The organism is Erythrobacter sp. (genome assembly GCA_019739335.1).
Taxonomy (GTDB): Bacteria; Pseudomonadota; Alphaproteobacteria; order Sphingomonadales; family Sphingomonadaceae; genus Alteraurantiacibacter.
In genome coordinates this window covers 1,755,997-1,813,667 of the sequence record CP073261.1, presented here as the reverse complement: position 1 = coordinate 1,813,667, position 57,671 = coordinate 1,755,997, and the positions used below count along the sequence as shown (strand labels likewise).

50 protein-coding genes (2 of these 50 only partly in view) are annotated in these 57,671 nt (G+C 64.2%); 18 read left to right on the top strand and 32 right to left on the bottom strand.

Features of this window, described 5'->3' with window-relative positions; translation table 11 throughout:
- Together JY451_08965 and JY451_08960 are read right to left on the bottom strand one after the other, a co-directional pair.
- Positions 1-238, bottom strand: partial view of a S1/P1 nuclease gene (locus JY451_08965; GenBank protein QZH73905.1) — the beginning only. Its footprint begins 584 nt before the window's first position; the window shows 238 of its 822 coding nt (coding positions 1-238); it begins with the start codon at positions 236-238; its stop codon lies beyond the left edge, outside the window.
- Between the two features lie 40 nt (positions 239-278).
- Entirely contained in the window at positions 279-1,742 is a 1,464-nt protein-coding gene (locus tag JY451_08960) for an MFS transporter (GenBank protein QZH73904.1), read from the bottom strand.
- Between the two features lie 107 nt (positions 1,743-1,849).
- Between JY451_08960 and JY451_08955 the strand changes: the two genes are divergently transcribed.
- The 3 genes from JY451_08955 to JY451_08945 are packed head-to-tail and all read left to right on the top strand — an operon-like array spanning position 1,850 to position 4,824.
- A complete protein-coding gene (locus JY451_08955) occupies positions 1,850-3,085 on the top strand; it encodes an MFS transporter (GenBank protein ID QZH73903.1) in 1,236 nt (411 codons plus the stop codon).
- A gap of 1 nt (position 3,086) precedes the next feature.
- Positions 3,087-3,986 (top strand): alpha/beta hydrolase, encoded by a 900-nt coding sequence (locus tag JY451_08950; GenBank protein ID QZH73902.1) that lies wholly within the window; start codon positions 3,087-3,089, stop codon positions 3,984-3,986.
- On the top strand, positions 3,976-4,824 hold the full coding sequence (locus JY451_08945) for a DUF1080 domain-containing protein (GenBank protein QZH73901.1): 849 nt from the start codon (positions 3,976-3,978) through the stop codon (positions 4,822-4,824). The genes JY451_08950 and JY451_08945 overlap by 11 nt, the downstream gene beginning before the upstream one ends.
- Positions 4,825-4,940: 116 nt before the next feature.
- On the opposite strand, the gene JY451_08940 is transcribed toward JY451_08945, so the two are convergent.
- The 6 genes from JY451_08940 to JY451_08915 are packed head-to-tail and all read right to left on the bottom strand — an operon-like array spanning position 4,941 to position 12,010.
- Entirely contained in the window at positions 4,941-5,951 is a 1,011-nt protein-coding gene (locus tag JY451_08940) for a Rieske 2Fe-2S domain-containing protein (protein QZH73900.1), read from the bottom strand.
- On the bottom strand, positions 5,948-7,636 hold the full coding sequence (locus JY451_08935) for a GMC family oxidoreductase (protein QZH73899.1): 1,689 nt from the start codon (positions 7,634-7,636) through the stop codon (positions 5,948-5,950). The genes JY451_08940 and JY451_08935 overlap by 4 nt, the downstream gene beginning before the upstream one ends.
- Positions 7,636-8,226, bottom strand: a complete 591-nt coding sequence (locus JY451_08930) for a gluconate 2-dehydrogenase subunit 3 family protein (GenBank protein QZH76766.1) — start codon at positions 8,224-8,226, stop codon at positions 7,636-7,638. Before JY451_08930 ends, JY451_08935 begins: the two co-directional genes overlap by 1 nt.
- Entirely contained in the window at positions 8,223-10,610 is a 2,388-nt protein-coding gene (locus JY451_08925; protein QZH73898.1) for a glycoside hydrolase family 3 protein, read from the bottom strand. Before JY451_08925 ends, JY451_08930 begins: the two co-directional genes overlap by 4 nt.
- Before the next feature lies 1 nt (position 10,611).
- Positions 10,612-10,989, bottom strand: a complete 378-nt coding sequence (locus JY451_08920; GenBank protein ID QZH73897.1) for a hypothetical protein — start codon at positions 10,987-10,989, stop codon at positions 10,612-10,614.
- 13 nt (positions 10,990-11,002) lie between these two features.
- Complete coding sequence (locus JY451_08915) at positions 11,003-12,010, bottom strand: TIM barrel protein (protein QZH73896.1); 1,008 nt, start codon at positions 12,008-12,010, stop codon at positions 11,003-11,005.
- A 151-nt stretch (positions 12,011-12,161) separates the two neighbouring features.
- Here JY451_08915 and JY451_08910 point away from each other — a divergent pair, with 151 nt between their 5' ends.
- On the top strand, positions 12,162-12,569 hold the full coding sequence (locus JY451_08910; protein QZH73895.1) for a DoxX family protein: 408 nt from the start codon (positions 12,162-12,164) through the stop codon (positions 12,567-12,569).
- Positions 12,570-12,575: 6 nt separating this feature from the next.
- Here the strand turns inward: JY451_08910 and JY451_08905 are convergent, their stop codons facing one another.
- From JY451_08905 to JY451_08890, 4 genes are all read right to left on the bottom strand, one after another.
- Positions 12,576-13,541: a nucleoside hydrolase gene (locus JY451_08905; protein ID QZH73894.1), complete on the bottom strand. Its 966-nt coding sequence runs from the start codon at positions 13,539-13,541 to the stop codon at positions 12,576-12,578.
- Between the two features lie 75 nt (positions 13,542-13,616).
- Positions 13,617-15,974, bottom strand: a complete 2,358-nt coding sequence (locus JY451_08900) for a TonB-dependent receptor (protein ID QZH73893.1) — start codon at positions 15,972-15,974, stop codon at positions 13,617-13,619.
- 81 nt (positions 15,975-16,055) lie between these two features.
- The gene (locus JY451_08895) at positions 16,056-16,625 is read right to left on the bottom strand and encodes an NAD(P)H-dependent oxidoreductase (protein ID QZH76657.1); all 570 of its coding nucleotides are present in this window, start codon (positions 16,623-16,625) and stop codon (positions 16,056-16,058) included.
- Between the two features lie 20 nt (positions 16,626-16,645).
- Positions 16,646-17,743 carry an LLM class flavin-dependent oxidoreductase gene (locus tag JY451_08890; GenBank protein QZH73892.1) on the bottom strand — a complete coding sequence of 366 codons (1,098 nt, stop codon included), beginning with the start codon at positions 17,741-17,743 and terminating at the stop codon, positions 16,646-16,648.
- A 114-nt stretch (positions 17,744-17,857) separates the two neighbouring features.
- On the opposite strand from JY451_08890, the gene JY451_08885 reads away from it, so the two are divergent.
- A complete protein-coding gene (locus tag JY451_08885; GenBank protein QZH73891.1) occupies positions 17,858-18,529 on the top strand; it encodes a TetR/AcrR family transcriptional regulator in 672 nt (223 codons plus the stop codon).
- Here the strand turns inward: JY451_08885 and JY451_08880 are convergent.
- The 3 genes from JY451_08880 to JY451_08870 are packed head-to-tail and all read right to left on the bottom strand — an operon-like array spanning position 18,517 to position 22,163.
- The gene (locus JY451_08880; protein QZH73890.1) at positions 18,517-19,530 is read right to left on the bottom strand and encodes an ABC transporter ATP-binding protein; all 1,014 of its coding nucleotides are present in this window, start codon (positions 19,528-19,530) and stop codon (positions 18,517-18,519) included. The two genes, JY451_08885 and JY451_08880, sit on opposite strands and share 13 nt — an antisense overlap.
- Positions 19,531-19,539: 9 nt before the next feature.
- Entirely contained in the window at positions 19,540-21,069 is a 1,530-nt protein-coding gene (locus tag JY451_08875) for an iron ABC transporter permease (GenBank protein ID QZH73889.1), read from the bottom strand.
- 56 nt (positions 21,070-21,125) lie between these two features.
- On the bottom strand, positions 21,126-22,163 hold the full coding sequence (locus JY451_08870; GenBank protein ID QZH73888.1) for an extracellular solute-binding protein: 1,038 nt from the start codon (positions 22,161-22,163) through the stop codon (positions 21,126-21,128).
- 304 nt (positions 22,164-22,467) lie between these two features.
- Between JY451_08870 and JY451_08865 the strand changes: the two genes are divergently transcribed.
- On the top strand, positions 22,468-22,698 hold the full coding sequence (locus JY451_08865; protein ID QZH73887.1) for a hypothetical protein: 231 nt from the start codon (positions 22,468-22,470) through the stop codon (positions 22,696-22,698).
- Between the two features lie 77 nt (positions 22,699-22,775).
- Here JY451_08865 and tatC read toward each other — a convergent pair whose 3' ends face one another.
- The 9 genes from tatC to JY451_08820 all read right to left on the bottom strand — a co-directional run bounded on the left by tatC (position 22,776) and on the right by JY451_08820 (position 30,384).
- Positions 22,776-23,597, bottom strand: coding sequence for a twin-arginine translocase subunit TatC (gene tatC / locus JY451_08860; GenBank protein ID QZH73886.1), 822 nt, complete (start codon positions 23,595-23,597; stop codon positions 22,776-22,778).
- Between the two features lie 3 nt (positions 23,598-23,600).
- Positions 23,601-24,095 (bottom strand): twin-arginine translocase subunit TatB, encoded by a 495-nt coding sequence (tatB, locus tag JY451_08855; GenBank protein QZH73885.1) that lies wholly within the window; start codon positions 24,093-24,095, stop codon positions 23,601-23,603.
- A gap of 24 nt (positions 24,096-24,119) precedes the next feature.
- The gene (gene tatA / locus JY451_08850; GenBank protein ID QZH73884.1) at positions 24,120-24,359 is read right to left on the bottom strand and encodes a twin-arginine translocase TatA/TatE family subunit; all 240 of its coding nucleotides are present in this window, start codon (positions 24,357-24,359) and stop codon (positions 24,120-24,122) included.
- A 34-nt stretch (positions 24,360-24,393) separates the two neighbouring features.
- Complete coding sequence (scpB, locus tag JY451_08845) at positions 24,394-25,080, bottom strand: SMC-Scp complex subunit ScpB (GenBank protein ID QZH73883.1); 687 nt, start codon at positions 25,078-25,080, stop codon at positions 24,394-24,396.
- A gap of 121 nt (positions 25,081-25,201) precedes the next feature.
- The gene (locus JY451_08840) at positions 25,202-25,972 is read right to left on the bottom strand and encodes a segregation/condensation protein A (GenBank protein ID QZH76656.1); all 771 of its coding nucleotides are present in this window, start codon (positions 25,970-25,972) and stop codon (positions 25,202-25,204) included.
- A 116-nt stretch (positions 25,973-26,088) separates the two neighbouring features.
- A complete protein-coding gene (gene nagZ, locus JY451_08835; GenBank protein QZH73882.1) occupies positions 26,089-27,108 on the bottom strand; it encodes a beta-N-acetylhexosaminidase in 1,020 nt (339 codons plus the stop codon).
- Positions 27,109-27,192: 84 nt separating this feature from the next.
- Positions 27,193-27,927, bottom strand: coding sequence for an SPOR domain-containing protein (locus JY451_08830; GenBank protein ID QZH73881.1), 735 nt, complete (start codon positions 27,925-27,927; stop codon positions 27,193-27,195).
- Between the two features lie 2 nt (positions 27,928-27,929).
- Positions 27,930-29,678: an arginine--tRNA ligase gene (locus tag JY451_08825; GenBank protein ID QZH73880.1), complete on the bottom strand. Its 1,749-nt coding sequence runs from the start codon at positions 29,676-29,678 to the stop codon at positions 27,930-27,932.
- A 55-nt stretch (positions 29,679-29,733) separates the two neighbouring features.
- Positions 29,734-30,384, bottom strand: a complete 651-nt coding sequence (locus JY451_08820; GenBank protein ID QZH73879.1) for a hypothetical protein — start codon at positions 30,382-30,384, stop codon at positions 29,734-29,736.
- A 104-nt stretch (positions 30,385-30,488) separates the two neighbouring features.
- Between JY451_08820 and ispH the strand changes: the two genes are divergently transcribed.
- Genes ispH through rnhA form a run of 3 tightly spaced genes read left to right on the top strand, consistent with a single transcriptional unit; the run spans position 30,489 to position 32,900 of the window.
- On the top strand, positions 30,489-31,463 hold the full coding sequence (gene ispH / locus JY451_08815) for a 4-hydroxy-3-methylbut-2-enyl diphosphate reductase (protein ID QZH73878.1): 975 nt from the start codon (positions 30,489-30,491) through the stop codon (positions 31,461-31,463).
- Between the two features lie 10 nt (positions 31,464-31,473).
- Complete coding sequence (gene thrB, locus JY451_08810; protein ID QZH73877.1) at positions 31,474-32,469, top strand: homoserine kinase; 996 nt, start codon at positions 31,474-31,476, stop codon at positions 32,467-32,469.
- Positions 32,466-32,900 (top strand): ribonuclease HI, encoded by a 435-nt coding sequence (gene rnhA, locus JY451_08805; GenBank protein ID QZH73876.1) that lies wholly within the window; start codon positions 32,466-32,468, stop codon positions 32,898-32,900. The genes thrB and rnhA overlap by 4 nt, the downstream gene beginning before the upstream one ends.
- A gap of 57 nt (positions 32,901-32,957) precedes the next feature.
- On the opposite strand, the gene JY451_08800 is transcribed toward rnhA, so the two are convergent.
- From JY451_08800 to JY451_08790, 3 genes are read right to left on the bottom strand one after another with little or no spacing between them, the layout of a single operon-like run.
- Positions 32,958-33,140, bottom strand: coding sequence for a DUF1508 domain-containing protein (locus tag JY451_08800; GenBank protein ID QZH73875.1), 183 nt, complete (start codon positions 33,138-33,140; stop codon positions 32,958-32,960).
- Positions 33,141-33,194: 54 nt separating this feature from the next.
- Entirely contained in the window at positions 33,195-34,316 is a 1,122-nt protein-coding gene (locus JY451_08795; GenBank protein ID QZH73874.1) for an FAD-binding oxidoreductase, read from the bottom strand.
- Positions 34,313-35,272, bottom strand: coding sequence for an alpha/beta hydrolase (locus JY451_08790; GenBank protein ID QZH76655.1), 960 nt, complete (start codon positions 35,270-35,272; stop codon positions 34,313-34,315). Before JY451_08790 ends, JY451_08795 begins: the two co-directional genes overlap by 4 nt.
- Positions 35,273-35,377: 105 nt before the next feature.
- Here JY451_08790 and JY451_08785 point away from each other — a divergent pair, with 105 nt between their 5' ends.
- The 7 genes from JY451_08785 to JY451_08755 all read left to right on the top strand — a co-directional run bounded on the left by JY451_08785 (position 35,378) and on the right by JY451_08755 (position 42,757).
- Complete coding sequence (locus JY451_08785; protein ID QZH73873.1) at positions 35,378-35,866, top strand: prepilin peptidase; 489 nt, start codon at positions 35,378-35,380, stop codon at positions 35,864-35,866.
- 75 nt (positions 35,867-35,941) lie between these two features.
- Positions 35,942-37,048 (top strand): Flp pilus assembly protein CpaB, encoded by a 1,107-nt coding sequence (gene cpaB, locus JY451_08780; protein ID QZH73872.1) that lies wholly within the window; start codon positions 35,942-35,944, stop codon positions 37,046-37,048.
- Between the two features lie 68 nt (positions 37,049-37,116).
- Positions 37,117-38,697 carry a type II and III secretion system protein family protein gene (locus JY451_08775; GenBank protein ID QZH73871.1) on the top strand — a complete coding sequence of 527 codons (1,581 nt, stop codon included), beginning with the start codon at positions 37,117-37,119 and terminating at the stop codon, positions 38,695-38,697.
- Positions 38,698-38,702: 5 nt separating this feature from the next.
- Positions 38,703-39,362 carry a CpaD family pilus assembly protein gene (locus JY451_08770; protein QZH73870.1) on the top strand — a complete coding sequence of 220 codons (660 nt, stop codon included), beginning with the start codon at positions 38,703-38,705 and terminating at the stop codon, positions 39,360-39,362.
- A gap of 4 nt (positions 39,363-39,366) precedes the next feature.
- Positions 39,367-40,671 carry a pilus assembly protein CpaE gene (locus tag JY451_08765; protein QZH73869.1) on the top strand — a complete coding sequence of 435 codons (1,305 nt, stop codon included), beginning with the start codon at positions 39,367-39,369 and terminating at the stop codon, positions 40,669-40,671.
- Between the two features lie 74 nt (positions 40,672-40,745).
- Positions 40,746-41,717 carry a type II secretion system F family protein gene (locus JY451_08760; protein QZH73868.1) on the top strand — a complete coding sequence of 324 codons (972 nt, stop codon included), beginning with the start codon at positions 40,746-40,748 and terminating at the stop codon, positions 41,715-41,717.
- 14 nt (positions 41,718-41,731) lie between these two features.
- Entirely contained in the window at positions 41,732-42,757 is a 1,026-nt protein-coding gene (locus JY451_08755) for a type II secretion system F family protein (GenBank protein QZH73867.1), read from the top strand.
- An 85-nt stretch (positions 42,758-42,842) separates the two neighbouring features.
- Here JY451_08755 and JY451_08750 read toward each other — a convergent pair whose 3' ends face one another.
- From JY451_08750 to JY451_08735, 4 genes are all read right to left on the bottom strand, one after another.
- Positions 42,843-43,319: a winged helix-turn-helix transcriptional regulator gene (locus JY451_08750; protein QZH73866.1), complete on the bottom strand. Its 477-nt coding sequence runs from the start codon at positions 43,317-43,319 to the stop codon at positions 42,843-42,845.
- Between the two features lie 89 nt (positions 43,320-43,408).
- Entirely contained in the window at positions 43,409-44,293 is an 885-nt protein-coding gene (gene mtnP, locus JY451_08745) for an S-methyl-5'-thioadenosine phosphorylase (GenBank protein QZH73865.1), read from the bottom strand.
- 20 nt (positions 44,294-44,313) lie between these two features.
- Positions 44,314-45,111: an SDR family NAD(P)-dependent oxidoreductase gene (locus JY451_08740; protein ID QZH73864.1), complete on the bottom strand. Its 798-nt coding sequence runs from the start codon at positions 45,109-45,111 to the stop codon at positions 44,314-44,316.
- Between the two features lie 186 nt (positions 45,112-45,297).
- On the bottom strand, positions 45,298-48,723 hold the full coding sequence (locus tag JY451_08735) for a TonB-dependent receptor (GenBank protein ID QZH73863.1): 3,426 nt from the start codon (positions 48,721-48,723) through the stop codon (positions 45,298-45,300).
- 461 nt (positions 48,724-49,184) lie between these two features.
- Between JY451_08735 and JY451_08730 the strand changes: the two genes are divergently transcribed.
- Positions 49,185-52,529 (top strand): TonB-dependent receptor, encoded by a 3,345-nt coding sequence (locus tag JY451_08730; protein QZH73862.1) that lies wholly within the window; start codon positions 49,185-49,187, stop codon positions 52,527-52,529.
- A gap of 45 nt (positions 52,530-52,574) precedes the next feature.
- On the opposite strand, the gene clpB is transcribed toward JY451_08730, so the two are convergent.
- Positions 52,575-55,154, bottom strand: coding sequence for an ATP-dependent chaperone ClpB (gene clpB / locus JY451_08725; GenBank protein QZH73861.1), 2,580 nt, complete (start codon positions 55,152-55,154; stop codon positions 52,575-52,577).
- A gap of 168 nt (positions 55,155-55,322) precedes the next feature.
- On the opposite strand from clpB, the gene JY451_08720 reads away from it, so the two are divergent.
- A protein-coding gene (locus JY451_08720) for an insulinase family protein (protein QZH73860.1) crosses the window boundary here: on the top strand, positions 55,323-57,671 show its 5' portion. The gene runs 525 nt beyond the window's last position; the window shows 2,349 of its 2,874 coding nt (coding positions 1-2,349); its start codon is at positions 55,323-55,325; its stop codon lies beyond the right edge, outside the window.

Here is a 57,671-nt window from a genome sequence, read left to right as displayed (position 1 = left end):
GCCCCGCCTCCTCCTGCCAGAACGGCGCGGGGTTGGAGCGTTGCTCGTCGGGCCAGGTGCCCGATTCGGGCAGGCCTTCGCTGCCGAGTATCGACGCAATTTCCGCACGGGTACGGCCACTGATATTGTCTTCGGCAATTTCCGCACTGACCCGGTGGCCGATTGGCCCCCACGCCTGGGCAGGAGCGGAAAGTGCGAGCGTGCTGGCGGCGAGTGTGAGAGCGAGGATCTTGGTCATGCGGGCAGCATTAGACCCTGTTGAAGTCAGGCGAAAGTCATCAAGCGTTGCGCTCGGTGCCGAATATCCGTTGCGGCAGGCGGCTCAATGCGAGGCAGGAGAAGGCAAGCAGCAGCACCACCACCACGGCGGCTTGTGGCAGGCCCGCCAGCCGCGCCGCTGCATCGCTCCCCGCAACGGCGAAATAGGCGGCGCCAACCAGCGCGATGCCCAACGCGCCACCGATCTGCTGCGCGGTGCGGAAAGTGGCGCTGGCGGTCCCGGCCCGCGCGCGGTCCACCTCCGCCACCACGATCGGGCCGAGCGGACCGGAAATGACGCCCATCCCCAGCCCCGCCAGCACCAGCAGGCCGAGCAGCAGCACGTCGCCGCTGTTTCCCCCGGCAATCGCCAGCAGCACTGCCACCACGCTCACCAGCATCACCAGCCCGCCGGCGATCGGCAGCACCTTGCCCAATCGCGGCAGCAGGCGCGGGGCGATCAGGCCGACGCCCGCCATCACGCCCAGTCCGAAGGGAATATGCACCAGCGCGGTATCGAGCGGGCTGAGGCCGAGCCCCTGTTGCAGCGACACGGCGAACACCAGCAGGAAGCCGACCATTGCCGCGTTAAAGCAGAACGCCGCCACTGTCGCCCAGGCGAAGGTGGCGATCTGGAACAGCGTGGGATCGATTACCGAGGGCAGGCCTTTACAGCGCCTCCCCCGCGCACGATGCCAGCCGAAGATGAGCAGCACCACCCCGCCCGCCAGCGTAGCAAGCGGCAAGGCGGTCCAGCCATTCTCCGGCCCGTCGATCAATCCGTAGAGCAGTCCGGCAAAGCCGAAGGCGAACACCGCCGCGCCCAGCGGGTCGACGCGCAGGCTGGCCTTTTCCTCCGCGGGTGGCAGAACCGCCAGCCCTAGCCCGATGGCGAGAATGCCTACGGGCAGGTTGATGAGGAAGATCACCCGCCAGCCCAGATCGTAGGGATTCAATTCGATCAGCAGACCGCCAAGGATCGGGCCGAGGATAGCGGCAAGGCCGAGCACCAGCCCGAACCACGCCATCCGCGACACCCGTTGCAGCGGAGTGAACAGCAACTGGATGATCGCCATTCCTTGCGGGGCCATCACCGCGCCCGCCGCGCCCTGCACCAGCCGTGCCACCACCAGTTCCACCGGATTGCGCGCCAGCCCGCAGAGCACCGACGCCACGACGAATGCCGCCACGCCGAACAGGAAAACCCGGGAGTGGCCCAGCGCATCGCCCAGCCGCCCGCCGAGCAGCAGCAGCGCGCCGAGCGAAAGCATGTACCCCGCCACGATCCACTGCATCTGTCCCGGCGTCGCATCCAGAGCATCGCGGATCGCGGGCAGCGCGGTGTTGACGATGGTGGCGTCTGCCACTTCGAGCACGATCGCGATGATGACGGTGAAAAACGCGAGCGTCCGCCGCGTTTCGCTCATCTGCGTGACGGGCTTGCCAGAATTGACATCTGGAGCGGATGCCGCGGGTGGAGTCATGGTCCGGAAAGCCTCAAATTAAAATCATGCTTCTATTTTGTGTCGAATCGCGATAACGACAACCCAACAAGAACACAACGCAGGGTCGCAACGGCCTACGGGAGAAGATGATGGTTCAAGGCAAGACGCCGCAAAAGGCAGGAATTCCGCAGGGGTTGACGGTTATCCTCACCGGCTTCCTGCCGATCCTCGCCATCGTATCGATGTTCCCCGCCGTGGGCGCGATGATCGGCCACTTCGCGCCGACCAATCCCAACGCCGCCACCTTGGTGCCGTCGATGGTCACCGCACCGGGGCTGAGCATTGCGATCATTGCGCTGTTTGCTGGCTTCATGGTGGACAAGTTCGGTCGCCGCCGCCTGCTGATCGCGTCTACCTTCAGCTACGGCTTTATCGGCGTCATTCCGTTCTTCGTCGAGGACCTGGAACTGATCTACGCTTCGCGCCTGCTGCTCGGTGTGAGCGAGGCGGCGATCCTGACCACGGTCAACACCCTCATCGCCGACTACTGGGACGAAGGCGGCCGCCGCCGCTGGCTGACGCTGCAGGGGCTGGTCGGCCCGGCGCTCTCCTCGGTGATGATCTTCTTCGCCGGATCGCTCACCGAATGGCGGTGGAACGGCGTGTTCCTGCTCTATCTCATTGCCATTCCGATCACGCTGGCGATGTTCAAATACATGTTCGAACCCGAAAGCGATGCCACGGTGCGCCGCAATCTGGGTATGGACGAAGCCGATCTGACGTCGGGCGGGTTCCCCTGGGGCACCATGCTGGGCGTCGGCGGGCTGACACTGTTCGCCTCGCTGATTTACTACGTGTTCATCGTCAACGGCTCGATCGTCTGGCAGGAACTGGGCGTGGCCGATCCCAAGAGCATCGGCCAGATCACCGCCCTCCCCAGCCTGTTCATCCTCGTCGGCGCGGTGCTGTTCTGGTGGCAGGGCAAGCGCGGCGTTACCGCCCGTTGGCAAATGGCGACGATGCTGGCGCTGCTCGGCGCGGGCCTCGCGCTGATGGGGCTGGCCTCCAACTGGCAGGGCATGATCGCGGGCATGGTGCTGCAGCAGACCGGCGCGGGCATGGCCGTGCCGACGCTGATCGCCTGGGCGCAGAAGAGCCTGCCGCAGGCCTATCGCGGGCGCGGCATGGGCCTGTGGACCGCCACTTTCTTCTTCGGCCAGTTCGCCAGCCCGCTGATCCTCAGCGTGGTACGCAGCGGGCTGGGGACGATGCAGGCGGCCTTCCTGGCAGCGGGGATCGTGAGCATTGTCGGTGGTCTGCTGGTGGTGCTGGTGATGCGCCGCGCCGAACCTGCGCCGGTGGCGGCACCGTCAGGGGCCTGACATGCGATACCTCGTCGCTCTCGCCCTGCTCGTTGCCGCTCCTGCCGCCGCGCAGGAGAGCTTCGACTACCGCGAAATCGAAGCGCCCCGCCAGACCGGCGCGATCCGCCTCGATACCGTTCCCGAAGGTACTGCGGACACCGAGCAGTGGATGGTGCAGAACGGGGTGATCGGCGTTCGCAACGTCACCGTCCCGACACTGACGCCGGTGCTCCCCGCCGGGCCATCCACCGGCGCGGCCATGATCGTCGCGCCCGGGGGCGCTTTCCTCGGTCTCGCTATCGATCACGAAGGTTGGCAGGTGGCACGCTATCTTGCCAACAACGGCATCGCGGCCTTCGTGCTGAAGTATCGCGTGCTGCCCACGCCTGCGGATAACGAGCAGTTCCGTATCGAGAACGACTCCATCCGCAACGGCGGTACCGCCAGCTTCCGCCCGCCAGAGGATACGCCTCCGCAGGCGCTGGCCGACGGCCTCGCCGCGCTGCGCCATGTGCGCGATCACGCCGCCGAATACGGCATCGATCCGCAGCGCGTCGGCTTCATGGGCTTTTCCGCCGGGGGCTTCCTCACCCGCAGCGTGGTCGAGCATGGCGGCGATGACGCGCCCGATTTCGCTGCGCCGATCTATCCCAGCATGGCCCCGATGGCGGTTCCGGCGGACGCCCCGCCGCTCTTCGTGACCATCGCGGCGGACGACTTCCTGCTCGACATGCACCCGGACATGCCGCTGCTGCGCGACTATCGCGCGGCGGGCGGTTCGATCGAATTTCACCTGCTTTCCGCTGGCGGGCACGGCTTTGGCCTCGGCCGCGCGGGTGAGCCGAGCGAGGGCTGGCCCGCGCAAATGCTGCGCTGGATGGGGGATGTGGGAATGCTGGAGGCACGCAATGCAGAATAGTCTTTCCCGCCGTCATGCGCTGGCTGCACTGGGCGCCGGTGCGGCCTCGTTCGCGCTGCCGGAATGGCTCGGCCTCGCCGCACAGGCGCAGAGTTCGCCGTGGCGGCTGCTGTTTGACGGGCATTCGTTCGACGGCTGGCAGTTCTACCAGCACGGCGTGGGCTTCGACGATGTGCAGGGCCTTGCGTCGATCACCGACGGTAACCTGCATTTCCTCGGCCCTTCGCACGCCGGCGCGGCGGCGCAACCGGGCTATCTCGCCACCACCGAGGAATACGGCAACTTTCACCTGCGCTTCGATTACCGCTGGGGTGCCAACCGCTATGCTCCGCGCCGATGGTCGGCGCGCAACAGCGGGCTGCTCTACCACATGACCCCGCATGTCCAAGGGCGGCACTTTCCGCCCTGCGTTGAACTGCAGATGATGGAAGGCAATTGCGGCGACGCGATCCTGATCGACACGCTCGGCCTGCACGGCCCCGAACTGGGCGGCTGGCCGCTGTGGCCCAACTGGATTCCGGCGTTTCCCGAGGAGTATGTCGAGCCGATCAGCGCGGGCGGCTATGCGCGGCAGAATTTCAGCCGGCATATGGATTACGAAGCGGAGGGCTGGAACACGATCGATCTGGTCGCCTTCGACGACCAGTCCGCGCATCTGCTCAACGGGCGGATCATCAATACCCTGTTCCGCCTGCGCGACCCACAGGCCGAGGCCCCGCTTGTGCGCGGGCGGATCGGGCTGGAATTCGAATGGGCGGAAATCGAGTTCCGCAACGTGATGATCCGCGATCTGTCGGCGGAGGCGATTGCGAGGATTAGGTCGGAGGGTTCGGATTGATTTCCTGATTCACAACAACACCCGCTCATGCTGAGCTTGTCGAAGCATAGCCGCAACGGTCGCGGCTATCCTTCGACGGGCTCAGGATGAGCGGAGTTTCTTCTGAATTCGCTTGCCTACTCCGCCGCTTCTCGGCGCCGCAGCTGCATCAGCGCCCTACGCGCGCGGATCGCTGCAGCATCGGTGGCGAGGATCGCAGGCCTTGCCTCCCAGAAGTCCTGTTCGCCCAGCGCCCGCTGCGCCGCCTCGATCATCGGCTCGTCTTCCTCGGTGAACACCCGCATCGCCAGCGCGCGGGCTTCTTCGGTGGGTTCATGATCGTAGAAATAGTGCGAAGTGCCTTGCGTTTCGGGCGTGATGATGTGCGGGTTGACCATTTCCGGCAGCAGCGCCTCGGCATGACCGGTGCCCGCCTGCGAGATCGCAATCGTCAGCGCCAGGCTGGCGGGCGGATGCCAGCGGATGTGTAGCTTCTGGTCGATCCGCGCGCCTTCGGGCAGCATGGGCCTAGCCCAGTCGGGCGGCGTGGCATCGGTGATGTCCCAGCGATTCCACACCGCGCCGTCATCCGCCACTTCCACCGTCTGCTTGCCGCAGTCGAACAGCGAACCATTCACCCCGAAGGTCTCGACATGGAGGAATTCGGCGTGGCTGAGATCGAGCAGGTTGTCGGAGACCAGCTCGTAATTGGCCGCCATCTGCAGCACTCCGCGCGTCATCGGCTGGTCGCGGTCAAGGAAGGCGAAATCCGGGATCGTCGCCGGATCGGCCAGCGCCGGATCACCCGGCCAGAACCAAAGGCCGCGATATTTTTCGACCACCGGCAGGCTGGCGGCGCGGACATGTGCAGGCGGATCGCCGGGGAACGGGCTGAACACACAGGTTCCGTCCGGACCGAAACCCAGCCCGTGATAGCGGCAGTGGAGCACGTCGCCGCGCTTCTCGCCCATGCTCAGCGGCACGAAGCGGTGCGGGCAGCGGTCCTCCAGCATGGCGAAGCTGCCGTCCGCCAGCCGGTGGATCACCCACGGCTTGTCCAGCAAGGTGCGCGCCAGCATTGCGCCTTCGGGCACTTCCTCGGCCCAGGCGGCCATGTACCAGACATTCAGTACGTACGGAGCAGTCATAAAGCGCCTTCCTGCAACAGCTCCACCGCGTGCGACGCCGCGCGGGCGGTGAGCGCCATGTAGGTGAGCGAGGGGTTCTGGCAGGCGCTGCTCGCCATTTGCGCGCCGTCGGTGACGAACAGGTTGGGCACGTCGTGCGCCTGGCTCCAGCGGTTGAGCACGCTGGTGGCGGGATCGTGACCCATCCGCGCGCCACCCATCTCGTGGATCGCGCTGCCGCCCGCGCCCGGGCGGTCGAAGCCCATCAGCACCTGCCCGCCCGCATGGGTGAGCATGTCCGCCGCATCGGCCTTCGCCTGCGCCAGCGCGGCGTGCTCCTCGGCCCCGAAAGCGAAATCGATCTTCAGTTGCGGCAGCCCGTTGGTGTCGAGGTTGGCGCGGTCGAGCGTCAGCCGGTTGCTCGCGCGCGGCACGCAGTCGGCGAAGGCCACCAGCACCACCCGCCACGGGCCGGGTCCGCGCAGCGACTGTTTGTACTCCGCGCCGATCCCCGCTTCGCGCTTGCCGCGCACCCAGGCCGATTGCAGCGCCCCGCCCTGGAACGAATAGCCGCGCGTGTGCCCTTCGCCGTCCATCGTATCGAGATTGCGGTAGCGGGCGATCACCACCCCGGTGGGGCGGTTGCCGAAGGTCGTCACGTTGGCGAATCCCGGCATCAATGCGGCGGCAGACAGCGTGCTGGGATGATCCATGATATACTGCCCGAGCACGCCCGAACGGTTCGCCAGCCCGTTCGGGTTGGCCTCGCTCGCCGAATTGAGCAGCAGGTGGACCGTATTGAAGCTGCCCGCATTGAGGAACACCATCCGCGCGCTCGCCTGCTTGCGGCTGTTGTCGCTGCGGTCGATCCAGCGCACGCCGGTGACGCGGTTGGTGGCGGGATCGTGGTCGATCGCTTCGACCACCGCATCGGTCACCAGCGTCAGGTTCCCCGTCGCGCGCGCGGCGGGGAGCGTGCTCGACTGGGTGGAGAAATAGGCGCCGAACGAGCAGCCGCGCTGGCAGGTCGCGCGATACTGGCACGGCGCGCGGCCCGGCTTGGCCTGGGTGAGATTGGCGGTGCGGCCCACCATCAGCCGCCGTTCGGGCCAGCGCGCCGAGATCCGTTCGCGCAGGTCGGCCTCGACCGCGTTCAGCGCCATCGGTGGCTGGAACCGGCCATCGGGCAATTGCGGCAGGCCCTCGGCGGACCCCGATACGCCGATGAAATCCTCTACCAGATCGTACCACGGCGCGAGATCGGCGTAGCGGATCGGCCAGTCGGTGCCGTGGCCATCGCGGCGGTTGGCATCGAAATCCCAATCGGACCAGCGATAGGTCTGCCGCCCCCAGGTAAGCGAGCGCCCGCCGAGATTGTAGCTGCGGAACCAGTTGAACGCGCCTTCGCCCACCTGATACGGATTTTGCGCATCGTTGACGAAATGGTTCTGGGTGAATTCGGTGAAGTGGCGGTTGAGCCGCTGCACCGGATATTGTTCGGCGTACAATTCGGCATCGCCCTTGCCGCGAAAAGGCATGTCCCACGGGGCCTTGCTTTCGGTGGTGTAGCCGCTGCCGTGGGGAATATCCGGCCCGCGTTCGAGCAGCAGGACCTTCAGCCCCGCCTCGGTCAATTGCTTGGCCGACCAGCCGCCGGTGATGCCGGAGCCGACCACGATGGCGTCGAAATCGTAGGTCTCTTCCATCAGCCGAACTCCACCCCGGTCCACTCATTCGAATAGGCGCGCGTTTCGGGGCCGACCGGGACCATGGGATCGAAGCGGCCGGGGATCGGGGCGTAGGCCAGTTCCTGCGATCCGCCGATCCGCGAGGTGTAATAGCCGGTGAGGATCAGGCCCTTGAGGAGCTTCCACGGTTGCGCCTCGGCATCGCCGGAAAAGGCGGCGGCATCGAGGGCGGCGAGGCTTTCTTCGGTCGCGTCTTCACCCAGAATTGCGCGGAGCCAGCGCAGGTGATCGAGGCTGCCATCGGTGAGCAGGTGGGTGCGTATGGTGGTCGATACCGCATTGGGAGCAAGCGGTGCGCGCGCGCCGTCCAGCCCATGCGCCAGCGCCAGCAGGACGAAAGCGCCAACGTCAGCCTCTGCCGCGCCGGGAGTGTCGGTGGCGGGAATCACCATGTCGGAAATGCGGGTGATGAAGGCCAGGTCGTCCTCGCTTGGGGCCTGCGCCGGATCGAGCGCGGCTGCGGTGACGCAGCCGGGCGTGGCGAGCGCCAGCCCCAGCAGCGCCGCAGCGCGGACGAATTCGCGGCGGTTCCAGCCGGTTGCGGTCACAGTCCGGACTCCTGCAATTGGTTTACATCGAGGTGAAGCGGGGTGCCTGCATCTTCGCCATGCCGGGCGATGCGGACCGGAATGCTTGCGGCGATCGGTTCCCAGCCATCGTTCCATACCATGAACCGGCGGCGCGGCAGGGCTATTCTTACCCGCGCACTCTCACCGGGGGCAAGCGTTGCTGTTGCGAAGCCGACCAGCGTGGTTTCGGGCAAGTCGCGATAGACCTGCACCGTCTCGGTGCCTGCGCGGTCGGAAACGTTCGTTATCGTGACCGCCACCCCATCGCCTTCAGCCTGTGCATCGGACCACTCGAACCGCGCATAGCCCAGCCCCGAACCGAGAGGATGGCGCGCGGTCTTGCCCGCCGCGATAATCCCACGATAACCCAGCCTTGTGCCCTCGATGTAAGGCAGCTTGCCATCGGCATCGGGCGCGAGCGCCAGCGCCGGATAGTCGGCTTCGTCGCGCGCAATCGTCACCGGCAGCCGCCCCGAAGGCTCGCGCTCTCCCGCCAGCACATCGGCCAGCGCAAGGGCAAAACCCTCCCCCGGGTACCAGCAGGCGAGGTGCGCGGCGGCACTGTTTTCCCATGCGCAATCGTAGGCATGGCCGACATTGGTGACGATCGCGGTGCGCGGATTGGCGGCAGTGATCCGCGCGATCAGTTCAAGCTGACCGGCGGGGAGCAGCGTATCGGGCCGGTCCTTGCTTTCGACCGAGCTGTCCGACGTTTCGCCCACGACCAGCACCACCACATCGGCCTCTGACGCCACTCGCTCGGCCTGCGCGAGCAGTTCGGCGGGGCTGCCCGGTTCGCGGATGCCGTACCACAGCCCGTGGACGCGCGCGGGCGGGAAGGCGAAGGTCACTTCGACCAGCACCTGCTGGCCTGCTGCCAGCTCCAGCCCGGCGCTGAGGCTGTCCCCGGCCTTGAGAACGCCCATCGTGTCTCCCGGCGGGCATTCTGTGGTGGCGACGATTTCGCGCCCGTCCACCGCCATCCGCGCGACACCGGTCGCGCCGAGGTGGAAATGGTGCAACCCCGCCTTCCGCGCGGTGAAAATGCCCGACGCCCGGATCCCGCCACCCGAGGCAAAGTCGGCCTGATCGTGCATTCCGGTGAACCAGACGAGCGAATTGGTGTCGCGCGTTTCGCGGGTCAGCGGTTCACCGGTGCAATCCGCCGTGGCGAAATAGTCCACGCTCATCCCGCGCGTGCAGCCATCGCCGATGGCATGCGCCGGGGCGACGTCCATAAACGGCAGGCGCGGTGCGGGATCGACACCGGGGGCGAACAAGACTTCGCAGTGCCCGCCAAAGCGCGCCCGGATCGCGTCGATTGGGGTCGGCAGGTCGGGCCGCACGGAGATCTTGGCGAAAGTCCCGCCCTGGAAGCACGGCGCAGCAGCATTGGGGCCGATCACCGCCAGCTTGCCGATCCGTGCCGGATCGAGCGGCAGCAATGCGCCCTCGTTCTTCAGCAGCACCATGCCCGCCGCCGCCGCTTCCACCAATAGCGCCTCAACTTCGGCATCAGGAGCAGGCGAAGCCTTCGCCCCTGTCGCCGCACGCGCCAGCCGTGCAACCCGCGCCGCCGCATCCCGCACCCGTTCGGCGGACAGTTCGCCCGCCTCAACTGCCCCAGCAGCCTTCCCGCCAAGGAACCGCGCCGGTCCCGGCATTTCGAGGTCGAGCCCCGCTGCCAAAGTCGGCGCCGTAGCGTGGGTGCCGAACCAGTCGGACATGATCGCGCCAGTGAAGCCCCATTCGGACTTTACGATGGTGGTCAGCACATGGTGCTGCTGCGAGCACCAGTCGCCGTTCACCCGGTTATAGGCCGCCATCAACCCGGCACTGCCCGCCTCAACCGCGAATTCGAACGGCAGCAGATAGACTTCGCGCAAGGTGCGTTCATCGACCTGCACGTCCACGTGGTCGCGAGCGGTCTCGCTGTCGTTGCAGACCATGTGCTTGGTGATCGCGGCAGTGCCGCTGGCCTGCAGGCCGGTGATCCATGCCGCGCCCAGCACGCCCGCCAGCAGCGGGTCTTCCGAGAAATACTCGAACGCCCTTCCCGCCAACGGACTGCGCGCGAGGTTGAGATTGGGCGCCAGCACCGCATCCACCCCGCGCAGGGCCGCCTCCTGCCCCACCAATGCGCCGACACGGCGGGCGAGATCGACGTTCCAGCTTGCCCCCAGCGATGTAGCGCAGGGGCTGAGCCGGGCAATGTCGCGCTCGTCCACCTTGCCGCTGGCAATGCCCATCGGGCCATCGCTCATGGTGAAGGCGGGAATGTCCGCGAGGGGCACGGCGTGGCTCGCCCACATGGCGGCACCGGCGGTGACCATGGCCGCCTGGTCGAGGGAAAGGTCCGCCATGTCAGGCCGCGAGGGAAAGCTGCTTCACGTCTTTCGTGGTCGGCACGAAGGGCAGGTACGAGACCCGCATCCGCACGGCATATTCGATCGTGTGCTCGCCGGGGGCCAGCCCGCCGGGCATCATGGCGATGATCTTGGCCTGCTCGCCGAAGTTCCAGCGATCATCGTAGACCGTTTCCATCTGCTCGAGGGTGTAGGTCTTGCCGTGCAGGTGCAGCCGCACATTCTCGCGCGGCACCGGCTCGCCATCGGCGGTGATCGCAATGTCCTCGATCATCGACAGGCCCAGCCCGCGATAATAGGGCAGGCGGCCGTAGAAGGCGAAGCCTTTGTCGCTGCTTTCGAGGCTGTTCTCGACGATCATCTTGTTGTCCATCATGGTCCGTATCCTCTCAAGCGGCTTGCAGCATGGCGGGTTCGGGCTCACCCAGCAGCCGCGCGAGCATCACCTGCTGGCGGCGCACCTGCTCGACGCTGTCGGGCTCCTCGAAGTCCTCGATCCAGCGGTTGCCTTCGTATTCGGAGCAGATGTAGCCGTCGTATCCTCCCTGATTGAGGACTGCGACGATCTGGTCATAGGGGATCGACGGCTCGACATAGTCGGCGGTCATTTCATAGAACTTGCCGTGGATATTGTGGATGCGATCCATGTGGTCGAGCATCCGCTTGGGTTCGAAGGCGGCATTGTGACGCAGTGTTTCGGCCATCGCCAGCGCCGGCCCCTCGCCGCCCATTTCACGCACGCCGAGGATCACATATTCGCTCAGCACGCGGTCTTCGTAGGCCTTCACGATATAGTCGGCCACATCCTTGCGCACGCCCATCCGCTCGAACTTGGCGCGCCAGACGGGCGGGAAAGCGTGCAGGAACATGCCCATGTCGGGCAGGAAGCCGAGCGCGGGCGAACCGCTCTTTTCGAAAGCCTCGGCCATGCGCAGGATCCACGGGTGATCGAAGTGCAGCGGCGCGTGGACTTCGGTCAGCAGCTTGATGCCCTTTTCCTCGGCATAGGGCGCGGCGGCCACCAGCACGTCGGGATCGATCGAGACCAGCGAACGGATGTAGGGAACGCCCAGCCGAGCGCCGAAATCGATATCGTTGCGCACGCTCGCCACCTGCTCGTCGAACGGCATGATGCGGCCCTTGTAGCGCTTGTAATCGAGCATGTAATCGTGGCTGACGGGGACGCAGTCGTACTTGGCGATCAGGTGGTGCCAGTTGTCGATCGCCGCATCCTCGACGCCGCATTCAGGCCAGCCCCAGAAGGTCTGTTCCCCGATTACCTCGATGCCCCGCGCGCCCATTTCGGCGCAGGTGCGGATGCAGTCCTCCAGATCCATCTTCTGCTGAAAGGTATCGTTCTGGAACGAATAGAGGCTGACGCCCCGCTTGATTGCCATTGTCCTGTCCCACCATCATGCGGCGGCTGCCAAAACGCCACCCGCTCTTGCCCAAGGGATTTCGCATGGCTTGCGCGAATCCCGCTTTCTAATTAGAACGGACATTCTATTATAAGCGGCTCAAGGTCAAGAGCCAAGGGGAGAGAAAGCGATGCGAAGCGAAAGATTTACCGGGCAACTGCCCTGGCCCGGCTTCGTGCTGCTGGCGCTGCTGGTCCTCGCAGTCGGCGGGTTTTCGCTGTTCGTGGGCTATCACAAGGCCTTCTCGCCCATCGAAATTCTCGCCCAGAACAGCGCCTGGACGGTGCACCTGCCTGTCTGGCTGGGGCGCATGGTAGGCGTACTGGAAGTGCTGGCGGCGAGCGTGATGCTGCTCGGCCTCGCCCTTCGTCCGCTGGCCCGGATTGGCTATTTTGCGGCGATCTGGATCACCCTGAACCACGTTGCCGCCGCCTTGATCCACGCCACCCATGACGAGGCCCACGCGCTTCCTGCCAATGCGGTGTATCTGGCGCTGTGCGGCTTAATCGTCTGGCTTTACCGGCGGCGGGCCACCTAGCGCCCGCTAGCCCGTCCGCGCCGCGTGCAGGCGTAGCTTGGCAAGGAAATCGGCCCAGGTCAGCCGCAAGTCGAGATCGTCGAACACCCGTACCGTGCGACCGGGTATTTCCTCACCGTAGCTGAGATCGGGATTGATCCGCCGCGCGGGGAGATCGCTGTAGCGGCTGCTTTCGGCAGAGATCGCCGTCAGCAGGATCGCCGGGCTGTCCCCCATTGGCCATGATCCGCCCAGATCGAAGAACGCCGGGGGATTGGTGAAGCGCGCATAAAGCCAGCGAGTAAAGTCCGAAATCGGCATCATGTCGGCTTCCATTTCCGCGACCGAGACCTGCATCAACCGATAGGCGGGTAGCGGGATTTGCCACACCGGCATGGCGCTGCTTTCGATAACGTGCCGCGCCGCGTCGGCATCGGCGGAGAGATTGTATTCCCATCCGCCATCGGGATAACCGCCACCGCCGATCCAGATCAGCGTCATCCGCGCCGTTATCGCGGGTTCCAGCGCCAGTGCTTCGGCAAGGTTGGTCAGCGGGCCGCCGCAGGAAAAGTATAGCGGCAAGGCATCCTCGCGCATCGCTTCGGCCACGATGGCGCGCGCGGCGTCCGATGGCTCTTGCCCGCGCACACCCAGTTCGTGCCCGCTGGCGATGGGAGGGGTATGGTCCAGCGAAAGCCGCTGGACCGTTTCCGCTGCCGCCTCCGCGCCCGGAACAACCGTGCTCCCGGTTTCCCCGCCAAGATTCCGGTCCAGCCCCGACACCGTAATCAGCGGCACGACTGTCTTGGGTGAAAGCAACTGGTGCGCCAGCCCCACCAGTCCATCAGGGTCTCCGGCGAAATCATTGTCGACGATGACGCGCGCGGAGGGTCGCTGCGGAATGCGCTGGTTCGCGAGCAGCGCTTGCCGGCAGGCAAGCAGCAAACCTCCCAAGGCGGCATCACGCAGGATCATGCGTCGGTTGAAGTGCATTGTCATATTCCTCGTAGTGCGAAAAAAAAGGGCGGCCACAGCGGGCCGCCCTTCTCGCAATCGGTCCATCGGGCCTCAGTAATCGACCATCAGGCGCACGCCGTAGGTCATCGGGGTGCCGAACTGCCAGTTGTAGATATCGTCCGGCCCCGCCGAAACGAAGCTGCCGTAGGTCAGCGGGCGTTCGTTCTCGATGTTGCGGGCGTAGAGCTGTACACCGAAGACATCGCTTGCCGAACGCCAGTCCAGCCGCACGTCGGTCTGGGTGAAGCTGTCCTGCTGGCCGTCGGCGTAGTTATAGAAGTCGGTGAAGTAGGAGCTCTTGAAGGTGGTCGATACACCAGCCGTCAGCGATCCGGCATTGCCCAGATCGAAGGTGTGCTGGAGCCCCGCACGGATCACCCATTCGGGCGAGAACGGAGCGGTGTTGCCGGCGAAGTTGGGCGATTGCACGCCCGCCGTGTTGGGATCGAGATCACCGATGCCGTTCAAGTCGCAGCCGACGCAGAACACGTTGAACTGCGCGAACAGCTCGTCATATTCCGCACTGAGGTAGTTCACTGAAAGGTCGAACAGCGTGTTCTCGCCCAGCTCGGCAGCGAACTCGGCTTCCAGCCCCCAAATCGTTGCCGCACCGGCGTTGAAGGTCTGTCCGCCTACAGCGGTATCGAGCAGCACCGAGACCTGCAGCCCCGAATAGTCATAATAGAATGCACCGGTGTTGAGCTGGAATTGGCCCTGATCGCCGAAAGTGAACTTGCCGCCCACTTCGTAAGCGGTGTTGGTTTCCGGATCGTAGGTCCCGATAGAGTCGAAACCACCGCCCTTGAAGCCGGTCGAAACCTTGCCGAAGATCAGCACATCGGGAGTGGGCTCGTAGTTGAGGCCCAGTTGCCAGGTGAACCTTTCATCCTCGCTCGCGAGATTGAGCGTGCTGAGGTAGCGCATCTGGCCGAAGTCCTTGCGGTCCGTGCCGTTGCCGAACAGGTGCGGGTCGGGCGGTCCGGCGCCGAAGGCCGAAGCATTCTGATAGACTGCCTCGCGCGAATTGCTGGTGTAACGTGCACCGGCAATGGCGGTGAGCGTGTCGCCCAGGGGAATTTCCACCTGGCCGAAGCCCGAGAGGCTGTCGCTGCCGACATCGCGACCGAAGTAGCTGAGGAACGCGCCGCCACCCGGCGGGATCACGAAGCCGCTTTCGTTGTACTGTTGCTCGTCGAAATAGAAACCGCCGACCTGGTAGACGATTCCGCCGATTTCGCCGTTCAGGCGCAATTCGTGGCTCTGGGTTTCGACGTCGTCGACGTAATTGTAGCTGCGGTACGTCACCGGAAGCGTCACGAAGCTGTCAGGATCGACGCCGTACCCGCGGATACCGGCAATGTAGCTGAGCGTCGCCGCCTCGCTGAATTCATAGGCGAGCCTGCCGCGCACGGCCCAGGTCTGATCGCCCATATCGCCGAGACCGTAACCCGGCGAGGGGTATTCGCCACGATCGAGACTATCGAGGAAGTTGGTCTGCGAAGGAATGCACAGCACCTGCGGTGCATAGCCGGGAGCGACCTGCTCGTATCCGTTCGCGTTGCAGCCGGGGCCGGTCGGTCCGTTGCCCGCGCCATTCAGATCGGCGAAGGCGAAGGCCTGCGGAACGAAATCCCGCTCGGCATATTCTGCGGCGATCTGGAATGTCAGGCCGTCATCGGATTCGAGGAACAGGGTCGCCCGTCCACCGCCGGTCGTGTTCGTATCCGAACTGCCGCCGGCAAAGGCCGGGAACGGGCCGAAGCCGTAGCCCGCCGGGTGGTCGACATAGCCATCGCGGTCTTCATAAAAGCCGGAGAAGCGCAGGCCGCCCATATCGGCCACCGGAATGTCGATCCCGGCATCGAAGCGCAGGTGGTTGTAATTTCCGTAGGAGACCGAGGCGTTGAAGCCGAATTCGCCGCTCGGGCGACGGGTGATGAAGTTGATTGCACCGGCGGTCGAGTTACGGCCATAGAGGGTGCCCTGCGGCCCGCGCAGCACTTCCACCCGGTCCAGATCGAACAGGGCAACGCCCAGAACGTTGGGTCGGTTGATGTATTCGCCGTCGATATTGGCGACCACCGAGGTATCCTGCGATTCATCGTTGGAGTTGGTGCCGATCCCACGCAAGGTGATCTTCACCGTGCCCTGATCCTGGTTCACCTGCACGGCAGGCGAGATGGCGGACAAATCGTTGGCGCTGTTGAATCCGGCAGCCGCGAGCTCGTCGGCACCGACCACATCCATCGCGATCGGCACATCCTGCACGTTTTGCGCGCGGTTCTGCGCGGTAACCAGGATGACGTTTTCTTCCGCCTGGCCTTCTGCGTCCTGCGCCGCAGCGGGGGCCGCTACGGCCAGCGCCGCGCAACCCAGGAACCACACGGTTTTGCTCTTGAGCCTTTTCATATTTCCCTCCCGAAAACGCCGACCTCTGTCGTGCGTGAAACCATATTAGAATGCGAGTTATAATTTTGCTTTTGATCTGAGTCAATGCCGCTGGCTCAGGCCCAAACAGCCGATCGCCAACTGTTGCGCCATTGCATCAAGCTGGACGCCAAGCTTGTCGTCCACCAAACGTCCGTCGGCATCGAAAGGCTTTTGCTCCAGCGTGTTGATGGCGATCCCCATCGGTGTGGGCCAGCCGCGCATGGCATGGACGATCCCGCGTAGTGCAGCGAGGGTGACTCCGCCCGCCTGCCAACCGGAGGCAGAGACCAGCAGGCCAACGGGCCGCCCGTCGAAATAGGGGCGCGGATCCTGCCGCAGCTCTTCCAGCAGGTCGATCGCGTTCTTGATCACGCCGGATACGCCGCCGTGATAGCTGGGGGATGCGATAATGATGCCGTCGGCTGCGCGCACCGCTTCGATCAGTTCGCTTTCGCCCGCCGTGCGGTCGCGCCGGTACGGATCGTAATGGGGTAGTGCGGCCAGTTCCTGCCCGCCGAACAGGCGCGTCTGCGCACCGTGGGTGGCGCAGATGTCGAGCACCGTCTTCACCAGCAGTTCGCTGCTCGATCCGGGCCGCTGGGTGCCGCCGATCCCGACGATGCGCGGCATCGGCTTGGCCGTGCCAGCCATCAGGCCAGCGCCGGGAGCACGTGCTGCGCCAGCAGGTCGAGCGTCTGGTTGCCCAGCCGCAGCCGTTCGGGGGTCAGCGGTCCGGTGGTGGTGCCGCACAGCACGTTGCCGATGCCCAGCTCCTTGTAGGGTTGCAGATGCTCAATCACCGTTTCAGGCGAACCGTAAAGACACCAGGTGCCGATCCAATCCTCGCTCAGCGCATCGGGCGTACGGTCGGTCTTGGTGTTGGCGCTGTCGCTTTCGGCGCGGGCGTTGAATTCGGCCTCGCGTTCCACTGCATCCTGATAGGCGCGCAGGATCACTTCCAGTTCCTCGCGCGCCTGGTCGTCGCTCTCGGCCACGTGGACGCACTGGTAGGTGTGGGTGGTCCAGTCGAGCGCCTTGGCCCGCGTTGCCTCGTCATGCCCGGCGGCATCGAGCGCGGTGCGGTAGGCATCGAAATACTTGCTCACGTGCTTGAACGGTTCGGTCCCGCCGATCTGCGGCGGAGTGAAGGCGGGGATGAAAGCGGGCCAGCCGTTCTCCGCCGCACGGCGGGTGCTCGCTTCCTTCATCGCCACTGGCATCAGCGGGGCGTGGCGCGGGGTATAGCTGGCCGGAGCGATCCGCTGGAGCACGCGGCCCTTGTGCGGGCCGTTGTCGATTTCCACCGCCGGATCTTCCATTCCCTTGGCCCAGAGCTGCTCGGCCAGATCCAGATTGCGATCCGAAATGTCCTTCGATTCGGCATAGGTCACGCCAAAGCCGATCATCTCCTCCGGCGTGGTGCCGCTGCCCACGCCGACCAGCAGCTTGCCGTCAGTCAGCTGATCAAGCAAGTTGATCCGCTCCACGAAGCGCACCGGATGGTGCAGCGGGACCGAGACGACCGAGAAGCCGAAATGAATGTGCGGCATTTTCGCGGCCAGGAAGGCGGCGAAGATGAAGCTGTCGCTCGCCAGCGGCATATAGCCGTTGAAGTGGTGATCAGGCATGAAGATCGCCGAGAAGCCCTTGCTCCCCGCCAGCAGCGCATGCGACTCAAGGTCGTGCATCAGCTGCCGGTCTTCCTCCGGCCGCATCGAACGCGCATTGAGAAACACTGAAAAACGCATGGAAACTTCCCTCTCCCGCTCCGGCCCCTTCCGCAGCGCGCCGCGCGGACTAAAACCGGATGTCCAGCATCAATTAGAATTGACGTTCTAGTTTTATTAGACTCAACAACCCACATGTCAACCACCCTCGGGCCTGAAACCGAAGCGCTCGCCACCAATGCGATCAGCACGAAGCCGCTGCAGGGTCGCAGCCTCGCCTCCTATGAAAGGATGCTCGATGCCACCAAGGCGCTGATGCTCGAACGCGGGAGCGAGGATTTCACCCTTCAGGATGTCAGCGACCTGGGCGCGGTCTCGATCGGCTCGATCTACCTGCGCTTCCAGAGCAAGGACCGGCTGCTGCACGCCGTGATCGCCCGCGAACTGGAAGACGTGATCGCAACGGAAGAAGCGATGGTTGCGGAAGTTTTGCAGGACCAGCAGGATTTGCGCACGTTCCTCACCCGATTCATCGATCGCTACAGCCGCAACCTCGAGGAGCATGCCCGTATCCTGCGCGCGATCATGCAGCGCGCCAGTGTCGATCCGGCAGTCTCCGGGCCGGGCAAGGAAACCGCACGCCGATCCATGACAATGGCGGTGGACGCGATCCTGCAATTCAAGGACGAAATCGCCGGCAGCGATCCGCGCGAGAAGGCCCATGCTGTGATGCAAATCGTCTTCGCCACCATTGCCCGCCAGTTCGGCCTCGGCTCGACTCCCGAATCGGGTGACGAGGATGTGTGGGAAGTGATGCAGAAGGAATTGGCGAAGATGGCCTACGCTTACCTGCGCTACGCAGAATAGGACGCAACGTCATTGCGCAATTGCAGGTGGATGACCTGCCCCGCCGACAGCCCGGCTGTTTCCGACCTTAACGCGATTTCACCCACGGCGCTTTCGACACTGGCCAGCGTTTCACGCCCGATTCTGCGGACGGCCATGACTGTGGCAGGCAGCCCTTCCGCGGCGATCACCAAATCCTTCGAACGCAGGATCAGCGGCACATCGGCTGCAACTGCGCCGAACCGGGAATCGGCGCCGGGCAGGAGTGCAGCGCCAGCGTCCGCCGATATCTCGAACGCATCGCCCAGCAGCCGCGCGGCCACCAGCGATGCCGGCCTGTCGTAACACTCGGCGGGTGACCCGGTTTGCAGGATCTTGCCGTCTGCCATCAGGATCAGATCGTCGGCAAGTAGCATCGCTTCTTCGGGATCGTGGGTGACGATCAGCACGGTCGTTCCCACAGCTTGCAGATCAGCCATCAGCGAGCGCCGGATTTGCGCGCGCAAATGGCCATCAAGGCCCGAAAACGGTTCATCCAGCAGCAGCAGCACCGGCTCTCTCGCCAGGGCCCGCGCGATCGCGACCCGCTGCTGCTCTCCGCCGGAAAGGGTATGCGGCCATTGTTCGGCCAGATGCTCGACATGAAGCCGCGTTAGCAATTCCTGTACCAGCGCGTCACGCGCCTGCTTGCCAAGTGACCGGATTCCGAACCCGACATTTTCGCGCACGTTCAGATGGGGGAAAAGGGCATTGTCCTGGAACACCAGCCCCACTCCGCGCCGTTCGGGAGAAAGCGTGCTGCCCGGACCGGAAACCACATGGCCGGATATTTCGATTTCACCCGCATCCACGGGCTCGAGCCCGGCTACCATACGCAGGATCGTACTCTTGCCGCAACCGGACGGACCGAGCAGGCAGGCAATCCGTCCCGGCTGGAGCGCAAAGCTGGCTGCACTGACGACTTCGTGCGCGCCGTAACGACGCGTTACGCCGCGTAGGGTCAGGATCGGGGAATCTGTCACGCCCCGCGTCTAGTATCCCGGACGCGCCTGCGCAATTCGTCGCGACAGCCAGATCACCGTGGGGAGCGATAGCGCAAGTATCAACAATGATGGCGGCCCCGCCTGTCCCAGTCGCTCGTCGATGGCATAGTGATGGGCTGCCACCGCCAGGGTATCGAAGTTGAAAGGACGCAGGATCAGCGTGGCCGGGAGTTCCTTGAGAATATCGACAAACACGATCAGTCCGGCAGTCAGCATTGCACCGCGGGCGATGGGCAGTTCGACGGCGATCGACGCAGCAGTTTCGGTGCGACCGAGTGTTCGCGCGGCTTGCACCATCGATGGTGTCACCCGCGCCAGCCCTGCATCGATAGGTTCGACTGCTGCCGCCATCAGTCGTGCTGCATAGGCCAGCAGCAGCAGGCCGATGGCAATCGCCATCCCCGAACCTTGATGGAACGACCAGATCACTCCGGCCGGTGCAAGCAGGCCGATCGCCATCACCGCTCCCGGGGTGGCATAGCCAAGACTGGCGATCCGCGCCGCCAGCGGCAGGCTGCGGGTACCCAGGGCCAGCATCGTGGCCAGCAGCACGGTAAGCAGCGCTCCGGCCACCGCGAGGAAGAGACTGTTCTGCATGGCTTCGCCAAGTCGCGCCCAATCGGGCGAGACTGCGCCGAAATTCCACGCCAGCCAGCCGACCGGGAGCAGCAGGCCGGCAGTCAGGAGGAACAGGCAGAATCCCGTTGCCAGCCACCCCCGCCAACGGGGCAGAGGCTGCGGTTCCCACTGGCGCCAGCGGCCCCGCCCGCTTTCATGCGCGCGGCCCTTGCGCATGGCCCGCTCGAGCCACAGAAGCACCGCTGCCGCCGCAAGCAGCGGCAGGGCGAAGCGGGCCGCGCTGACGGTCGATCCATAGACGGTCCATGCGCGCACGATGCCGGTGGTCAAGGTCTGGACGCTGAGGAACCGGACTGCGCCAAAATCGGCCAGAACTTCCATCATCGCCAGCGCCACGCCCGCCGCCAATGCCGGTCGGGCCATCGGCAGCGCCACCCGCCATAGCGCTCGCCAGCCGCTGCAACCGAGCATTGCCGACGCTTCGAGCACGTTGACCGACTGGTTGATGAAGGCGCTGCGCATGGCGAGATACACATAAGGGTAGAAAGCCGCCGAAAGCACGAAAGCCGCGCCGCCGATGCTGCGCATCGAAAACGGCAGGTCCATGCCCAGCCCGTCGCGCATCGCCGTGCGCAGCGGCCCAGCCACGTCGAACAGATCGGCGTAGCTATAGGCCAGCGCGAAAGCAGGAACCGCCAACGGCAGGGCAAGTGCCCAGGCAAACAGGCCCCGGCCGGGGAATCTGTGCATGGCAACCAACCATGCTGCCAATGTCCCGGTTGTGGCAGTGGTCAGGCCCACCAGCAGCGCCAGCCACGCCGAGGTTGCGGCGTAGCGCGCAATATCGCGCCCGGCGATATCGGCAGTCCCGCTACCGAATGCCGCCAGCACAACGCCCGCCAGCGGGAGCAGGACGATAAAGCCTGCTATCGCCGCCATTGCCGCCAGCGGCGTTGGCAGGCGGGATGCAGCGGATCGCGGGAAGCTGGCGGCGGTCAGCGCCAGCCCGCCGCGCTCATCAACGATTGCGCTTGCGGCTGCCGCGCCGCGAATGCCGCCACTGCCATCGGATGCGCGCTGAAGTCGGCATAGGCATCTACCGGAGCCGGTGCAGCAACATCGGGCGAGGCGGGATATTCGTTGTTGTTGGCCGAGATATAGGTCTGGGTTTCTGCCGAGGCGAGAAATTCGAGCAACCGCACCGCGTTGTCACGATTGGGAGCATTGCGTGCGACGCCGCCGCCCGAGATGTTCACATGCGCGCCCTGCCCGTCCAGGCTGGGGTAGGCAAGGGCCACCCGTTCGGTCACTGCCCGGTCGGCGGGATCATCGCTGTTGGCCATGCGGATGTAATAATAGCTGTTCGTCAGCGCGACTTCGCAGACACCGGCACCCACGGCGCGGATCTGATCGCGGTCGCCGCCTTCCGGCGGGCGGGCCATGTTGGCGACAATTCCTTCTACCCAATCGCCCGCGCGCTCCTCGCCCCAGGCTTCGATCAGCGCACCGACCAGCGAAAGGTTGTAAACGCTGTCGGACGAACGGACGCAGATCCGCCCGCGGAAACGGGGAGTGGCAAGCTTGGCATAGTCGTCGATCTCTTCGGGAGAGACCTTGGCAGGATCATAGGCGACCACCCGGGCCCGGCGCATGAAGCCGTACCAATGGCCATCAGGCTCGCGCAGGTTGGCGGGAATCCGGTCGTCGAGGGTTGCGGAGGTCACAGGCTGGAACAGGCTCGCTTGCTGGGCGCGCCACAGGGCACCGGCATCGGCGGCGATGAACAGGTCTGCCGGGCTGTTGTCGCCTTCGCTGGTCATGCGGGCCACCAGCTCATCGGCGCTGCCTTCCATCACGTTGATGGTGATGCCGGTTTCCTCGGTGAAACGATCATAGAGCGCCTGGTCGCTGTCATAATGGCGCGCGGAATAGAGGTTGACGACCTCGCCACCATTGCTGGCATCCTCCTGCGCCGAGCAGGCGCCGAGCCCGATGAACCCCGCCAGCACCATGACAATCCGCTTGCTGCGCAACCTGCTTCTCCTTCAACCGTGACAATCCGGCGCTTTTCTGGTTTGTCGAATAGAACGCGACGCGGCTCTTTGCAAGACTGCGAACCATTCGCAATTGATTTGTTACGAATGATTATCAAATGCAACACCTCGAGAGCGCGGGCGCTGTGGGTGAATCGCGAATGCTCTCTGCAACCGTTTGGCCGGCTGCCATTGCATAAGCATCTCTCGCCAACCCGCGGATGCAGGCCTATTCTGTCTCGCCAATGCCACAATGGCTCGTTAAACTCCGGGCAACGACGCACTACGAACAAGGATTTGTCCGATGATCGCCAGGATCTTCACGACCGCCGCCGCCGCCATTGCGCTTTCCGCCACCCCTGTACTGGCACAGTCCGCGCCGATCGCACGGACTTCTGCTCCGGTTGAGGGACAGGCCGAGGGGGCTGGCACCAGCGGTATCCTGATTGGCCTGATCGCTCTGGCGCTGATCGCCGGTGCTGTGGTCATCGCGCTGGAAGGCGGCGACGAGGACGATCTGCCGACCAGCCCCTGAGCCAGGTGGAAAATTACACCAGGCAGGAAAATTACCGCAAAGCAACGGGGCCGATCCGGCCCCGTTTTCGTATCCGCCTACTCCGCCGCGTCTCCCGCAGGCGTGCCCCCGGCCTTTTCCGCTTCGCGCAGCGCGCGCTCCTCTGCCGCTTTCTTCTCGCCGAACCGCATTAGCACCAGCGATCCTTCGAACAGCAGGATCAGCGGCGTGGCAAGCATGATCTGCGAAACGACGTCGGGCGGGGTAATCAGCGCCGCCACCACGAAGACCGCCACGATCACATAGCGCCGCGCCCCCGCAAGTTGCGCTCGTGACACCAGCCCCGCGCGATTTAGCAACAGCAATAGCACCGGCAGCAGGAAGCTGACCCCGAAGGCGAGGATGAACTGCATCACCAGATCGAGGTAATCGCCCATTGCGGGCAGCGCCTGCGCCTCCAGCCCGCCCGATTCACCCTGGAACCCCAGGAACCAGGTGAAAGCCAGCGGCATCACCGCGAAATAGGCCAGCGATCCGCCCGCTATGAACAGCACCGGCGTGGCGATGATGAACGGCAGGAAAGCGCGCTTCTCGCGGGCGTAGAGACCGGGAGCGACAAAGGCCCAGAGCTGGTTGGCAATGATCGGGAAGGCGAGGAAAAAGGCCGCAAACAGCGCGACCTTGATCTCGACGAAAAAGGCTTCGTAGAGCCGCGTATAGATCAGCTGACCTTCGCCTTCGGGAAAGGCCTGGGTCAACGGACGGACAAGGAAGCCGAAAATCTGGTCGGCAAAATAGAAGCAAATGCCGAACGCCACGGCCAGCGCCGCCACCGCCTTCACCAGCCGTCCGCGCAGTTCTATCAGGTGATCGAGCAGCGGTGCCTGAGCATCGTCCAGATCCTTGATCTTGAAGGCCATGGGTCAGGCCTTCTTCGCGATATTGGAAACGGGGGAGGTTTCCGCCGCCGCTCTGCTGTCACTTGCAGGATCGGCATCGCCAGTGGCCGAAGCGGGGTCGCCGGGTGTCGGTGTCGTCGCCCGGTCTGCCGCTGCTGCCAGATCCTTCGCCTGCTCCGCAGCTGCTTCCTGCTTGGCAGCGATGATTTTCAGTTCATCGGCCTTGTGCGGCGTCATAGTGGCGGGATAGGCCCCGGTCGGTTCCATTTCCGCCGGAGCGCCTTCCGGGTGTTCGCGCATGATCTTTTCGTTCTGCGCCTTCCACTTCTTCTCCATGTCCTCGAGCTCGGCCTCGCGCACCATCGAGTCGAAGCCGCTGCGGAACTGGGCGGAGAGCTTGCGCATCTTGCCAACCCAGCGCCCCACCATACGCAGGGCCGCCGGCATGTCCTTTGGGCCGATCACCAGGATCGCCACAATCACGATGAGCAGCAATTCGGTTGCGCCGATATCGAACATGGCTGCGGCGCTCTCGCTCGTTCGTTAGGAGGCGTTGCTGTCGCGCGCGGTTTCAGTGGACGTTTCGGACGTGGCGGGCGCGGAGGCCGGCGCTTCAATACGCGGGTTGGGTTCGGAAGACGCGCGCGTCTCCTCACTCATGCCCTTCTTGAAGCTGCTGATTCCCTTGCCGAAATCGCCCATCATATCCGAAATCCGCCCGCGCCCGAACAGGACGAGCACGACGATGGCGATAATCAGAATCTGCCAAATACCTGGCTGCATGCGTATTTCCTCGTGGTAGGACTATATGCCCAATCTAGGCGCTTTCGTCCCGGTTTTCCAGCATGGCGGCAAATTCGCCTTCGCGGTCGCCGCCATCGGGGCCTACGGGACCGGATTCGCCCGCTTTATCCTCCGCTGCGGCCTTCGCGGCAAGGGCTTCTTCCTTTTTCGCCATCATCTCGTCGTAGGCATCGTCCACCGGATCGAGCAGCCCTGCGGCCTTGAGCTCGTCCAGCCCCGGCAGGTCCTTGCGCGATTCCAGCCCGAAATGGCTGAGAAAATCGGGGGTGGTGGCATAGATCACCGGCCGTCCGGGCACTTCGCGTCGCCCCGAAACCCGAACCCAGCCCGCTTCCATCAGTACGTCGAGCGTGCCCGCGCTGGTCTGCACCCCGCGGATCGCTTCGATCTCGGCGCGGCTGACGGGTTCGTGATAGGCGACGATGGCCAGCACTTCGGTGGCCGCGCGGCTTAAACGGCGCGGTTGCTCCTTCTCCCGCCGCAACAAGTGCGCCAGATCGGGAGCGGTCTGGAACTGCCAGCGCTTGCCGCGTTCGACCAGATGAACGCCACGCGCCGCATAGGCTTGCTGGAGTTCGGCCAGCGCCTCCGACACATCGGCATCGCCAAGCTGCGCGGAAAGCTGTTCGCGCGTCAGCGGCTCCTCGGCGGCGAAAAGGCAGGCTTCGAGGGCGCGGGCGAGTTCAGAGGGGGGAGTCATTCCTTCGCCTCCCCTTCGTCATTGCGAGCGCAGCGAAGCAATCCAGTCCCGCCGTTGCGAGAGCGGGCAGCAGCAGGACTGGATTGCCGCGTCGCTTCGCTCCTCGCAATGACGAGGATCATCACGGGCTCACCCGCCGCAAATGCAGCGGCCCGAACGCCGATTCCTGCCGCATTTCCGCGCGGCCCATCCGCGCCAGTTCGAGCGCCGCAACGAAGCTGGACGCTAGCGCCGAGCGGCGCAGGCGCGGTTCGGCGTGGGCGGGAAGGAAGCTGCGCAGTTCCAGCCAGTCCAGCGTGACGCCAAGCATGGCGGAAACCCGTTGGAGCGCCGAATCGAGCGTCATGACCGGGCGATCGGCCACCATGTGCACCACCGGTTCGGTGCGCAGCCGCACCTGGCCATAGGCGTGGACCAGCGCGAACCAGTCGCACTGCCAGGCATTCTTGCGCAGCACTTTCAGCCCCTCGGGCGCACCGCGTGCGAACACGTCACGCCCCAGTCGGTCGCGCGCCATCAGTCGCGCTCCGGCTTCGCGCATCGCACCGAGCCGCGCGATCCGCAGTTGCAGCCGCATGGCCAGCTCTTCCGGGCTCGGGTCTTCCTGTTCGTCCTTCGGCAGCAGCAGCGCCGATTTGAGGTAGGCGAGCCAAGCCGCCATCACCAGGTAATCGGCGGCAATCTCCAGCCGCAGTGCCTCGGCGCGTTCGATATAGGCGATGTACTGGTCGACCAGCGCGAGAATCGAAATCGCCTTCAGATCGACTTTCTGCCGCCGCGCCAGATCGAGCAGCAGATCGAGCGGGCCTTCCCAGCCGTCGAGATCGAGATACAGCGCGTCGGGGTCGGATGTGCCGGGGGCGGCGATGCCGGTCCAGTCGTTGTCCAGAATTCCCCTCCCGCTCGCGGGAGGGGTTAGGGGAGGGCCTACATCATGAACAGTGTCCCCTGACAGGCCCTCCCCCGGCCCCTCCCGCGAGCGGGAGGGGAGATTGATGGCCTCGTCACTCACGCCGCCGCCTTCACAATGGCGAGCAAGCTATCGCGCGCTTCCAGCAGTTCGGCGCGCGGAGTGCTGTCGGTCGGCTCACCCACTCCCGCCAGCGCCTGCTCCAGCCGTGCAGCAGTGACTTCGGACATCGCGGGCAGCGCATTTACCGTGCCCTGCATCTCGTCGAGTTTGGCCCAGCAGTTGAGCACCACATCGCACCCGGCCTTGTGCGCAAGCGCAGAGCGTTCAGGAATCGTCCCGCCGAGCGCCTGCATGTCGATGTCGTCGGTCAGCAGCAGGCCGGAGAAACCGATCCGCTTGCGGATGATCTGCTCGATCACGAACTCTGACTGTGTCGCCGGATGCTCCGCATCCCAAGCGGTGAAGCGGATATGCGCGGTCATCGCCATCGGTGCGTGCGCCAGCCTGGCGAAAGGCGCGATGTCGGTTTCCAGTTCGGCGTCGCTCGCGGTCACAACCGGCAAGTCCTTGTGGCTGTCCACCGCTGCCCGCCCATGGCCCGGCATATGCTTGATGCAGCCCGCCACCCCGCCGCGCGCCAGCCCGTCGAGTACCGCGCGGCCCAGCGCCGCCACCTGCATCGGCTCCGCACCCAGCGCCCGGTCCCCGATCACATCGTGCGCGCCTTCTACCCGCACGTCGAGCAGCGGAAGGTAATCCACGGTAATGCCGACTTCATTGAGGTCCAGCGCCAGTAGTTGCGCGTTCGCTCGCGCCGCCTGAATCGCGCTTGCAGGCGCGATGTCGTAGAGTTCGGCAAACCGGCCTTGCGGCGGATAGGCGGGCCATTCGGGCGGCTTCATCCGCGCCACCCGCCCGCCTTCCTGGTCGATACTGATCAGGAGCTTGTCGCGCCCGTGGATGCTGCGCAGATCGCCGGTCAGCGCGCGCAACTGCTCGCGGTCCTGCACATTACGCCCGAACAGGATGTAGCCCGCCGGATCGGCTTCCTTGAAGAAGGCGCGTTCGTCTGCGGTCAGTCGCAGGCCGGACGTACTGAAAATCGCGGGCGTCATCGGCTCATTTACGCCTGAAACCCTGCCATCACGCAAGCAATTCGCGCCAGCCTGCCGGGGAAAAGCCCCCGGCTGGGGCGTTTCTCAACGAATGTAGCAATCCCCGCCTGCACTACGGATCGAACGGCAGGTCGCATCGGCGCTCGCGCGATCCCCGGCAATGGCCTGCAGGCGATAGACCTTGGCGCCGTTGACATCGCCTTCCACCACCCGGTGGCGCATCCCGGAGAGCACCGAATAGCGCCCGGCTTCGCGGCTCCACGCAGCATCGGCATCGGCGCGGCTGCCATAGGCGCCGATCTGGACATAGACCGCGCCGCTGATGGGCGCTGCGTCCGTCGCATCGTCGTCGGCATTGGCATCGGCCTGCGCCACATCAATGGACGGTTGCGGATCGCTGTCGCCGCCGTCCTCGCTGGCGATCCGCCCGCGCGTGCCTTGACCCTCGGCTACCGCAAAGGCCTGGTCGCCCGTCCCCCTCACCTCGGCTCCGCCCGCATCATCCGGGCGCTGCTTGTAGGCGCCTTCGGGCGCTTCGATGGTGCTGCCATCGGCCACCAGTTCGGGATCGGCGCGATCGCGGGTAAACCACCAGATCGCTGCCAGCAGCGCTCCGACCACGGCGAGGCCGAGCACGGCGTAGCCGATCAGGCGAAAATCGAACCCCTGCTCTTCCTCGTAATCGTCGGCTTCGAGCCACGGCAGATCGTCATCGTCCTGCGCGAGAGTCAACTGCTCCTCATCCGCCCAGTTTTCATTTTCCGCCACGTTTCCCAGGTCCTCGTCCCTGTCCCCCGGATAGGCCCCAAACCCCGTCATGATTACAACTCCTCGACCGCCTCCACGCCCAATAGCGCCAGACCGTTACGAATTACCTGCCCGATCTGCGACGCGAGGAAAAGTCGCGCCGCCGAAAGCGCCGGGTCCTGTGCCACAATGAAGCGTTTGCGCGGATCGTCGTTACCCATGTTCCACAGGCCGTGGAATGACGCCGCGAGTTCGTAGAGGTAGAAGGCGATCCGGTGCGGTTCGCGCGCCCGCGCCGCCGCTTCCACTTCGCGCGGGAACTGCGCCGCCTGCTTGACCAGCGCGAGATCGTCCGGCGTCAGTTGGTCCAGCGCGTCTCCCGAAGGCACGATCCCCTCGTCCGCTGCCTTGCGCAAGATCGAGCGGATCCGCGCATGGGCATACTGCACATAGAACACCGGATTGTCCTTCGACGCTTCGACCACCTTGGCGAAATCGAAATCCATCTGCGCTTCGGGCTTGCGGGTGAGCATGGTGAAGCGCACCACGTCCTTGCCCACTTCCTCCACCATGTCGGCAATGGTGACGAAATTGCCGCTGCGTTTGGACATCTTCACCGGCTCGCCGCCGCGCAGCAATTGCACCATTTGTACCAGCTTCACGTCGAACGGGATCGGCTTTCCTTGGCCCTCGGAAAGCGCCGCGACCGCCGCCTTGATCCGCTTCACCGTGCCCGCATGGTCCGCGCCCCAGATGTCGATGAGCGCGTCGGCATTCTCGGCCTTCTGCATGTGATAGGCGAGATCGGCACCGAAATAGGTCCACTTGCCGTCCGACTTGCGGATCGGGCGGTCCTGGTCGTCGCCGAACTTCGTGCTGCGGAACAGCGGCAGTTCGACCGGCTCCCAGTCCTCCGGCGGAGCCTTGCCCTTGGGTGCTTCGAGTACGCCGTCGTAAACCAGATCGTGCTGGCGCAGCCACGCCTCGGCGGCTTCGGGCTTCTTCGCTTCCTGCAATTCGGCCTCGGAGGAGAACACATCGTGCTGGATGCCGAGCAGCGCGAGATCCGAGCGGATCATCGCCATCATGCCTGCCACCGCCGCCTTGCGGAACACCGCCAGCCACTCGCTTTCCGGGGCGGTGCGATAGGAAGCACCGAACCGCTCCGCCAGCTGCGCGCCGATCGGTTTCAGGTAATCGCCCGGATAGTAACCCTCGGGAATGTCACCGATATCTTCCCCCAGCGCCTCGCGGTAACGCAGGTGCGCCGAGCGGGCGAGCGTATCGACCTGGCCGCCCGCGTCGTTGACGTAGTATTCGCGCGTCACTGCATGTCCGGCGAATTCGAGCAGGCTTGCGAGTGCATCGCCCACCACTGCGCCGCGGCAATGGCCCATGTGCATCGGGCCGGTCGGATTGGCGGAAACGTATTCCACATTCACTCGGCTGCCCGCGCCCATGGTGGACGTGCCATAATCGTCGGCCAGCGCGGCGATGGCGGCGATCTCGTCGGTCCACACTTGCGGCGCGAGGCGCAGATTGATGAACCCCGGCCCGGCAATTTCCGCGCTTTCGATCAGCGGATCGCGGTCCAGATGGGCGACGATCTTTTCCGCCAGCGCGCGCGGATTGGTGCTCGCCGCCTTGGCCAGCACCATCGCGGCATTGGTGGACAGGTCGCCATGCGAGGGATCGCGCGGCGGTTCCACGCTGACATTCGTGCGGCTGGCGCCGGGCGGCAGCGCGCCTTCCATTTCCAGCGCGGAGAGGACGGCATCGATCCGCGCGCCAAAGGCGGCGTAGAGAGTGTGGATATCAGACATGGGCAGCGCCGTTACCCTGTTTGGCACAGGCAGGAAAGCGCCTTACCGCCCCGCTCTACCGGGTTGCGTTGTAGGCCAACTGCTCTTCGCTCAACTGGAAGCCGATCAGCAGTTCGAACGTCGCCCGGGCAATCGCGGCGCGGACATCGGGTTCGGTCAGCGGATCGATCGCGGCGGACTGGTCGCCCGCGCGGCGGCGACGCGTGATGCGTTCGCGGATATCTTCAGGCAGGGTCGCTTCGGCGCGATCGACATAGGCGCCTGCCGTGCCGGTGGCCTGTGCACGTTCCTGCCCGTCCGCAAAGGTGAGCGTCACCGTACCTACCCGCTTGGCGACAACCGAATTGCCGCCGCGCATCACGGTGGAGAAATAGGGCAGTTCCACCGTCCGCGCGCCGCTGGTGTTGCGGCGGGTGGCGAGCACATCGAAAGTTGCGGTGGTGTAAACCTGCGCCCCGGTATCGTTGCAGGTGCTGCGGACATTGGTAATCGCCGCGCTGACATCGAGCGCATCGGCCGTGCGTGCGCTGGCGGGGGAGAACAGCGTCATATCGCCGGTATAGTTGGGCACGCCCACCGCCGGGCACACCGATCGCAGCGCCGTGATTCCCACGCTCTGGTCCACCACAATCTCGCCATCGGATTTGCACCCTGCCAGCAGGGCAACCGAAGTGGCGAGAGCAATCAGCGCGGGTCGAAACTGCATATGCGTCCTTGATACTGGCGGGATCGGGGCGACTTAGAAACCTGATCCGGGGAACAGCCCCCTAGCCCTTTCGCAGGGGCGCGACAACCGCTAGAGGCAGCACTATGAACGCCCCCTTTCACGAAAACAGCGCCGATGCGGCGAAACGCCCGCTCACCGTGCTGATCGCTTCGCCGCGCGGCTTTTGCGCCGGTGTGGACCGCGCCATCGAAATCGTCGAGAAATCGATCGAACGCTTCGGTGCCCCGGTCTATGTCCGGCACGAGATCGTCCACAACCGCTACGTGGTGGAGGGATTGCGCGAAAAGGGGGCGATCTTCGTCGAGGAACTGGACGAAGTGCCCGACGATGCGCCAGTGGTATTCAGCGCCCACGGCGTTCCCAAGTCGGTGCCCGCCGAGGCCGAGCGGCGCAAGATGATCTATCTCGATGCTACCTGCCCGCTGGTGAGCAAGGTCCACCGGCAGGCCGAACGGCAGATCGAGAAAGGCCAGCACATCATTTTCATCGGCCACGAGGGCCATCCCGAAGTGATCGGCACGATGGGGCAGGTGCCCGAAGGGCGAATGACTCTGGTGGAAACGCTGGAGGACGTTGCTCGCCTGCCGTTCACGCAGGAGGATTCTCTCGCCTTCCTCACCCAGACCACGCTTTCGGTGGACGATACGGCGGAACTGATCGAAGCGCTCAAGGCGCGCTATCCGCAGATCGTCGCGCCCAAGGCGGAAGACATCTGTTACGCCACATCGAATCGTCAGGCAGCGGTGAAGGCGATTACGGAAAGCTGCGATCTGCTGCTGGTGATCGGCGCGCCCAATTCGTCCAATTCGTTGCGGCTGGTGGAAGTGGCAGAACGGATGGGTACCCAGGCGCGGCTGATCCAGCGTGCGAGCGAAATCGACTCCGAGTGGCTTGAAGGTGTGGGGACGCTGGGGTTGACGGCTGGAGCCTCCGCTCCGGAAGTGCTGGTGCGCGAGGTTATCGCCCGGCTGGGTGAATGGCGCACCGTGGAAGAGCGCAACGTGCGCACGGTCGAGGAAAAGATGGTGTTCAAGCTGCCGCGCGAGCTTACCGAATAGGCACGCGAGCGTGGCGGTCTACACACATCTCACGGCAGAAGTGCTTGCCAGTCTTATCGCGCATTACGATGTCGGTGAACTGGTATCAGCCAAGGGCATTGCCGAGGGCGTTTCCAATTCCAACTGGCTGATCGAAACCACCGGCGCGGATGGCAAAGGTGCGCGCTTTATCCTGACGATGTACGAACGGCGCATCGATCTGGCCGACCTGCCGTTCTTCCTCGACCTGCTCGATCACCTTGCCGCGCGCGACTGCCCGGTGCCGGGCACCGTGCACGATCGGGAGGGCAATTCGCATCGCTGGCTGGGCGACCCCGGCTCGGGGGCCGGGGCAGGCAAGGCGGTGGCGCTGATCGAATTCATCCCCGGCGTCTCGGTGGGCGAGCCCACTCCGGCGCAGGCGCGCAATGTTGGTATGGTGCTCGCGCAGATGCACGCGGCGGCCGAGAGTTTCCCGGTGCAACGCCGGAACGAACTCGGACCGGAGACCTCCGCCCGGGTGCTGGCCGATTGCGGGACGGAAGCACTTGCCGCTATCGACCCGGCGCTCCCCGCCGCCATTGCCGAAGCGCAGCGGGTGGCGCGCGACTGGCCGCAAGACCTGCCGCGCTCGATAATCCATTCCGACCTGTTCCCCGACAATGTCCTGATGCTCGGCGAGCGGGTGAGCGGGCTGATCGATTTCTACTTCGCGTGCCACGATATGATGGCTTACGATCTGGCAGTCACCCACGCCGCCTGGAGCTTCGCCGACGGCGGGCGCACATACCGCGCCGAAGTGGGACGGGCACTGATCGCGGGCTATCAATCGGTACGCGAACTGCTTGATATCGAACGCCGCGCAATGCCGCTGCTGGCGCAGGGCGCGGCGCTGCGGTTCATTTCCAGTCGTGCGCAGGATTGGATCGATACCCCCGCCGATGCGATGGTAACGCGCAAGGACCCGATGGATTTTCATCGGCGGCTGCACTTCTATCTGCGCGAGGGGGACAAGGTCTTCGCATGAAAAAGGTGGAGATTTTCACCGACGGGGCCTGCAAGGGCAATCCCGGTCCCGGCGGCTGGGGCGCCTTGCTGCGTATGGGGCGGCACGAGAAGGAAATGTCCGGCTCCGAACCGGACACCACCAACAACCGCATGGAAATGACCGCCGCGATCAAGGCGCTCAGCGCGCTGATCGAGCCGTGCAAGGTCACGCTGCACACCGACAGCCGCTACCTGATCGACGGCATGACCAAGTGGATCGACGGCTGGCAGCGCAAGGGCTGGATCAGCGCCAGCAAGAAACCGGTGCGCAACGAAGACCTGTGGCATGAACTGATCGCGCTGGCGGCGAAGCACGATATCACCTGGGAATGGGTGAAGGGGCACAATGGCCACCCGGAGAACGAACGGGTGGACAAGCTCGCCAGCGATGCAGCGGACGCAGCGAGATAATTGGGCAGAGGAAAAGGCTGACCCCTTGCAGGATCGGCCTCTCGGAAGTTCAATCGCTCAGGCGGCGCTTTCATCCACTGTTTCGGCACCGGGACCGTTCTTCTTGATCGATTCGATGGCGTTCTTCGCACTGGCCTTCGACGAATAGCCTTCGGTCCAGAAGATCGCTTCGGAATTGTACATGAAATAGGCGACGAATTCGCCCGCCTTGTTCTTCTTGATCTTGAAATGATGCGCCATCGAAATCCCTCCTGTTATCGTCCGCAGGTGACATAACAAAAGCACGGCGAATGGCTAGGCCGGAGCCGTGGCGAAGCGGTCCGGCGCATACGATTTTACATCCAGTGCCTGTGTCATCGCATCGCGCGGCAAGCGCAACAGCAGTTGCGCACCCAGCCTTGCGGCGGCCGGAGCCGTCTGTATGCCGTAGCCGCCTTGGCCGACGAACCAGAAGAAACCCGGCTTGTTTGCGTCGAAGCCATAGACCGGCAAACGGTCGGGCGCGAAGCTGCGCAGCCCGGCCCATTTGTGTTCGACCGCCGCCACCCGCCAGTCCACCACTTGCTCGAACCGGTCGATCGCCAGGGCCACGTCCAGTTCTTCGGGAGCGGCATCGCAAGGGGCGCAGGGGCTTTCGTCGTGCGGGCTGAGCCAGAGCTTGCCGCTTTCGGGGCGGAAATAGAACTCCCCCGCGATATCGAGGCACAATGGCAAGGTGGCGGGTGGCGCGGGATCGGTGCGCAATTGCACCACCGTGCGGCGGTAGGGCTGGATGCCCAGCGGCTCTACGCCCGCCAGCAGCGCCAGTTCGTCGGCCCACGCCCCTGCCGCGTTGGCGAGCACCCCGGCGCGAATTTCCCGCCCGTCAGTCAAGCCCAGCACCCAGCCTTCACTGGTCCGCTCAGCCGCGACGATGCGTGCCCGGCATAAGAGCTCCACACCCGCCTTGCGCGCCTCGCCAAGGTAATGCTGGTGCAGCCCAGCCACATCGATATCGGCGCAGCGCGGTTGGTGGATCGCGCGGTCCCATTCGGGGCGCAGGCCAGGCACCAATTCGGTCAGGCTCTCGCGCCCGATACGCACCGGATTGGCGCCCGATCCGGCAAAGCGGCGGAAGAAACTCTCGATCGCCGGTTCGTCCTTCTCCCGCGCCAGGTAGAGCGCCCCGCGCTCGCCCAGGAAGCCTCGTTCGCGCAGCCAATCGCCCGATGCCAACGTCAGCGGGACGATATCCGGCCCACCGTAACATTCTTCCCAGAAGGCTGCCGAACGCCCGGTCGCATGGTAGCCGGGGCGATCCTCCGCTTCCAGCAACACCACCCGCGCCCCTACGCTCAATCCGGCGCCCAGTTCGGCAGCGAGGCTTGCCCCCGCCATCCCCGCGCCGACAATCGCAATGTCGAAATGCTCGCTCAAGCCGCCACACCTGCCAGGAATTCGTCGATAGCCGCCAGCGCGCGATCGCGCACCTCGTCCACTTCGCGCAGTATTTCGTGGCGCGCTTCCTTGCCGAACACCAGCGCATCTACACGAGGCAGCCGGGCGATGGCGCTGCGGATGGCGGAAGGACTCACCAGCCGGTCGGCGTCGGTAGCGACGATAAACACCGGCACCTGCACACTTTCCAGCGCGCCGCGGCGGAACAGCGCGGTGGAACTTTCGGTCGCGCCCTTCACCCAGCCCCAGCTGCCGGGGCCGAGCTCCAGTTCGGGCCGCTCGTGCCGCCACCACATTTCGTCTTCATAGCGATCCTCGTCATGCGTCAGCAACGTGTTGCGCAGAGCCGCTTTCGCGCCGGGCTTCTCGCTGATCTTCCACGCAGGACGGCGCGGATCGCCCATCCTCGCCATCATCCGGGCAAAGCCGCGCTTGACCGGCAGGGGCACCAGTTCGGGAAACACGTCGAGCATCGGCGCGGTGAGCACCAGTGCATCGGGCGCGGGCATCAACACCTTCTCGATCACCGCACGTAGCACCAGATGCCCACCCATCGAATGGCCGACCAGCACCAGCGGACCCTCTTTCGTTGCCGCCCACTGCTTCCAGAAATCGGCCAGATCGGCAATCCACAATGCGAAATCGTCGATATGGCCGGTGCCCGCGTCCAGCCCCAGCCGCCCCGAACCACCCTGTCCGCGCCAGTCCGCGGCGCTGACCTGCCAGCCCTGCTGGCGCCAATGTTCGAGGCTTTCGAGATATTTCTCATAGGCATCGCCGCGCCCCGGCATGAACAGCATCGCCCCGCGTAGCGGCACGCCTGACGGCGGCGCGGGCCAATCTATGTGCCTGATCTTGTGCCCGTCTGCAGCTTGCCAGACGCCTTCCACCGATCCGGCAGGGATGGCCCGGCGGTCGAATGGCGCAGCAGCGATTTGGTCTTGGCTAATTCCAGCCTCCTGTCCGTGGTTACTTTTTGGTAAGTGATACCCGCTAGCACAAGAGCTCACAGGGCCATTCGGGGACCTTTGGGGGCTTTCATGCTGGACGATCCGATCAAGTACGCATTGCTTGCCGCACTGGCAATCGCGCTGCTGACTGCCGCCTTCACCGATCTCAAGAGCCGCCGCATCGCCAATTGGCTGAATGCCGCGATTGCGCTGGGCGCGCCGCTGTTCTGGTTTGCTACCGACATGGCGCTGTGGCCCGATGTGGCCATGCAACTGGGCACCGCGCTGGCCACCTTTGCCGTGCTGTCGGTGCTGTTTGCCATGCGCGCGATGGGCGGGGGAGACGTGAAGCTGCTCACCGCGCTGGCGCTGTGGATCCAGCCGCTGCTGTTCGTCAAACTGCTGATCATGATGGCGCTGCTGGGCGGCGTGCTGACGATCGGTTTCGGGGCCTGGCACATCATGCGCCGCCAGCGCGACAAGATCGCCATTCCCTACGGCGTGGCCATCGCTCTGGCCGGACTGTGGACCATCGGCACCTTTTACCTTCCCGCTTCCACCGCCGTAGCGGCGGGGTGAACCTGATTTTAACCACTTCCGCGCTATCCGGCGCAATCGTTATTGCAAGATCCAACTGAGGGGGCTTGACGCACCATGGACAAGAAGAAGCTCATCCTGCTGGTAGGGGCGCTGATCATCGCGATCGGCACCGCCCTTGCTGCCCGGAGCATGTTCGCAGGCGCGGCAGCTCCCGAAGTCGAAGCCGCAGCACCGGAGCCCGAAGGGCCCAAGGTGCTGGTTGCCAAGCGCAGCCTGCCGGTGGGAACCATCATCACTGCCGATGCGGTGGCTTACCAGCTGTGGCCGCAAGAACTGGTCCAGGACGCATACTTCATCGACGGCGAAGCCAATATGGAGCAGCTTCTGGGCACCGTGGTACGCTACCAGATGACCGCTGGTGAACCCGTTACCCAAGGTTCGCTCGTCGCGCCGGGAGATCGCGGCTTTCTTGCAGCGGCACTCGGGCCGGGTATGCGCGCCGTGACCGTCCCTGTTTCGGCCCGTACGGGTGTGGGTGGCTTCGTGTTCCCGGGTGATCGGGTGGACATGGTGCTGACCCAGACCGTTGGCGGCGGTGGACAGGGTGAATTGCCGCTCCAGGCGTCGGAAACGATCCTCACCAACCTGCGCGTTCTGGCAACCGACCAGTCCACCGAATCCACCACCACCGAAGATGGCCGCACCGTAGTGCGCGCCTTCCGCACAGTGACCATGGAAGTGACCCCGCGCATCGCCGAACGGATCGCTGTGGCACAGACGCTCGGCACGATCAGCCTGACGCTGCGCTCGATCGCGGACAACCAGGCCGAACTCGACCGGGCAATTGCTTCGGGCGATATCGACCTGCCGGCCAATACCACCCCCGAGGAAGAAGAGCGGCTGCTGCGAACCGTAGCCTCGCGTCCCGGTGAAGGTGGCACCACCTTCCAGACCGGCGGCGACGTCTCGCGCTTCCAGCGCAGCACCGTCCCCTCGCGGGCCCCTGCCAACAACGGACCGGCCCCTGCCCCACAGGAAGCCGGAGCACCGCGCGCTGCCGGCCCGGTCGTTCCTTCGGGCCCGACGGTCCGCGTGAGCCGCGGCAACAATGTCTCCGTGGTGCCGGTCGAACGCGGCGCGGGTGCACTGCTCGATCGCCAGGCCAATGCGATGGGAACCGGTGCCCGCACCGCACCCGTCGGCATGTCGACACTTCGGTGATCGCCATGACCAAGCGCACAGAGCCAAACATTCGCACTTCCACCGGATTTGTTCCGAAAGGCAAGACAATGACCAGCCGTCTTCTCAAAAGCGTATTGAGTGCCGCCTGCGCACTCGCGCCGCTGGCACTGCTGCCAGCGACGCAGGCCCAGGCCCAGTCCATCAGCCCCGCGCAGGATCTCGTCCTGTCCATCGGTCGCGGTGAACTGGTCAACGTGCCCGGCAACATGGCCGACATCTTCATCGCCAACGAAGCGGTTGCCGATGTCGAAGTGAAGAGCCAGCGGCAGCTATATATCTTCGGCCTTTCGGGCGGCGAAACCACGATCTACGCCAGCAATGCTGCGGGCGATATCATCTGGTCCGCCAATGTCCGTGTCGGTTCGAACATCGACAGCATCGACCAGATGCTCGGCCTCGCCATGCCCGAAGCCAATATTTCGGTGGCGACGATGGGCAGCAACACCGTGCTGTTGACCGGCACCGTGGCCGCCCCGGAAGACGCCTCCGAAGCCGAACGGCTGGTGCAGGCCTTCGTCGGCGATGGTGCCAATGTCATTTCCCGCCTGCGCATGGCGACGCCGTTGCAGGTCAACCTGCGCGTTCGCTTTGCCGAAGTCAGCCGCTCGCTGGCGCGCAATCTGGGCACCAACCTGACCACGATCGATACCACCAGCGGGTTCCAGTTCGGCCTCAACCAGGGCCGCGCCCCGACGGTGTTCGCGCCGGGCCGGGGTGTCGGCTTCGGTGATCTGACGGTTCCGGCTGTCGATCCGAACACCGGCCAGATCATCACCACGGAAGGCAGTTCTTTCGGCGGCATTTCGCCGGGAACCACGCTTGCGGGTGTGGGGCAGTTCCTCGGTCTCGACATCGCCGCAGCGCTCGATCTGGGCGAACGTCGCGGTCTTGTCACCACGCTGGCGCAGCCGAACCTTACCGCGCTTTCGGGCGAAACCGCCGAATTCCTAGCCGGCGGCGAATTCCCGATCCCGCTCAGCCAGGGGCTTGGCACCACCACGGTGCAGTACAAGAACTTCGGCGTGAGCCTTTCCTACACCCCGATCGTGCTCAGCAACGGGCGCATATCGATCCGCGTGCGGCCCGAAGTGTCCGAACTGTCGAGCCAGGGTGCGGTGACGCTGAACGGCTTCCAGATCCCGGCGCTGACCATTCGCCGCGCGGAAACCACGGTGGAACTGGGCTCGGGCGAAAGCTTCATGATTGCCGGGCTGTTGCAGAACAATGCCCAGCAAACGATCGAGCAGATGCCGGGCGCGGGTGACATCCCGATCCTGGGCAACCTGTTCCGTTCCACCAGCTTCCAGCGCGGTGAAACCGAGCTGGTGATCGTGGTGACGCCTTATCTGGTGCAGCCGGTCAACGACCGCGACATTCGCTTGCCGACCGACGGCTTCAACGTCCCCAATGCTGCCGAGCAGTTCCTGCTGGGCCGCGAAACGGCGGGCGAGAGCGGCGGCAGGAGACCTATGCCCCGCGCCGCGGGCGAAGCACCCACCGGTCCGGACCTCAGCCTGATCGACCAGAACGGCACCGCGCTGGCAGGCGGTGACGCCCCTGCCGGCACCGCCCCGCAGACCGCCTCAGCCGCGCTGCCCGGTTTCAGCTTCAACGAAGACGGAGAGTGATCGCCATGACCAATCGTAACAAACGCCTTGCGGCGACGGCACTGGTGCTGTCGCTCGGCTTCGGCCTCTCCGCCTGCGGCACCATGAACGAAGGCCCGCGCAACATGGGTCTGGATTCGATCCAGCAGCCCGTTGTCGAGCGCCACAACTACGCGCTCGATCTCGCCAGCGGCGGCTCCGGGTTGACAGTGCCGGAAATGGCGCGGCTGGCCGACTGGTTCGAAACGCTCGACCTCGGCTATGGCGATCGTATCGCGGTGGACGATCCCACCAGCAGCCCGGCAGTGCGCGAAGACGTCGCCGCCGTTGCCAGCCGCTTCGGCATCCTTCTCAGCCAGACGGCACCGATCACCGAGGGCTATGTCAATCCCGGCAATGTCCGCGTGGTGGTCAGCCGTTCGACAGCATCCGTACCCGGCTGCCCGATCTGGGACGACGAATACGGTTTCGAGCGCGGCAATCACACCTCGACCGGGTTCGGCTGCGCGGTGAACAGCAACATCGCGGCGATGGTGGCCGATCCCGAACATCTGCTCAACGGCGCCAGCGGCACCGGAGAAACGGTGGTCCTGACTTCCAACCGCGCCATCGATTCGTATCGTGAAGCAACTCCGACCGGCAATGGCGGCACCGCCGTCGCTGCTGTCGCCTCTGACGGGAACTGATCCTATGAGCGCTCAATGGAAACCCGGACCGCTCGGCAATCGCGAGCCGTTCTCGGCCTATATCTGCGACGATGGTGCGCTTGATGCCCTGCGTCCGGTGGTCATCGAAATGGGCTGGCAGCCCGAGAAGTGCAACAAGGGCGGCCTGCGCAATGCGGTGCAGTCCCTGTCGATCTCGGCCAGCCCGGCGATCCTGATGGTCGACCTGTCGGAAAGCGGCGATCCGCTGAACGATATCAACGCCCTGGCCGAGGTTTGCGAACCTGGCACGGTGGTGATCGCGGTTGGCCAGGTGAACGACGTACGGCTCTATCGCGATCTGCTTTCGAGCGGCATCCACGATTACCTGCTGAAGCCGCTATCGGCCAATGCGGTACGCGATGCTCTGACCCAGGCGCAGGCGGTGTTCTCCGCCCCGCGCAACAACGATGCCGATGGCGAGCGCGAACACATCGCCACCGCCGTGGTCGGCACCCGCGGCGGCGTGGGCGCTTCCACCATCGCTACCTCTCTGGCATGGCTGTTCTCGATCGAACACGAACGCTCGACCGCGCTTCTCGATCTCGACGTCCATTTTGGCACCGGCGCGCTGGCGCTCGATCTGGAACCGGGCCGCGGCCTGACCGATGCGATCGAGAATCCCAGCCGCATCGACGGGCTGTTCATCGAACGCGCGATGATCCGGGCGAACGACAATCTGGCGATCATGTCGGCCGAAGCGCCGATCAATTCCCCGCTTATGACCGACGGCACCGCCTTCGTTCAGCTGGAGGAAGAGTTCCGCCAGGCGTTCGACATGACGGTGATCGACCTGCCGCGCAACATGCTGATCAACTTCCCGCACCTGCTGACCGAAGTGAACGTGGTGACGCTTGTTACCGAACTCACGCTGGCATCGGCGCGCGATACCATCCGCATCCTTTCGTGGCTGAAGCAGAACGCTCCCGGCGCGCATCCGATGATCGTGTGCAACAAGGTGCAATCGGGCGCGGCGGAAATCAGCAAGGCCGATTTCGAAGCCTCGATCGAACGCAAGATCAATTTCCAGATCGCGTTCGACCAGAAGGCCGCTGCCAATGCGGCAAAGCTGGGGCAGACTTTCATCGAAGCGAACAAGGGCTCGCGCACCGTCGCTCCCCTCCGCGAGATCGGCAAGACGATTGTCGGTGTCGGTGGCGATGACGGGGCGAGCCTTGCCGAAGGCGGCCGAAAGGCTGCCGCCAAGGGCAAGTTCGATCTGAAATCGTTTCTGGGTGGCGCAGGCAAGAAGAAGACCAAGGGCCTGATCGCTGCCGAGCCTGCCGAATAGGAGTGCGCGGGGCGGGCCATGCTCGCCCTCTCACCTCTCGATCACATGACTCAAGATTTTAGAGAAGGCGGATCATGAATATCATCCAGCTCCTGCTAGTGGCCGGCGGCCTGATGGGATTGATGATCCTGGGCTATGCCCTGATGAACGGCAAGTCGCCGACCAAGGAAGCCCAACGACGAATGGAGGCGGTTCGCTATCGCCATTCCGAGAGCACGAGCGACCGTGTCGAGAGCCAGCTCAAGAAGGCCATCGCCGCGCGCAAGCCCAAGCAGTTCCGGGCAGCCGGCTCGGGATCGCGCGCCGAAGCGCTGGCGGTGCGGCTCAACCGCACCGGCAAGAGCTGGACGATTTCGCAATACCTTTATGCCTCGCTCGGCTTGGGAGTGGTCGTTGCAGCGCTGCTTTACCTTCAGTCGGGATCGGCCATGCTGGCGCTTGGTCTGGGCGTGATGGTGGGCGCGGGGATTCCACATTTCGTGGTCGGCAGCGCGATCAAGAAGCGTACCAATGCCTTCACCTCCAAATTCCCCGACGCCATCGAGCTGCTGGTGCGCGGCCTGCGCTCCGGCCTGCCGGTGGCCGAAACACTCGGCGTTGTCGGACAGGAAGTTCCCGGCCCGGTCGGGATTGAATTTCGCCAGGTCGTCGAACGCATCCGCATCGGCAAGACCATGGAAGAATCACTGCAGGAAGCGGCGGACAAGCTGGGGACGGCAGAATTCCAGTTCTTCGTCATCACGCTCGCCATCCAGCGCGAAACCGGCGGCAACCTTGCCGAAACGCTGTCCAACCTTGCCGATGTGCTGCGCAAGCGCGCGCAGATGAAGCTCAAGATCAAGGCGATGAGCTCGGAATCGAAGGCTTCCGCCTATATCGTGGGGGCCCTGCCCTTCATCGTCTTCGGCCTGATCTTCTGGATCAACCCCAACTACATCGGCGGCTTTTTCGAAGACGAACGACTGATCATCACCGGCCTGTTCGGCCTGGTGTGGATGAGCATCGGCGCCTTCATCATGGCCAAGATGGTCAACTTCGAAATCTGAGCGGGGAAACCACCATGTTGCTTTCGATCGGTCAACCCGCCAGCCCTACCCTCCTCGGTGTGGACGTCATCCTCGTCGGCTCGATCCTCGCCGGCATGGCTGCCGCCGCCGTGCTGCTGGCCATCTATGCCGCTGTTACCGTGCGCGACCCCATGGCCAAGCGCGTGAAGGCGCTGAACCAGCGCCGTAACGAGTTGAAGACCGGGATGCTCACCCAGTCCACGCGCAAGCGGCAGAGCCTGGTCCGCAAGACCGACCGGACCGAAAAGGTCAAGGACACGCTGAAGGGCATGCGCGTCCTCCAGGAGGATCAGGTCAAGGACGTGCAGCAGAAGCTTGCGCAGGCTGGCCTCCGCAACAAGGAATGGGCCGTCTTCGTCATCTTCGCCCGAATGGTGCTGCCGGTTGTGCTCGGTCTTGTCGGCGTGGTGGTCTTCTATTGGACCGACACCTTCCCGGAATGGGGCAGCGCCAAGCGCTTCATGGGCTTCGCCGGACTGGTAATCGCCGGATACAAGGGGCCCGAAGTCTTCCTGAAGAACCGTTCCAACAAGCGGGTCAAAGCCATCCAGAAGGGTCTTCCCGATGCGCTCGACCTGCTGGTGATCTGCGCCGAAGCCGGCCTGACCGTGGATGCTGCCTTCAACCGTGTCGCCCGTGAACTGGGTCGCGCCTACCCCGAACTGGGCGACGAATTCGCCCTAACGGCAATCGAACTGGCCTTCCTCACCGAGCGCCGCCAGGCATTCGAAAACTTCGCTTACCGCGTCGATCTCGATGCCGTGCGCGGAGTGGTGACGACGATGATCCAGACCGAGCGATACGGCACTCCGCTGGCTTCTGCCCTGCGCGTGCTCTCGGCCGAATTCCGCAACGAACGGATGATGCGCGCCGAAGAAAAGGCCGCCCGCCTGCCTGCGATCATGACGGTGCCGCTGATCCTGTTTATCCTGCCGGTGCTGTTCATCGTCATCCTCGGCCCGGCGGCTTGTTCGATTGCCGACGCCTTCTCCGGCGATGGTCCGGGAAGCAATAGCTAAGGCGGAGGACGATCGGCCGCCTGCACACAGAAAACCCCGCGCGGTCCATCGCCTCGCGGGGTTTTTCTTGTCCGAAGCGAAGATACTAGCGGATGCCGTACCCGCCGGAAAGTTCGCCGCCTTCAAGACCTTCGGCCTGGCTGCGCGCACGTTCCAGCAGGTTGCGGAACAGCGCCAGTTCTTCCTCAGCAAAGCCGGCGAACAATTGCCGCTCCATCTCCTGCGCCAGCGGCATGATCTCGCCATGCATGGTGCGCCCTGCAGCGGTCAGGTCGAGCAGATGCGAACGCCCGTCCTGCTCGTTCGGGGTCCGCTTGGCCAGATCGCGCTCTTCGAGCACCTTGCAGGCACGGTTCACCGCTACCTTGTCCATCAACGTCCGTCGCGTCAGCTCACGCTGGGTAACCGCACCGCTATCCCCCAGCACCGCCATCACGCGCCACTCGGGAATGCTCAGCCCCCAACGTTGGCGATATTCCATCGCGATACGTCCGCTCACTGCATTGGAAGCGAGCGAAAGCTGGTAGGGCAGGAAGCGGGAAAGTCGGCTAGTCGGTTGCATAGGCAACTACCTTGTGCAAGTTTTGCCCGCTTTGCAAGTTTCCGCTATCAACCGGCCCTTCCGGCGTATGAAACGATGCGGAGAGGCACTCAGCCCAGCAATCTCCGCGCGATCGCGTCCAGTCGTGCGGTGACCGTGGGATCCCATTTCTCGCGCGGAGTAATGATCGCAGTGTCGAGCACCGAGTCAATCGGGCTCGCGCTGCGCTGATCGGGCAGGGCTGCACCGAATTCGGCCAGCATGGCACGGGCGTTTTCGGCATTGCCGTGCATCACCCGCAGAATGTCGGCCACGTCGACATCTTCCCCGGCAGCGCGCCAGCAGTCGTAATCGGTAACCATGGCGACCAGCGCATAGGGCAATTCCGCCTCGCGCGCGAGGCGGGCTTCTGGCATCGCCGTCATGCCGATCACATCCGCGCCCCATTGGCGATAGAGCTGGCTTTCGGCACGGGTGGAGAATTGCGGCCCCTCGATGGCGACATAGGTACCCGTGCGGTGCACTGTCGGGCCGGCACGCTCTGCTGCATCGGCCGCCATTGCCGCCAAGCGCGGGCAGACAGGATCAGCCAGGGGCACATGCGCGACCACCCCCTCGCCGAAGAAGCTCCGCTCGCGCCCCCCTGAGCTGCTCGAGGTGCGATCGATCAGCTGGTCGACAATCACGAAGTGGCCGGGAGCGATGTCTTCGCGCAGGCTCCCGATAGCCGATATCGCCAGAAGATCCGTCACTCCGCATCGCTTCAGCGCGTCCACATTGGCACGATAGTTGACATGGCTTGGCGAAAGGCGGTGCCCGGCACCATGCCGGGCGATAAAGGTGAACCGCACCCCGCCGATGCGCCCGGTCACCACCGGACCGGATGGCTCGCCAAAAGCGCTGGCGACTTCAATTTCCTGCGCATCTTCCAGTGCGCCGGGCTCATACAAACCCGAACCGCCGATTACCCCGATATGCCATTCGCCCAAGTTCATGAACTCCCCTGTCTAGCCCCCTATTTGGGGGGCATACGGATGGCACCGTCAAGCCGGACGGTTTCGGCATTCATGTATTCTGCCTCGATCATGAAGCAGGCGAGCGCGGCATATTCTTCGGGCTTGCCGAGCCGCTTGGGGAACGGGATCGATGCGGCCAGCGCTGCTTGTGCCTTTTCGGGCAGGCTATCCATCATCGGGGTGTGGAAAATGCCGGGCAGTATCGCGTTGACGCGGATACCCTCCCCCATCAGGTCGCGCGCAACCGGCAGGGTCATACCCTTAACGCCCGCCTTGGATGCGGCATAGGCAACCTGCCCGATCTGCCCGTCCTCGGCGGCGACCGAGGCAGTGTTGATGATGACCCCGCGCTCGCCCGAATTCCCATCGGGCTCGCCTACGGGATCGATTGCCATCATCCCGGTGGCGGCCTTGGCCATCGTCTGGAAGGTGCCGATCAGGTTGACCTTAATGGTCTTTGCGAAGGTCTCGAACGGCAGGTGCGAAATCTCACCCGTCTCGCGGTCACGCTTGGTGAGCTTGCCGATGGTGGCGATCCCGGCGCAATTGACCAGCACCCGTTCCTGCCCGTGGGCGGCGCGGGCCTTGGCGAAGCCCGCATCGAGCGAGGCTTCGTCGGATACGTCAACCTGACAGAACACCCCGCCAATCTCACCCGCGACAACTTCCCCGCGCTCGGCGTTCATGTCGAAAATGGCGACCTTGGCGCCCTTGCCCGCCAGCGCCCGCGCGGTCGCTTCCCCAAGGCCGGATGCGCCGCCGGTGACCACGGCGGCAATGCTTGCGTCGATAATCATGCCTGTCCCTCACTTTGGCGCCGATGAAACGGCGATGTCCTGCCAGCGGTCCTAAGCGCCGCCAGCCGCGGGTCAAGCGGTTCACCACGGGAAATCGCCGCCCCGATTGCGCAGGGCCAAAGGAAAGGCCCCGCAACCGGAGTTGCGAGGCCTTTCCCATTGTCGTTCCTTACGGAAGCGTGCGGATCAGAAGCGGATCGACGCTGAAGCGAAGAATTCGCGACCGTCGAGATCGTAACCGTTGCCGATCGGGGTGTTCGAGATGCCGAACACTTCGTTGGTGTCGATCAGCGGCGGATTGGTGTCGAAGATATTCGTCACACCGGCGCGCAGCGTAATGTCTTCGTTGAAGTCATACCGCAGCGAAATCGTGTGGACGAAATAGTCTTCGGCGAACCCGACGTCGCGGCAGAACAGCCCGTCGCCAGCCACAATGCCGTCCGGAACGAATGCGCCGCCCGGGCCAGTATTGCTGCCCGAACCGTTGCCAGTGCAGGTATCGCTGAAGAAGTTCGCAGCACCATTGCCATCGGGATCGACCAGGAACCCGTCGGGGCCGCGACCGAACACGTCCGCTGCAAGGTCGATACCATCGGCCTGCTGCTGGACCTCGCCGATCCAGCGGGTCTGCCAGGTCACCAGGAAGTCCGAATAGCCGACCGAGAAGGTCGCACGGCCGGTCCAGGACGGGAAACCGAATTCACCAGCGTCATCGTCGAAGATCGCATTGCCCTGATCGTCAAGGAACACGCTGCTACGTTCGATCAGGTGGTTGGCACGAACGCCCAACGACAGGTCGAGCGTTTCACCACCCATAGGCACCGAATAGTCGAAGGTAGCATTCAGATCGATACCACGGACTGCTTCCGAGTTGATGTTCACGAAGCCCGCGAACACATCGGTGATCAGCTGGCGGCTTGCAGGATCGGAGTCGAAGTCAATGAAGTCGCAGAAGTTGCTACGAACCCCATCATCCCGCAGGAAGCACTCGTTGACGATGAACTGACCGCTCGGCTCCGCAATAGCGCCCTCGACCTGAATGTCGAAGTAGTTGAAGTTGAACGCTATATCGAGGCCGCCGAAGTTCTCGGTGATCGCAACACCAGCGGTGAACGATTCCGAAGTTTCCGGATCGAGTTCGAGGCTGCCGCCCGAGGTGATCTCCACGCTCGGCTGCGTGGTGGTGTTTGCGCCACTGGCATCGATACCGACGCGGGTCGGGTCGCGGCCTTCGCGCTGGCAGTTGGCCAGAACTTCAGGGTCGCGGGTATCGAGTTGCGGTTGGTAGCCGCCGTTGAGCGGCTGGAACGCTGCTGCAGGGACCGCACAAGGATCGATGAGTCCGCCGAAGCCCGACTGACCGGCGAGGAAGTTTTCGCGCAGGTTCGGGGCACGGAACGATGTACCGAAGCTCGCCTTCAGCAGAACCTGCGGGATCGGACGCCAGCCCGCCTTGAGCGAGTAGGTGGTGTTGGTCCCGTAGAATTCCTCGTCGCTGATACGGCCCGAGGCGCTGAAATCGAATTCACCAAAGAAATCATCGTCGAACACCGGGATGTCGATTTCGCCGAAGGCCTCCATGATGTACTTGCTGCCTTGGCCGCCCTGATCGGCGAAGAAGCCGAAGAACAGGCCTTCCGCCGCAACGGCATCCGGCTGCGAGTCGATGGCATCGCTGCGGTATTCAGCGCCGAGCACGATCGCCAGCGGGCCAGCCGGAAGTTCGACAACGTCGCCAGTCACGTAGGCGGAGATGACCGTCTGCTCGTACACGGTATCGAAATCGCGTGAATCGAACAGATAGTCGCGTTCGGCCTGGGTCGCGAAATCGCCGACGGCCTGGTCATACAACGAGGTGGCGAACAGGTTCACCGGAACGCAACCGGCGACCACGTCGGGCTGCAGGTTGTCCGGGTTCTGGAACCCGGACGTCGCGCAGGGTCCGCCTGCGAGAACGACTGGCGAAGCCGCGTTGACCCCGGCTGCCGAGGTCGGATCGATACCGAGCGCGAGCGCCAGACGGTCGCCACGGATCCCGATGCGGGAGGACTGGCCTTCCGAACGCGAGTAGACACCTGAAATCTCGAACGACCAGCTGTCACCGATGAACGGAAGGTCACCGCGCAGACCGAGGACGCCGCGATACTGTTCCTGGACCGTTTCAACGAATGAGCGATCCCCGATTACCGAAACGACCGGGCGGACAATACGCGATACACCGAGGGGACGAGCGAACGCACCGCCGGCGAAATTATACAGGTCATCGAAGCGGTTCTGCGCATCACCACAGTCGTTGTTGGCAATGTTACAGGGGTTGAACGGGTTCTGCGCCGGTACGAACGGGAACAACTGCGGCGCGGTGCTGCGTGCAGACACCTCGGCGCGGCTGTAATTGGCTTCGAAGAACGGAGTCAGGTTCAGATCGGTCCCGAGCTCGTACTCGCCATAGGCCATGACGTTGTAGAGATCCTGCGGGGCGATAAAGGAAGGCTCCAGATCGGTACCGTTGCGGCTGACCTGCGAGAAATCCACATCCATCAGGCCATCGCCGTTCCGGTCAGCCGGAACGCCGAAAGCATCGACAGCGTCGCTGAAAAAGGGAACGAACGAGTTACCCGCCTGGCCGGTGCTGGCATAGACGGTTTCATCGTAATAGAGGTTGCCGTAGAACAGGCCACCCTGCGGCAGGAAGCGGCGCACCGCCGCTTCGATCTTGCAAGGTTGCTCGACTTCGCCGACGGCCCCGTCACTCAGAACGCGGGTGTTGGCATTGTCGAAGCGACCGACCGTCTGGATGTCGCCGTTCTGGTCGATTTCGTAGTGCGTGTTACAGCCTGCCAGGAAATCACGATCGGCAATGCGGACTTCGTCGCGACGGGAGTATTCCAAGCCGATGCCGAAGAACCCGCGATCGAAGGTGGTGCCCCATGCGCCCGAAAGGGTGTAGTCGTCGCCACCGCCCTGCTCGTTGTAGTTGCCGCTGGCGAACAGTTCGAAGCCGTCGATATCGTTGCGCAGGATGATGTTGCCCACACCGGCCACGGCGTCCGAACCGTAAACCGAAGACGCGCCGTCAAGCAGCAGGTCGTAACGCTGGACAAGCGAGGCGGGGATCAGGTTGATCGAAGGGTTGGTCGGCGCGCCTTCGACACCGGCAGGTGCGAGGCGGCGGCCGTTGACCAGCAGCAGCGTGCGGTCGGCACCAAGGCCGCGCAGGTCGAGCGTTTGCGAACCCGGACCGTTGTTCAGCACGAAGCCCTGGAAGGTGGCGTCGATCTGGGTGCCCGAAGCGGCTTCGGAACGCTGAAGGATCTGTGCAGCGTCGAATTCACCAACGTCGCGCGCAGCCTCGGTGGTGAGGATCTGCAGCGGCGAAATGCTGGAATAGGTGTCCGCACGGCCGATACGCGAGCCGGTGACGACGATCTGGCCTGATTCTGCCTGAGAACCATCAGCACTTACGATTTCGCAGTCTTCATCCTGAACGCCAGCGGCATCGACTTCGCATTCGTCGTCGGCATCCTGCGCATAAACCGGCGCACCCGCCAGCAGAGCCACTGCCGATACGGAAACGGCGAATCCCGTCAGGGCCTTCTTCTGAAACTTTTTCATATTTGTCCCGTCCACCTTGAGGAGAGGGTATCGCAACCACGAGACCCGAATTCATTTATCGTTCAGCGCGGGTTGGGCAAGGAGAGGTGCCAACCATCGCCACGCGTCGGACCTGCAGGGGTAAGCTGCGTTGGTCCATGCGCTACCGTGTTGAGTGCAATAGCGGGTGCCCCTTGTCAAAACGGCAGGGCCTCGGGTTGCCGCATATATCCCCTTTTGGTTTTAGCTGTGACTAAATTCACACACCTCCGGTGGGTGACCCTAGCCTTTGGTCTGTGTTCGGCAAATTACTGTTATTTCTGTATTTATTCGAAATAGACAGATTTTTGTTGTTGCGGTGCAACATAGTTTCTCCAAAATTGGGTCTCACGTAATTGTCTGATTGTGCAGTTGCGAACTGTGAAGCACTTTCCCCTTGTCGCATCAAACTCGGCAGTCACTTCGAACACGGGGACCGGACCATGAACTTTCAGGCTAGACTCAAACTCGCTTGCGCGCCCATTGCAGTTTCGATGGTGCTCGCGTCCACCAACGCGCTCGCCCAGGAAAGCGGCGGACAGGAAGCTTCAGACGAATCCACAATTGTCGTCACTGGCTCCCGTATCCAGCGCGACGCCAACGAAGCCGCCCCTTCCCCGATCGCGACGGTATCGTCCGACGATATCCGCAATACCGGGGTGATCGACGCCACCGATGCCCTGCGCGAGATCCCTGCGCTCGCCAATTCCGGTACAGTCGGTGACTCGCTCCAGAACGGCGAGGGCGGGGTCGGCCAGGCCACGCTCAACCTGCGCGGGCTTGGTGCGGTGCGGACGCTGGTACTGGTGGACGGGCGGCGCCACGTATCGGGCGTATCGGGAAGCCAGATTGTCGACGTGTCGAGCATCCCCACTGCGCTGATCGAGCGCGTCGAAGTGCTCACCGGCGGTGCTTCCGCCGTCTATGGCGCCGACGCCGTGACCGGGGTCGTCAACTACGTGCTGATGGACGATTTTACCGGCTTCGAGATCGACGCGGTGGGCGGCCTGTCCGCCGATGGCGACGGCTTCACCGGTTCGATCGACGGGGCGATCGGGTTCGACCTGCCGAACAACCGGGGCAATATCACGCTGGCCATGGGCTACTCACACACCGAGGAGCTGTTGCAGGGTGACCGCGCCTTCTACGCCAACAACGGCCAGTTCAACACCGGCACCACCTATCCCAGCCCGCTGCGCCGGTTCCAGAAGGGCGACCTCGGGACGGGGACGCCCAACTTCTCCAATTATTACAGCATCGACAACGGGCTGCTGCCGTTCGGCTTCAGCATTCCCGACGCCGCCGATTTCATCGCCGATTACGAGGCGACTTTCGGCACCACTCCCACGTTGACGCAGACCGAGCTGGCATTGATCGACCGGGCAGCCAATGCCCCGGCGCTCGCCTACCAGTCCGATCCGCGCTTCGCGATCTCGTCCGGCGCAGGCCTGATCTTTCGCCGCGATTTCGGGTTTTTCGAAGCCGACATCAACAATAACGGTATCAACGACTGCCAGGAAAGCTTCATCGGCCTCACCGGTTTCGGCGGCGGCGGCTGCTATGTCTCGACGCCCGATGGCGGAGTGAAGATTTTCGAGGACGGCATCATCGCCAGTTCCAGCAACCAGTTCGGCGGCGATGGTGCACCCGAACGGCTGAGCGGCGCAAGCCTGATCCCGAGCAACGAACGCATCTACGCTAACATACTCGCCAATTTCGCCGTCAGCGACGGGGTGGAGCTGTTTCTTGATGCCAAGTATGTGAACTCGGTCACCGGCTCGCAGAACCCCTACAACACCTTCTACGATTCGCTGCTGATCTTCGCCGACAATCCCTACATCCCCGCGGCCATCCAGGCCGATGCCGATGAAGCGGGCGGGCTGCGGGTTTCGCGCGATTTCACCGATCTCGGCTTGGCGCGACAGATCGCCGAGCGAGAGACCTACCGGCTGGTCGGCGGGCTGCGCGGCGATTTCGGGGCGGGCAACGAATTCTCGTGGGAAGTCAGCGCCAACTGGGGGCGCTTCGAATCCACTATCGAGAACGAAAACACCGTGCTTTACGACCGCCTGTTCGCATCGATCGATGCGGTGGACGAGGGCGAGTTTCTTACCGGCACGCCCAACGGCAATGTGGTCTGCCGTTCCGATCTCGACCCCGAGGCGCGGCATCCGGGCAGCCAGTTCTTCCCGGTGATCGAGCGTGGCTTCTTTACCTTCAATCCGGGCGACGGCAGCTGCCGTCCCGCTTCGCTGTTCAATGGCGAGCAGTCGGTTTCTCAGGAGGCTGTGGACTTCATCACTGCCACCACCACCAACCGCGCGGCGCTCGAGCAATTCGTCGTCAACGCCACGCTGGTGGGCGATACCAGCAGCTTCTTCGAAATGCCGGGCGGCCCGATCGGCTTTGCGGTGGGTGCCGAATATCGCGAAGAAAGCAGTTCCTTCGCCTTTGATCCGCTAACACTGGGCATTGCGCCGATCGACACGCCGGATATCGATGCCGGACAATTCATTGGCGACGTATCCGACAATCAGCAGTTGATATTCGATGCCCAGACGCGGACGTTCAACACCGGCGGCAGTTTCGACGTTGCCGAAGCTTTTGCCGAAATCAACATTCCGATCCTGGCCGATGTGCCGTTCTTCGAGGTACTCGAAGTCAGCGGTGCAGCGCGCTATTCGGAATACTCGACCGTGGGTGATACTTTCACCTGGAGCCTCAGCGGTATCTGGGCGCCGATCGAGGATATCCGCTTCCGCGGCACCTATTCGCAGGCCGTGCGCGCCCCGAACATTTCCGAACTGTTCGATCCGCAGCAAGGCACCACTTTCCGCCCTTCCGATCCCTGCGATGCTTCGCAAATCGACGTTCTGGACGCGGCGGCAGCGCAACTGCGGCAGGCCAATTGCATCGCTGCATTCCAGGCTTTGGGAGCGAGCGCGGAGGATTACTCGACCGGAGGCGTCTACGATTACGAAGACCCGCTCACCGCGCGCTTTTCCGGCACCTCCGGCGGCAACCCCAATCTGAGCGAAGAAACCGCCAAAACCTACACCTTCGGCACCGTCATCACGCCCCGCTTCATTCCGGGTCTGGTGGTCTCGGTGGACTACTACAATATCGAGATCGAGGACGCGATTGCCGCCGTCAGTTCGCAGGATATCGTCAACAGCTGTTACGATGCGGCCGGCTTCCCGAACCAGTTCTGCGACCTGTTCACCCGCAACGGCACCGAAGGGAGCCCGACTTTCCTCGGCTTCACCTTCCTCGAACAGACCCAGCTGAACTTCGGGCGCATCGAGACCGCGGGCATCGACGGGGCAGTCGCCTACAGCTTCGATATCGGTGAATTCGATATCGGCGCACGGGCGGCGGTGAACTGGGTGGACTATATCGATCGCTTCTTCGATCCCACCGATCCCACCGCCAACAACCCCGGCCTGCGCGAGGAGCAGCGCCCCGAATGGGCAGGCGTGGGCTCCCTCAGCGTCGGCTACGGCCCGATCACGCTGCGTTATGGCCTGCAATATGTGGACAGCACCGCCTTCGCCGGGATCGAGATCGAGACAGCCGAAGCTCAGGTGGGCGCGGCGGGCTTTGCGGACGAATACTTCATCCACGATGTCTCGCTGACCTACGATGCGGACGAATTCTCGGTCTACGGCGGGGTAAACAACCTCACCGACGAACAGCCGTACCCGACCAACTTCTCCTACCCGGTCAATCCCTACGGCACCTACTTCTTCCTCGGGGTGACCTTGCGGGGCGATATTCCGGGAATGTGAGCGTTATTGCAGCGGGGACGCAGAATTCCGCGTCCCCGCCAATACCTATAAGACCACCATCTGCAACTCGCCGTCACCTTCGTCGATCTTCACCGTGCTGCCATCGGGCACTTCGCCCGCCAGCAGCTTTTCCGCCAGCGGATCCTGCAAGTACCGCTGCACCGCGCGCTTCAGCGGCCGGGCGCCGTAGACCGGATCGTAGCCCACCCGGCCCAGCCACTCCTTTGCGCCGTCGGTCAGCTCAAGCACGATCTTGCGATCCTTGAGCAGCTTCTGCACCCGCCCGACCTGGATTTCCACGATCGGGGCCATGTGTTCCATGCCCAGCCGGTGGAACAGCACGATCTCGTCCAGCCGGTTGAGGAATTCGGGGCGGAAATGGCCGCGCACCATTTCCATCACCTGGTCCTCGACATCGCTGACCTGCTGCCCGTCGGCCAGATTGGACAGGTACTGGCTGCCGAGGTTGCTGGTGAGGATGATCAGCGTGTTGCTGAAATCGACCACCCGGCCTTGCCCGTCGGTCAGCCGCCCGTCGTCGAGCACCTGCAACAGCACGTTGAACACGTCCGGATGGGCCTTCTCGACCTCGTCGAACAGCACCACCTGGTAGGGCCGCCGCCGCACAGCTTCGGTGAGCACCCCGCCCTCGTCGTAGCCGACATAGCCGGGAGGCGCGCCAATCAGCCGGGCGACCGCGTGCTTCTCCATGAATTCGCTCATGTCGATCCGCACCATCGCCGCATCGTCATCGAACAGGAAGGCCGCGAGTGCCTTGGTCAGTTCGGTCTTGCCGACGCCGGTGGGGCCGAGGAACAGGAAAGAACCGAGCGGCCGGCCGGGGTCCTGCAAGCCCGCGCGCGCACGGCGCACCGCCTTGGACACTGCGTTTACCGCCGCCGCCTGCCCGATCACCCGCTTGCCGAGCGCGTCTTCCATCTTCAGCAGCTTCTCGCGCTCGCCCTGCAGCATTTTTTCCATCGGGATGCCAGTCCAGCGGCTGACGACCGAAGCGATATCGTCTTCGGTCACTTCTTCCTTCAACAGCGCGTTTTCCGTCTGGATTCCCGCTTCGGCCAAGGCCTTCTCGAGCGTCGGGATGCGGCCGTACTGCAGTTCGCCTGCGCGGGCGAGATCGCCGCTGCGCTGCGCCTGCTCGAGTTCGATCCGGGCAGCATCGAGTTGCTCCTTGACCCGGGCTTCGGCGTGGATCTTGTCGCGCTCGTTCTGCCAGCGGGTGGTCAATTCGCTGGACCTCTGCTCCAGATTGGCGAGTTCCTCGCGAATGGCATGCAGGCGGTCCTTGCTGGCCTGGTCGCTCTCCTTCGCCAGCGCCGAATCCTCGATCTTCAGCTGAATGATTCGCCGGTCCAGCCCTTCGATCTCCTCGGGCTTGCTTTCCACTTCCATGCGGATGCGGCTGGCGGCTTCGTCCATCAGGTCGATCGCCTTGTCGGGCAGGAAACGATCCGCAATGTAGCGTTCGGAAAGCTGCGCGGCGGCAACGATGGCATTGTCGGTGATCCGCACGCCGTGGTGCAGCTCGTACTTCTCCTTGATCCCGCGCAGGATCGAGATCGTGTCTTCCACTGAAGGCTCGTCGACGAACACCGGCTGGAACCGCCGTTGGAGCGCCGCGTCCTTCTCGACATACTTCTGGTATTCGTCGAGCGTGGTTGCGCCGATGCAGTGCAGTTCGCCGCGTGCCAGCGCGGGCTTCAGGAGGTTGGAGGCATCCATGCTGCCTTCGCTTGCGCCCGCGCCGATAAGGGTGTGCATTTCGTCGATGAACAGGATGATCTCGCCCTCGGCGCCCTTCACTTCATCGAGCACGGTCTTGAGCCGTTCCTCGAACTCGCCGCGATACTTGGCGCCCGCGATCAGCGCGCCGAGATCGAGCGCCATCAGGCGGCGGTCCTTCAGGCTGTCGGGTACGTCGCCATTGGCGATGCGCAGCGCGAGGCCTTCGGCAATCGCGGTCTTGCCGGTGCCGGGTTCGCCGATCACCACCGGGTTGTTCTTGGTCCGCCGGGCAAGGATCTGCACCACGCGGCGGATTTCCTCGTCGCGTCCGATCACAGGATCGAGCTTGCCGTCGCGCGCCGCCTGCGTCAGGTCGCGGGCATATTTCTTCATCGCGTCATATGCGGCTTCGGCATTGGCGCTGTCTGCGCTCTTGCCCTTGCGCAATTCGTTTATCGCGGTGTTGAGCGCCTGCGGGGTGAGACCGGCATCGGCCAGCACCTTGCCCGCTGCCGTGGTGTTGGCCAGCGCCAGCGCCAGCAGCAGCCGCTCGACGGTGACATAGGAATCACCCGCCTTCTCGGCCACCTGCTCGGCGGAATCGAGCACCCGCACAGCATCGTTATCCAACCCCGGCGTCGCCTGCGCCCCGCCGCCGCTGACCGCGGGAATTTTCGCCAGCAAGGCATCGACCCGCTGCACGGCCACGGCAGGATTGCCGCCCGCGCGGCTGATCAGCCCGGCAGCCATGCCTTCGTTGTCTTCCAGCAGCGCCTTGAGGATATGCTCAGGCGTAATCCGCTGGTGCGAATTGCGGATGGCGACGGTTTGCGCAGACTGCAGGAAGCCCTTGGCGCGGTCGGTGAACTTTTCGAGATTCATGCCCTGTTGTCCCTCAATCGGATTACCCCAGACAGATAGTGTTGCAATTGCGCAACACAAGAGCCGCCAGCCCGCGAATTTCGGCGCTTGGTCGAAAATCTTTCGCCACCTTGGGATAGCGCGACGAAACGGCTTCCACCAGCGACACGGCGTGCTAACAGCTTGCCGATGAAACTTTCGACCGCGCTCCGCTCGCTCCTCCCCGCCACCGCTGCACTTGCGCTGCTCGGCTGTACCACTGCCGAGACGCAGCCCGCCGCCGTGGCGAGTGCTCAGCCCGCTCCGGCACCTGCCAGTCTCGACCAAATCATCGCCGCGGTCGCCATTCCCTACGAGACCTTTACGCTGGAGAACGGCCTGCAGGTGGTGGTCCACACTGACCGCAAGAGCCCGCTGGTCGGCGTCACCACTTACTACCGGGTCGGATCGAAACACGAACCGCGCGGCCGCACCGGCTTTGCCCACCTGTTCGAACACCTGATGTTCGGCGGCAGCGAGAACGTCGAGAACTTCGATATTCCTCTCGAAAGCGCCGGATCGACCGGCACAAATGGTTCAACCTGGTACGATCGCACCAATTACGTCGAAGTCGTCCCCACCGGCGCGCTCGATCTGGCGCTGATGATGGAAAGCGACCGGATGGGCTACCTGCTCGGCGCGATCAGCCAGGAGAAGCTCGATAACCAGCGGATGGTGGTGCAGAACGAAAAGCGGCAGGGAGACAACGATCCTTACGGCCTCGTCGACTACGTGATGTGGGAAGACCTGCTGCCGGTCGGCCATCCCTATCGCCACTCCACCATCGGCTCGATGGCCGATCTGTCCGCCGCCAGTCTGGCAGACGTGCAGACCTGGTTCCGCGACAACTACGGCCCCAATAATGTCGTCCTCGCGCTGACCGGAGATATCGATGCCGCCACCGCCCGACCGATGGTCGAACGCTGGTTCGGCGACATTCCGCGCGGTCCCGACGTGGTAACGCGCGAAGCGGGGCCGGTCACGCTCGATGCGCCGGTCACCCGCGAAATTACCGATCAGGTGCCGCTTACCCGCATCTATCAGGCCTGGACCGGCCCGGGGATGCAGCACCCCGATGCGGTGCCCTTGCAGGTAGGGATGCAGATCCTCGGCGGGCTCAATTCCTCGCGGCTCGACAACGCAATGGTGCGCGGGGAGGAACTGGCCACCGGCGTCGTCGCCTACAGCCAGCAGCACGAACAGCTGAGCCTGTTGCAGGCGATGGTCAACGTGAAACCCGGCGTGACGCGCGAAGCCGCGCAGGCGCTGATGGAAGCCGAGATCGCCCGGATGCTCGCCGAAGGGCCGACGCAGGACGAGATCAACCGCGCGGTCACGCAGGTTGCCGCCGGCACCATCGGCGCGCAGCAGAGCGTCGGCAATTTCAACGGCAAGGGCATGATCCTTGCCGAAGGGCTCCTCTACACCGGCAACCCCGGCTTTTTCCGCACCGAGCTCGAGCAGATGGCCGCGCTCACCCCTGAAACGGTACGCGCGGCGATGCAGCGCTGGCTTTCGCGGCCCTCCTACACGCTGGTGGTCGTGCCCGGCGAACGCACGCTCGACGGCGCGCTGCTGGGCGGCTGGGGCGACGAGGCGAGCAATCCGCCGCCCGCCCCCGATACCGGCGTGCAGGTGGAAGTCACCCGCACCGGCCCCGAACGCGCACTGCCAGAGCCGCTGCCGGTGGGCGAACTCACGTTCCCGCAGGTCGAGCGCGCCACGCTGTCGAACGGCATTCCCGTAATACTGGCCCGCCGCCAAGCGGTGCCGCAGGTGTCGATTGCGCTGGTCTTCGATGCCGGTTCGGTCGCCGATCCGATCGGCCAGGCGGGCGTGCATGAAACCATGATCGACCTGCTGACCGAAGGCACCGAGACCCGCAGCGCGCTCGATATCGCGGTAGAACAGGAAGCGCTCGGCATGTCGCTGGGGACAGGGGCCGGAGTCGACACCTCGACCGTCTCGCTCACTGCCCTCACCGCCAACCTGCGCCCCTCGCTCGACCTGATGGCCGACGTGGTGCGCAATCCGGCCTTCGCGACCGACGCCGTAGCGCGGGTGCGCGAACAGCGGCTGGCCTCGATCGCGCAGCAGCTCGCCAGTCCCGGCGGGCTGGCGCAGCGCGCGTTCCTCCCGGCGATCTACGGCACCGATCACCCCTATGCCTATGCCTCGACCAGCGGCGATGCCGATGTTGTCGCCGCGCTCGACGCAGCCGACATGGTGGCCGAGCACGCCGAGTGGATCCGCCCCGATCTCGCCACCATTACCGCCGTGGGCGATGTGAGCATGGCGGAGCTGGTCGCTGCGCTCGAAGCCAGCCTTGGTGACTGGCAGGCTCCGGCCACCCCCGCGCCGGTCAAGAACCTGGCCCTTCCCACGCCCGATCCTGCCCCGCGCGTGATCGTGATCGACCGGCCCAACTCGCCGTCGAGCTACCTCATGCTCGGCCGCCTGACTCCGTTCAGCGGCCACCCGCAAGGGTTCGAAGCGGTG

Bases quoted from the DNA above. Each gene is read 5' to 3' on its own strand.
- JY451_08740 (QZH73864.1), bottom strand. From the start codon at position 45,111: ATGATTATCGACGCAAGCATTGCCGCCGTGGTCACCGGCGGCGCATCC.
- JY451_08775 (QZH73871.1), top strand. From the start codon at position 37,117: ATGACCAGCCGTCTTCTCAAAAGCGTATTGAGTGCCGCCTGCGCACTC.
- ispH (QZH73878.1), top strand. From the start codon at position 30,489: ATGAACGCCCCCTTTCACGAAAACAGCGCCGATGCGGCGAAACGCCCG.
- JY451_08825 (QZH73880.1), bottom strand. From the start codon at position 29,678: ATGTCTGATATCCACACTCTCTACGCCGCCTTTGGCGCGCGGATCGAT.
- tatA (QZH73884.1), bottom strand. From the start codon at position 24,359: ATGCAGCCAGGTATTTGGCAGATTCTGATTATCGCCATCGTCGTGCTC.
- JY451_08940 (QZH73900.1), bottom strand. From the start codon at position 5,951: ATGACTGCTCCGTACGTACTGAATGTCTGGTACATGGCCGCCTGGGCC.
- JY451_08750 (QZH73866.1), bottom strand. From the start codon at position 43,319: ATGCAACCGACTAGCCGACTTTCCCGCTTCCTGCCCTACCAGCTTTCG.
- JY451_08865 (QZH73887.1), top strand. From the start codon at position 22,468: ATGATCGCCAGGATCTTCACGACCGCCGCCGCCGCCATTGCGCTTTCC.
- JY451_08935 (QZH73899.1), bottom strand. From the start codon at position 7,636: ATGGAAGAGACCTACGATTTCGACGCCATCGTGGTCGGCTCCGGCATC.
- JY451_08900 (QZH73893.1), bottom strand. From the start codon at position 15,974: ATGAAAAGGCTCAAGAGCAAAACCGTGTGGTTCCTGGGTTGCGCGGCG.
- JY451_08960 (QZH73904.1), bottom strand. From the start codon at position 1,742: ATGACTCCACCCGCGGCATCCGCTCCAGATGTCAATTCTGGCAAGCCC.
- JY451_08770 (QZH73870.1), top strand. From the start codon at position 38,703: ATGACCAATCGTAACAAACGCCTTGCGGCGACGGCACTGGTGCTGTCG.
- JY451_08950 (QZH73902.1), top strand. From the start codon at position 3,087: ATGCGATACCTCGTCGCTCTCGCCCTGCTCGTTGCCGCTCCTGCCGCC.
- JY451_08885 (QZH73891.1), top strand. From the start codon at position 17,858: ATGTCAACCACCCTCGGGCCTGAAACCGAAGCGCTCGCCACCAATGCG.
- JY451_08820 (QZH73879.1), bottom strand. From the start codon at position 30,384: ATGCAGTTTCGACCCGCGCTGATTGCTCTCGCCACTTCGGTTGCCCTG.
- JY451_08915 (QZH73896.1), bottom strand. From the start codon at position 12,010: ATGGCAATCAAGCGGGGCGTCAGCCTCTATTCGTTCCAGAACGATACC.
- cpaB (QZH73872.1), top strand. From the start codon at position 35,942: ATGGACAAGAAGAAGCTCATCCTGCTGGTAGGGGCGCTGATCATCGCG.
- JY451_08830 (QZH73881.1), bottom strand. From the start codon at position 27,927: ATGACGGGGTTTGGGGCCTATCCGGGGGACAGGGACGAGGACCTGGGA.
- JY451_08890 (QZH73892.1), bottom strand. From the start codon at position 17,743: ATGCGTTTTTCAGTGTTTCTCAATGCGCGTTCGATGCGGCCGGAGGAA.
- nagZ (QZH73882.1), bottom strand. From the start codon at position 27,108: ATGACGCCCGCGATTTTCAGTACGTCCGGCCTGCGACTGACCGCAGAC.
- JY451_08955 (QZH73903.1), top strand. From the start codon at position 1,850: ATGATGGTTCAAGGCAAGACGCCGCAAAAGGCAGGAATTCCGCAGGGG.
- JY451_08800 (QZH73875.1), bottom strand. From the start codon at position 33,140: ATGGCGCATCATTTCAAGATCAAGAAGAACAAGGCGGGCGAATTCGTC.
- mtnP (QZH73865.1), bottom strand. From the start codon at position 44,293: ATGAACTTGGGCGAATGGCATATCGGGGTAATCGGCGGTTCGGGTTTG.
- JY451_08925 (QZH73898.1), bottom strand. From the start codon at position 10,610: ATGGCGGACCTTTCCCTCGACCAGGCGGCCATGGTCACCGCCGGTGCC.
- JY451_08905 (QZH73894.1), bottom strand. From the start codon at position 13,541: ATGCACTTCAACCGACGCATGATCCTGCGTGATGCCGCCTTGGGAGGT.
- JY451_08875 (QZH73889.1), bottom strand. From the start codon at position 21,069: ATGGCGGCGATAGCAGGCTTTATCGTCCTGCTCCCGCTGGCGGGCGTT.
- JY451_08735 (QZH73863.1), bottom strand. From the start codon at position 48,723: ATGAAAAAGTTTCAGAAGAAGGCCCTGACGGGATTCGCCGTTTCCGTA.
- JY451_08920 (QZH73897.1), bottom strand. From the start codon at position 10,989: ATGATGGACAACAAGATGATCGTCGAGAACAGCCTCGAAAGCAGCGAC.
- JY451_08785 (QZH73873.1), top strand. From the start codon at position 35,378: ATGCTGGACGATCCGATCAAGTACGCATTGCTTGCCGCACTGGCAATC.
- JY451_08765 (QZH73869.1), top strand. From the start codon at position 39,367: ATGAGCGCTCAATGGAAACCCGGACCGCTCGGCAATCGCGAGCCGTTC.
- JY451_08730 (QZH73862.1), top strand. From the start codon at position 49,185: ATGAACTTTCAGGCTAGACTCAAACTCGCTTGCGCGCCCATTGCAGTT.
- tatC (QZH73886.1), bottom strand. From the start codon at position 23,597: ATGGCCTTCAAGATCAAGGATCTGGACGATGCTCAGGCACCGCTGCTC.
- JY451_08895 (QZH76657.1), bottom strand. From the start codon at position 16,625: ATGCCGCGCATCGTCGGGATCGGCGGCACCCAGCGGCCCGGATCGAGC.
- JY451_08945 (QZH73901.1), top strand. From the start codon at position 3,976: ATGCAGAATAGTCTTTCCCGCCGTCATGCGCTGGCTGCACTGGGCGCC.
- rnhA (QZH73876.1), top strand. From the start codon at position 32,466: ATGAAAAAGGTGGAGATTTTCACCGACGGGGCCTGCAAGGGCAATCCC.
- scpB (QZH73883.1), bottom strand. From the start codon at position 25,080: ATGACTCCCCCCTCTGAACTCGCCCGCGCCCTCGAAGCCTGCCTTTTC.
- JY451_08755 (QZH73867.1), top strand. From the start codon at position 41,732: ATGTTGCTTTCGATCGGTCAACCCGCCAGCCCTACCCTCCTCGGTGTG.
- clpB (QZH73861.1), bottom strand. From the start codon at position 55,154: ATGAATCTCGAAAAGTTCACCGACCGCGCCAAGGGCTTCCTGCAGTCT.
- JY451_08910 (QZH73895.1), top strand. From the start codon at position 12,162: ATGCGAAGCGAAAGATTTACCGGGCAACTGCCCTGGCCCGGCTTCGTG.
- JY451_08760 (QZH73868.1), top strand. From the start codon at position 40,746: ATGAATATCATCCAGCTCCTGCTAGTGGCCGGCGGCCTGATGGGATTG.
- tatB (QZH73885.1), bottom strand. From the start codon at position 24,095: ATGTTCGATATCGGCGCAACCGAATTGCTGCTCATCGTGATTGTGGCG.